Source organism: Mycobacterium sp. 050134, assembly GCF_036409085.1.
Lineage (GTDB): Bacteria > Actinomycetota > Actinomycetes > Mycobacteriales > Mycobacteriaceae > Mycobacterium.
The window spans coordinates 1-57,671 of record NZ_JAZGLV010000010.1; the positions used below are offsets into that span (position 1 = coordinate 1).

General features: G+C 68.8%; 50 protein-coding genes and 2 pseudogenes (1 of these 52 running past the window's edge). 18 read left to right on the forward strand and 34 right to left on the reverse strand.

The window, feature by feature from the left end; all coding sequences use genetic code 11:
- On the forward strand, nt 1-351 hold a 351-nt coding region (locus SKC42_RS13445; RefSeq protein ID WP_330964801.1), incomplete at its 5' end, for an HNH endonuclease signature motif containing protein.
- 126 nt (nt 352-477) lie between these two features.
- On the forward strand, nt 478-1,623 hold the full coding sequence (locus SKC42_RS13450; protein ID WP_330964802.1) for a Rieske 2Fe-2S domain-containing protein: 1,146 nt from the start codon (nt 478-480) through the stop codon (nt 1,621-1,623).
- Nucleotides 1,624-1,639: 16 nt separating this feature from the next.
- Here the strand turns inward: SKC42_RS13450 and SKC42_RS13455 are convergent, their stop codons facing one another.
- The 12 genes and pseudogenes from SKC42_RS13455 to SKC42_RS13510 form a co-directional block, all read right to left on the reverse strand.
- On the reverse strand, nt 1,640-2,890 hold the full coding sequence (locus SKC42_RS13455; RefSeq protein WP_330964803.1) for a cytochrome P450: 1,251 nt from the start codon (nt 2,888-2,890) through the stop codon (nt 1,640-1,642).
- A gap of 35 nt (nt 2,891-2,925) precedes the next feature.
- On the reverse strand, nt 2,926-4,110 hold the full coding sequence (gene hsaA / locus SKC42_RS13460; protein WP_330964804.1) for a 3-hydroxy-9,10-secoandrosta-1,3,5(10)-triene-9,17-dione monooxygenase oxygenase subunit: 1,185 nt from the start codon (nt 4,108-4,110) through the stop codon (nt 2,926-2,928).
- 183 nt (nt 4,111-4,293) lie between these two features.
- Entirely contained in the window at nt 4,294-5,682 is a 1,389-nt protein-coding gene (locus tag SKC42_RS13465) for a WS/DGAT/MGAT family O-acyltransferase (protein ID WP_330964805.1), read from the reverse strand.
- Nucleotides 5,683-5,817: 135 nt separating this feature from the next.
- A complete protein-coding gene (whiA, locus tag SKC42_RS13470; RefSeq protein WP_330964806.1) occupies nt 5,818-6,795 on the reverse strand; it encodes a DNA-binding protein WhiA in 978 nt (325 codons plus the stop codon).
- Nucleotides 6,792-7,815: pseudogene (gene yvcK / locus SKC42_RS13475) on the reverse strand (uridine diphosphate-N-acetylglucosamine-binding protein YvcK). The gene whiA and the pseudogene yvcK overlap by 4 nt, the downstream one beginning before the upstream one ends.
- Nucleotides 7,816-7,825: 10 nt before the next feature.
- Nucleotides 7,826-8,737 (reverse strand): RNase adapter RapZ, encoded by a 912-nt coding sequence (gene rapZ / locus SKC42_RS13480; protein WP_330964807.1) that lies wholly within the window; start codon nt 8,735-8,737, stop codon nt 7,826-7,828.
- Nucleotides 8,734-10,701 carry an excinuclease ABC subunit UvrC gene (uvrC, locus tag SKC42_RS13485; RefSeq protein WP_330964808.1) on the reverse strand — a complete coding sequence of 656 codons (1,968 nt, stop codon included), beginning with the start codon at nt 10,699-10,701 and terminating at the stop codon, nt 8,734-8,736. The genes rapZ and uvrC overlap by 4 nt, the downstream gene beginning before the upstream one ends.
- A 386-nt stretch (nt 10,702-11,087) precedes the next feature.
- Entirely contained in the window at nt 11,088-11,753 is a 666-nt protein-coding gene (locus SKC42_RS13490) for a hypothetical protein (protein ID WP_330964809.1), read from the reverse strand.
- 18 nt (nt 11,754-11,771) lie between these two features.
- A complete protein-coding gene (locus SKC42_RS13495) occupies nt 11,772-12,233 on the reverse strand; it encodes a PH domain-containing protein (protein ID WP_330964810.1) in 462 nt (153 codons plus the stop codon).
- Entirely contained in the window at nt 12,233-12,715 is a 483-nt protein-coding gene (ribH, locus tag SKC42_RS13500; RefSeq protein WP_330964811.1) for a 6,7-dimethyl-8-ribityllumazine synthase, read from the reverse strand. Before ribH ends, SKC42_RS13495 begins: the two co-directional genes overlap by 1 nt.
- A 49-nt stretch (nt 12,716-12,764) precedes the next feature.
- Nucleotides 12,765-14,042, reverse strand: a complete 1,278-nt coding sequence (locus tag SKC42_RS13505) for a bifunctional 3,4-dihydroxy-2-butanone-4-phosphate synthase/GTP cyclohydrolase II (RefSeq protein ID WP_330964812.1) — start codon at nt 14,040-14,042, stop codon at nt 12,765-12,767.
- 144 nt (nt 14,043-14,186) lie between these two features.
- Nucleotides 14,187-14,789, reverse strand: coding sequence for a riboflavin synthase (locus SKC42_RS13510; protein ID WP_330964813.1), 603 nt, complete (start codon nt 14,787-14,789; stop codon nt 14,187-14,189).
- A gap of 96 nt (nt 14,790-14,885) precedes the next feature.
- On the opposite strand from SKC42_RS13510, the gene SKC42_RS13515 reads away from it, so the two are divergent.
- Entirely contained in the window at nt 14,886-15,599 is a 714-nt protein-coding gene (locus tag SKC42_RS13515) for an LppX_LprAFG lipoprotein (protein WP_330964814.1), read from the forward strand.
- On the forward strand, nt 15,599-17,284 hold the full coding sequence (locus tag SKC42_RS13520) for an MFS transporter (RefSeq protein ID WP_330964815.1): 1,686 nt from the start codon (nt 15,599-15,601) through the stop codon (nt 17,282-17,284). Before SKC42_RS13515 ends, SKC42_RS13520 begins: the two co-directional genes overlap by 1 nt.
- 19 nt (nt 17,285-17,303) lie before the next feature.
- Here the strand turns inward: SKC42_RS13520 and ribD are convergent, their stop codons facing one another.
- The 4 genes from ribD to fmt all read right to left on the reverse strand — a co-directional run bounded on the left by ribD (nt 17,304) and on the right by fmt (nt 21,474).
- Nucleotides 17,304-18,326: a bifunctional diaminohydroxyphosphoribosylaminopyrimidine deaminase/5-amino-6-(5-phosphoribosylamino)uracil reductase RibD gene (ribD, locus tag SKC42_RS13525; RefSeq protein WP_330964816.1), complete on the reverse strand. Its 1,023-nt coding sequence runs from the start codon at nt 18,324-18,326 to the stop codon at nt 17,304-17,306.
- A complete protein-coding gene (rpe, locus tag SKC42_RS13530; protein ID WP_442932128.1) occupies nt 18,323-19,012 on the reverse strand; it encodes a ribulose-phosphate 3-epimerase in 690 nt (229 codons plus the stop codon). The genes ribD and rpe overlap by 4 nt, the downstream gene beginning before the upstream one ends.
- Before the next feature lie 105 nt (nt 19,013-19,117).
- Nucleotides 19,118-20,548: an RsmB/NOP family class I SAM-dependent RNA methyltransferase gene (locus SKC42_RS13535; protein ID WP_330964818.1), complete on the reverse strand. Its 1,431-nt coding sequence runs from the start codon at nt 20,546-20,548 to the stop codon at nt 19,118-19,120.
- Nucleotides 20,545-21,474, reverse strand: a complete 930-nt coding sequence (fmt, locus tag SKC42_RS13540; RefSeq protein ID WP_330964819.1) for a methionyl-tRNA formyltransferase — start codon at nt 21,472-21,474, stop codon at nt 20,545-20,547. Before fmt ends, SKC42_RS13535 begins: the two co-directional genes overlap by 4 nt.
- A 140-nt stretch (nt 21,475-21,614) precedes the next feature.
- Here fmt and SKC42_RS13545 point away from each other — a divergent pair, with 140 nt between their 5' ends.
- The gene (locus tag SKC42_RS13545; protein WP_330964820.1) at nt 21,615-22,439 is read left to right on the forward strand and encodes a class I SAM-dependent methyltransferase; all 825 of its coding nucleotides are present in this window, start codon (nt 21,615-21,617) and stop codon (nt 22,437-22,439) included.
- A 4-nt stretch (nt 22,440-22,443) separates the two neighbouring features.
- Here the strand turns inward: SKC42_RS13545 and SKC42_RS13550 are convergent, their stop codons facing one another.
- The 3 genes from SKC42_RS13550 to SKC42_RS13560 all read right to left on the reverse strand — a co-directional run bounded on the left by SKC42_RS13550 (nt 22,444) and on the right by SKC42_RS13560 (nt 25,861).
- A complete protein-coding gene (locus SKC42_RS13550; protein WP_330964821.1) occupies nt 22,444-22,932 on the reverse strand; it encodes a MarR family winged helix-turn-helix transcriptional regulator in 489 nt (162 codons plus the stop codon).
- Between the two features lie 97 nt (nt 22,933-23,029).
- On the reverse strand, nt 23,030-25,003 hold the full coding sequence (locus tag SKC42_RS13555; protein ID WP_330964997.1) for a primosomal protein N': 1,974 nt from the start codon (nt 25,001-25,003) through the stop codon (nt 23,030-23,032).
- Nucleotides 25,004-25,078: 75 nt separating this feature from the next.
- Entirely contained in the window at nt 25,079-25,861 is a 783-nt protein-coding gene (locus SKC42_RS13560; RefSeq protein ID WP_330964998.1) for a lysoplasmalogenase, read from the reverse strand.
- Between SKC42_RS13560 and SKC42_RS13565 the strand changes: the two genes are divergently transcribed.
- Genes SKC42_RS13565 through SKC42_RS13580 form a run of 4 tightly spaced genes read left to right on the forward strand, consistent with a single transcriptional unit; the run spans nt 25,860 to nt 29,903 of the window.
- Complete coding sequence (locus SKC42_RS13565; protein WP_330964822.1) at nt 25,860-26,822, forward strand: alpha/beta hydrolase; 963 nt, start codon at nt 25,860-25,862, stop codon at nt 26,820-26,822. The two genes, SKC42_RS13560 and SKC42_RS13565, sit on opposite strands and share 2 nt — an antisense overlap.
- Before the next feature lie 19 nt (nt 26,823-26,841).
- On the forward strand, nt 26,842-27,822 hold the full coding sequence (locus SKC42_RS13570; RefSeq protein WP_330964823.1) for an alpha/beta hydrolase: 981 nt from the start codon (nt 26,842-26,844) through the stop codon (nt 27,820-27,822).
- Between the two features lie 14 nt (nt 27,823-27,836).
- Entirely contained in the window at nt 27,837-29,315 is a 1,479-nt protein-coding gene (locus SKC42_RS13575) for a flavin-containing monooxygenase (protein ID WP_330964999.1), read from the forward strand.
- Nucleotides 29,316-29,330: 15 nt separating this feature from the next.
- Complete coding sequence (locus tag SKC42_RS13580) at nt 29,331-29,903, forward strand: pyridoxamine 5'-phosphate oxidase family protein (protein WP_330964824.1); 573 nt, start codon at nt 29,331-29,333, stop codon at nt 29,901-29,903.
- Here SKC42_RS13580 and metK read toward each other — a convergent pair.
- From metK to mihF, 5 genes are all read right to left on the reverse strand, one after another.
- On the reverse strand, nt 29,900-31,111 hold the full coding sequence (gene metK / locus SKC42_RS13585; RefSeq protein WP_330964825.1) for a methionine adenosyltransferase: 1,212 nt from the start codon (nt 31,109-31,111) through the stop codon (nt 29,900-29,902). The genes SKC42_RS13580 and metK overlap by 4 nt on opposite strands.
- Before the next feature lie 123 nt (nt 31,112-31,234).
- A complete protein-coding gene (gene coaBC / locus SKC42_RS13590; protein ID WP_330964826.1) occupies nt 31,235-32,485 on the reverse strand; it encodes a bifunctional phosphopantothenoylcysteine decarboxylase/phosphopantothenate--cysteine ligase CoaBC in 1,251 nt (416 codons plus the stop codon).
- A 19-nt stretch (nt 32,486-32,504) separates the two neighbouring features.
- Nucleotides 32,505-32,831, reverse strand: a complete 327-nt coding sequence (gene rpoZ, locus SKC42_RS13595) for a DNA-directed RNA polymerase subunit omega (protein ID WP_330964827.1) — start codon at nt 32,829-32,831, stop codon at nt 32,505-32,507.
- A 96-nt stretch (nt 32,832-32,927) separates the two neighbouring features.
- The gene (gene gmk / locus SKC42_RS13600) at nt 32,928-33,554 is read right to left on the reverse strand and encodes a guanylate kinase (protein ID WP_330964828.1); all 627 of its coding nucleotides are present in this window, start codon (nt 33,552-33,554) and stop codon (nt 32,928-32,930) included.
- Between the two features lie 37 nt (nt 33,555-33,591).
- Complete coding sequence (mihF, locus tag SKC42_RS13605; protein WP_067415791.1) at nt 33,592-33,909, reverse strand: integration host factor, actinobacterial type; 318 nt, start codon at nt 33,907-33,909, stop codon at nt 33,592-33,594.
- A 415-nt stretch (nt 33,910-34,324) separates the two neighbouring features.
- Between mihF and SKC42_RS13610 the strand changes: the two genes are divergently transcribed.
- Nucleotides 34,325-34,726, forward strand: coding sequence for a TOBE domain-containing protein (locus tag SKC42_RS13610; protein ID WP_330964829.1), 402 nt, complete (start codon nt 34,325-34,327; stop codon nt 34,724-34,726).
- Nucleotide 34,727: 1 nt separating this feature from the next.
- Here the strand turns inward: SKC42_RS13610 and pyrF are convergent, their stop codons facing one another.
- From pyrF to SKC42_RS27725, 10 genes and pseudogenes are all read right to left on the reverse strand, one after another.
- Nucleotides 34,728-35,552 carry an orotidine-5'-phosphate decarboxylase gene (gene pyrF, locus SKC42_RS13615; RefSeq protein WP_330964830.1) on the reverse strand — a complete coding sequence of 275 codons (825 nt, stop codon included), beginning with the start codon at nt 35,550-35,552 and terminating at the stop codon, nt 34,728-34,730.
- On the reverse strand, nt 35,549-38,899 hold the full coding sequence (carB, locus tag SKC42_RS13620; RefSeq protein WP_330964831.1) for a carbamoyl-phosphate synthase large subunit: 3,351 nt from the start codon (nt 38,897-38,899) through the stop codon (nt 35,549-35,551). Before carB ends, pyrF begins: the two co-directional genes overlap by 4 nt.
- A 91-nt stretch (nt 38,900-38,990) precedes the next feature.
- Nucleotides 38,991-40,112 carry a glutamine-hydrolyzing carbamoyl-phosphate synthase small subunit gene (gene carA / locus SKC42_RS13625; RefSeq protein ID WP_330964832.1) on the reverse strand — a complete coding sequence of 374 codons (1,122 nt, stop codon included), beginning with the start codon at nt 40,110-40,112 and terminating at the stop codon, nt 38,991-38,993.
- Entirely contained in the window at nt 40,109-40,618 is a 510-nt protein-coding gene (locus SKC42_RS13630; protein ID WP_330964833.1) for a PH-like domain-containing protein, read from the reverse strand. The genes carA and SKC42_RS13630 overlap by 4 nt, the downstream gene beginning before the upstream one ends.
- Entirely contained in the window at nt 40,615-41,907 is a 1,293-nt protein-coding gene (locus SKC42_RS13635; protein ID WP_330964834.1) for a dihydroorotase, read from the reverse strand. Before SKC42_RS13635 ends, SKC42_RS13630 begins: the two co-directional genes overlap by 4 nt.
- Complete coding sequence (locus SKC42_RS13640; protein WP_330964835.1) at nt 41,904-42,848, reverse strand: aspartate carbamoyltransferase catalytic subunit; 945 nt, start codon at nt 42,846-42,848, stop codon at nt 41,904-41,906. The genes SKC42_RS13635 and SKC42_RS13640 overlap by 4 nt, the downstream gene beginning before the upstream one ends.
- Nucleotides 42,845-43,411, reverse strand: coding sequence for a bifunctional pyr operon transcriptional regulator/uracil phosphoribosyltransferase PyrR (pyrR, locus tag SKC42_RS13645; RefSeq protein WP_330964836.1), 567 nt, complete (start codon nt 43,409-43,411; stop codon nt 42,845-42,847). The genes SKC42_RS13640 and pyrR overlap by 4 nt, the downstream gene beginning before the upstream one ends.
- A gap of 167 nt (nt 43,412-43,578) precedes the next feature.
- A pseudogene (locus SKC42_RS13650) lies at nt 43,579-44,508 on the reverse strand (MMPL family transporter).
- A 29-nt stretch (nt 44,509-44,537) separates the two neighbouring features.
- The gene (locus SKC42_RS13655; protein ID WP_330964837.1) at nt 44,538-44,693 is read right to left on the reverse strand and encodes a hypothetical protein; all 156 of its coding nucleotides are present in this window, start codon (nt 44,691-44,693) and stop codon (nt 44,538-44,540) included.
- Nucleotides 44,690-44,881 carry an MmpS family transport accessory protein gene (locus SKC42_RS27725; RefSeq protein WP_442932131.1) on the reverse strand — a complete coding sequence of 64 codons (192 nt, stop codon included), beginning with the start codon at nt 44,879-44,881 and terminating at the stop codon, nt 44,690-44,692. The genes SKC42_RS13655 and SKC42_RS27725 overlap by 4 nt, the downstream gene beginning before the upstream one ends.
- Nucleotides 44,882-45,471: 590 nt before the next feature.
- On the opposite strand from SKC42_RS27725, the gene SKC42_RS13660 reads away from it, so the two are divergent.
- The 8 genes from SKC42_RS13660 to SKC42_RS13695 form a co-directional block, all read left to right on the forward strand.
- Nucleotides 45,472-50,139, forward strand: a complete 4,668-nt coding sequence (locus SKC42_RS13660; RefSeq protein WP_330964838.1) for a non-ribosomal peptide synthetase — start codon at nt 45,472-45,474, stop codon at nt 50,137-50,139.
- A gap of 106 nt (nt 50,140-50,245) precedes the next feature.
- The gene (locus tag SKC42_RS13665; protein WP_330964839.1) at nt 50,246-51,451 is read left to right on the forward strand and encodes a serine hydrolase domain-containing protein; all 1,206 of its coding nucleotides are present in this window, start codon (nt 50,246-50,248) and stop codon (nt 51,449-51,451) included.
- Nucleotides 51,452-51,462: 11 nt separating this feature from the next.
- On the forward strand, nt 51,463-52,002 hold the full coding sequence (locus tag SKC42_RS13670; RefSeq protein ID WP_330965000.1) for a GNAT family N-acetyltransferase: 540 nt from the start codon (nt 51,463-51,465) through the stop codon (nt 52,000-52,002).
- 110 nt (nt 52,003-52,112) lie between these two features.
- The gene (locus tag SKC42_RS13675) at nt 52,113-53,102 is read left to right on the forward strand and encodes a nitronate monooxygenase (RefSeq protein WP_330964840.1); all 990 of its coding nucleotides are present in this window, start codon (nt 52,113-52,115) and stop codon (nt 53,100-53,102) included.
- Nucleotides 53,099-53,806 (forward strand): SDR family NAD(P)-dependent oxidoreductase, encoded by a 708-nt coding sequence (locus SKC42_RS13680; protein ID WP_330964841.1) that lies wholly within the window; start codon nt 53,099-53,101, stop codon nt 53,804-53,806. Before SKC42_RS13675 ends, SKC42_RS13680 begins: the two co-directional genes overlap by 4 nt.
- A gap of 43 nt (nt 53,807-53,849) precedes the next feature.
- Entirely contained in the window at nt 53,850-54,479 is a 630-nt protein-coding gene (locus SKC42_RS13685; protein ID WP_330964842.1) for a helix-turn-helix domain-containing protein, read from the forward strand.
- Nucleotides 54,480-54,571: 92 nt separating this feature from the next.
- Nucleotides 54,572-56,227 carry a GMC family oxidoreductase gene (locus SKC42_RS13690; protein WP_330965001.1) on the forward strand — a complete coding sequence of 552 codons (1,656 nt, stop codon included), beginning with the start codon at nt 54,572-54,574 and terminating at the stop codon, nt 56,225-56,227.
- A 23-nt stretch (nt 56,228-56,250) separates the two neighbouring features.
- Nucleotides 56,251-57,671, forward strand: the 5' portion of a protein-coding gene (locus SKC42_RS13695; RefSeq protein WP_330964843.1) for a GMC family oxidoreductase. It continues 16 nt past the right edge of the window; 1,421 of the gene's 1,437 nt are visible here — the first part of the coding sequence; its start codon is at nt 56,251-56,253; the stop codon falls past the right edge of the window.

Genomic DNA, 57,671 nt, shown 5'->3' on the forward strand with positions numbered 1-57,671 from the left:
CTGGCGCTGCACCACACCAAACGGTTCGCTTCCCCCGCGCAGCGAATCATGCTCTACGCCAAGGACCGTGGCTGCACCAAACCGGGCTGCGACGCCCCCGCCTACCACAGCCAGGTCCACCACATCAAAGGCTGGACCACCACCCGGCGCACCGACATCGACGACCTCACCCTGGCCTGCGGCCCCGACAACAGACTCGCCGAACAAGGCTGGACCACCCGCACCAACGCCCGCGGCGAAACCGAATGGCTCCCCCCACCCCACCTCGACCACGGCCAACCCAAAACCAACCACTACCACCACCCCGAACGACTCCTCCGGCATAGCGAAGACGACGACGACCCCGTCTGAGACAGCGCGCGCCATCTAGGGCCCTAAGTCACAAAAGTAGGGGCTTTAGCCTGCATATACGCCGGGCCTTCAGAGGCAAAACTATAACGCGTTCTAGTTCGGGCGGTGAGCGACTGGAGGCGCGAAGTGAGCATCGATACCGTTGGAATCGGCGTCCGCGAGATCGACGTCGGAACGTTGCCGACTCGGTATGCCCGCGGCTGGCACTGTCTCGGCGTCGTCGCGGACTTTCTCGACGGCCAGCCGCACCCCGTCAACATCTTCGGCACCAAGCTCGTCGTCTTCGCCGACACCGAAGGCGACCTGCACGTCCTCGACGCGTACTGCCGGCACATGGGCGGGGACTTGTCCCAGGGCATGGTCAAGGGCGATACCGTCGCCTGCCCGTTTCACGACTGGCGGTGGAACGGCTCCGGCAGGTGCACCCAGGTCCCGTATGCCAAGCGCACACCCCGAATGGCGCGCACGCGCTCATGGCCCGTCGAGGTCCACAACGGCCTCCTCTTCGTCTGGCACGACCACGAGAGCAACGCCCCGTCACCGGAATTGCAGATCCCCGACATCCCCGAGGCCGCCAGCGACGCATGGACCGACTGGCGCTGGCGCCGTCAGCTGATCGAGGGGTCAAACTGCCGCGAGATCGTCGACAACATCGTCGACATGGCGCACTTCTTCTATGTCCACTACGGATTCCCGACGTACTTCAAGAACGTCTTCGAGGGCCACATCGCATCGCAGTACCTGCGCACCGTCGGCCGCCCCGACGTGCTGCTCGGCGGTTCGCATTACACCGGTGAACAGACCCTCGATTCCGAGGCCTCCTACTTCGGCCCGTCGTTCATGATCAACTGGCTGCACAACAGTTACGGCGGCTACAAAGTCGAATCGATCCTTGTCAACTGCCACTACCCCGTCACGCAGGATTCGTTCATGCTGCAGTGGGGCGTCATCGTGAAAAAGCCCGAGGGCATGGACGAGGCCGCCAGCGAGAAACTGTCCAAAGCGTTCACCGAGGGCGTCAGCATGGGCTTCTTGCAGGACGTCGAGATCTGGAAGAACAAGACCAGAATCGAAAACCCGCTGCTGGTCGAGGAGGACGGCCCGGTCTACCAGTTGCGTCGCTGGTATCAGCAGTTCTACGTGGACGCGGCCGATGTCACGGCGCAGATGACCGACCGCTTCGAATACGAGGTCGACACCACCACCGCGAACACGCACTGGCAAACCGAGGTGCAAGAGAACCTCCGCCCCAAGGTGGAACAGCCCCAATAAGACTCGTCGCGTCCGCTCAGTGCGCGACTGGACAATTTCCGGTGTAGTCGACCTGCCAGTGCTTGATGCCGTTGAGCCACCCCGACCGGATTCGCTCCGGCTTCGAGACGGGCGTCAAGTCGGGCATGTGGTCGGCGATGGCGTTGAACATGAGGTTAATCGTCAGCTTGGCGAGATTGGCGCCGATGCAGTAGTGCTCGCCCGTACCGCCGAATCCGACGTGCGGGTTGGGGTTACGCAAGATGTCGAACGTGAACGGATCGGCGAAGACGTCCTCGTCGAAGTTGGCCGAACGGTAGAACATCAACACCCGCTGGCCCTCCTTGATCGGCACCCCCGACAGTTCCGTGTCCTGATTTGCGGTGCGCTGGAACGCGGTAACCGGCGTGGCCCACCGGACGATCTCGTCCGCAGCGGTCTCCGGGCGCTCCCTCTTGTACAGCTCCCACTGGTCGGGGAAGTCGGCGAACGCCATCATGCCCTGGGTGATCGAATTGCGGGTGGTCTCGTTACCGGCGACCGCCAGCATCATCACGAAAAAGCCGAACTCGTCGTCGGAGAGCTTCTCGCCGTCGATATCCGTCTGAAGCAGCGTGGAAACGATGTCGTCGCCGGGGTTTTCGGTCTTGAGCTCGGCCATCTTCATCGCGTAGGCCAGCACCTCCACCGATGACGCCTTGGGATCGATATGCGCGTACTCCGGGTCCTCGGCGCCGGTCATCTCGTTGGACCACCGGAACAGCTTGCCGCGGTCCTCCTGCGGCACACCGAGCAGCCCGGCGATGGCCTGCAGCGGCAATTCGCACGCCACCTGCTCGACGAAGTCGCCCGAGGCCTGGGCGGCCGCGTCCTTGGCGATGGCCTGCGCGCGCTGGTTGAGCTCGTGACGTAGCCGGCCGATCGCGCGCGGCGTGAACCCGCGCGAGATGATCCTGCGCAGCCGGGTGTGGTGCGGGGGGTCCATGTTGAGCAGAACGAACCGCTGCAGGTCGATGTCTTCGCGCTTCATGTCGTCGGCGAAGCGCGGGATGGCACCGTTGAGCCAGCTGGAGAAGACGTCGTTGCGCAGCGACACCTCCTTGACGTCCCGGTGTTTCGTCACCACCCAGAAGCCGCCGTCGTTGAAGCCGCCCTTGCCGATGGGCTGGTCGCACCACCAGATGGGCGCGTTGCGGCGCAGCTCGGCGAGCTCGTCCACGGGCAGGCGCTCGGCGTAGATGTCGGGATCGGTCGGGTCGAAACCGGAGGGAAGGTGAGGGCAGGTCATCGGTGGCTCCTCTGTGGGGTCGAACCGGCGTGGAATTAGACCATCGTGTCGGCGGGCGGCAGCCCGAATTCGTGGTTACCGAAGATCAGATAGGCCCGCTCCGGGTCGTTGGCGGCGTGCACGCGGCCGGCGTGCGCATCGCGCCAGAACCGTTGAATCGGAGCGTCGTTGGCCAGGGCGGTGGCGCCCGAGGCGTCGAACAACCGGTCGATCGAGGCGACCGCGCGAGCGGTGGCGCGCACCTGGTCACGACGGGCCCGGGCCCGCAGCTCGAACGGGACCTCCTGCCCCGCCAACAGATACGCGTACTCGTCGCCGACATTGCCCATCAGCTGGCGCCACGCGGCGTCGATGTCGCTGGCCGCCTCGGCGATACGCACCTTGGCGAACGGGTCTTCCCTGGACTTCTCGCCGGCGAATGCGGCGCGCACCCGCTTGCCCTGATGCTCGACGTGGGATTCATAGGCGCCATAGGCCATGCCGACGATGGGGGCGGTGATCGTGGTGGGATGCATTGTTCCCCAAGGCATTTTGTAAACCGGGGCGGTGTTGGTCGCCAGCCCGCCCGCCGTGTGCTCGTTCATCGCCCGGTAGGACAGAAACCGGTGCCGGGGCACGAACACGTCCTGGACCACCAGCGTGTTGCTGCCGGTGCCCTTCAGGCCCACGACATGCCAGACGTCGTCGATGCGGTAATCGCTTATGGGGATCAGGAAGCTGCCGAAGTCGACCGGCTGGCCGTCCTTGAGCACCGGGCCACCGACGAAGGTCCACGTGGCGTGGTCACAGCCCGACGACCAGTTCCACGAGCCGTTGAGCAGATAACCACCGTCGACCACCCGACCGGCTCCCATCGGGGCGTACGACGAGGAGATCCGCACGCCCGTGTCCTGGCCCCACACGTCCTGCTGGGCTTGCTGGTCGAATTGCGCCGCGTGCCAGTTGTGCACGCCGAGGATCGACGCCACCCAACCGGTCGACCCGCAGGCGCTGGCCAGTCGCCGGACCGCCTCGAAGAACACCGTCGGATCGCATTGCAGCCCGCCCCACTGCGCCGGCTGCAACAACCGGAAGAAGCCGATCTCTTGAAGCTCGCTCACGGTGGCATCCGGCAACCGGCGCAGATCCTCGGTCTCGTGTGCCCGTTGGCGCAATTTGGGCAAGAGGTCGTCGATCGCCGCCAAGACGGGCTGGGCGTTGATTTCTCGGACGGACGTCACTGCCTACCTCCCGGCGTGCGCACTGAGCACAGACTAGAGAACGTTGCAACCTTGGTCGTGCATTCGATCATCCCTGCTGCACAGGACCAAAAACTACAAACTGTAACTTGTTCTAGTTTGGGGCCGGCAGCCGTCGAGACTAGGGCACAAGGTCCCAACTTTGTCCGGTCTACGTTCTCCGGTCTACCCGGACGCCGCCTTCTCCAGCTCCATCAGCGCCGGCTCGATGCCGTCGGCCATGTCGTCGATGTCGTTGGCCACCTCGGGGGTGGTGACGAACCCGAAGTCCAGGGAGTCCTGATAGGAGAAGCAGGTGATGTTCAGGGCGACGTCCATCACCGGCGGGCCGAGCGGCACCAGCGACTCCAGCTTGGCGCCGGCCATGTACAGCGGGAACGACGGGCCGGGCACGTTGGACACCACCAGGTTGATGGGGGCCAGGTTTCGCGACAGACCGCTGGCCGTGTAGGCCCGGGCCGCCAGCTGCAGTAGCCCGGGGGGCGTCGTCTCCGTGAGCCCCATGATCTGGTGTGCCGACAGCGCCTTGGCCATCTCCTTCGCGCTCTTCGTGCTGTCGCCGATGGCGCGGAGCCGCTCGGCCGGGTCATCGATGTGGGTCGCCAGGGTCACCGTCATGGAGCTGACGTTGTTGCCGACGTCGCTCTGGCTGTCGTCGGTCCGGGTGGAGACCGGGATCTGCGCGATGAGCGGCTTGCTCGGCAATTCGCCTCGCTTGTCCAGGTATTCGCGCGCGGCACCGGCCACTAGGGCGAGCACGACGTCGTTGAGCTTGACCCCGAAGTGGTCCTTGACCGCCTTCACTCGCGCCAGCTCCACGCGGCAACCGGAGACGCGGCGGTGCGGCGACACCCGCGCGTTGAATCGGGTGACCGGCGCCTCGAAGTACCCCGGCGGCCTGCTGCGGATGCCGAACGTGGCGATCTGTTGGCGCAGCGTCTGCTCGACGAGCCGCACGATGCGGAACGGCGTCTTGACGCCGACGTTGATGAGCGCCCCGATCGCCCGCCGCTCCAGGCCCGGAAGTTGGAAGCCGGCGAGCGATCCGACCGCTTCCCCGTTCGAGGGCGGGCGGGGTTGGGGGTCGACGTCCAACAGGATTTCGGCGAGCCCGGCGCCCGAGACGCCGTCGACGATCGCGTGATGCATCTTCGTCAGCGAGGCGATCCGGCCGCCCTCGACCCCCTCGATGACCCACATCTCCCACAGCGGCCGGGACCGGTCCAGCTTGTAGGACATCAGCCGCCCGACGAGCTCCTCGAGCTCGCGCCGCCCGCCCGGCGCGGGCACCCCGATGCGACGGATGTGGAAGTCGATGTCGAGCTCTTCGTCCTCGACGAACCAGGGCCGGTCCAACCCCAGCGGCGCCCCGGTGACCCGCCACCGCAGCTGCGGCAGCTCGGGCAGCCGTTCCTCGATGAGTTCCCGGACGCGCTGAAAGCTGTAATCCGGCGCGTCGCTCGGATCGCAGATCGCCAGGGCGCCCACATGCATGTGCCAGCCCGCGGTCTCGGCCGACCAGAACGCCGCATCAACACTCGACAGCCGCTTCATTCCCCGACCGTAGCCCCCGATCAGGCGCTAGCCAACAGCGTCGTCAGGCGTCTGCCAAATTGCCCGACTCCTCAGCTCGCCGTCCCCCTCGCCGCTTCGCGGCTGGGCGATACCCCACCGCGGCGTGCATCGTCGTCAGGCGTCCTCCAACAGGTCTGGCGTCACCGCCGACTCGGTGTCCGGGATGCCATCGACCTTGGCCTTTCGGTCCGCCATCGACAACAGGCGCCGAATACGGCCGGCCACAGCGTCTTTCGTCATCGGCGGGTCGGCAAGCCGGCCCAGCTCCTCCAGCGACGCCTGCCGGTGCTCGACGCGCAGCTTGCCCGCCGTCGCCAGATGGTCCGGCACGGTGTCGCCGAGGATCTCCAGCGCACGCTCCACCCGGGCGGCCGCGGCGACCGCGGCGCGCGCCGAGCGGCGCAGGTTCGCATCGTCGAAGTTGGCGAGCCGGTTGGCCGTCGCGCGGACCTCACGCCGCATCCGGCGCTCCTCCCAGACCAACCGGGTGTCCTGGGCGCCCATCCGGGTCAGCAGGGCGCCAATCGCCTCGCCGTCGCGCACCACCACGCGGTCGGCGCCGCGCACCTCCCTCGCCTTCGCGCTCACCCCCAGGCGGCGCGCCGCGCCCACCAACGCCAGCGCCGCCTCGGGTCCCGGGCAGCTGACCTCCAGCGCCGACGACCGCCCCGGCTCGGTCAGCGAGCCGTGCGCCAAAAAGGCGCCGCGCCAGGCGGCCTCGGCATCGGCGACGCTGCCGCCGACGACCTGGGCCGGCAGGCCCCGCACCGGGCGGCCCCGGTTGTCTAGCAGGCCGGTCTGGCGCGCCAGCGCCTCCCCGTCGTTGGCCACCCGCAGCACGTACCGGGTCGTCTTGCGAATCCCGCTGGCCGACAACACGTGCACGACGGCGTTGTACCCGTAGAGCTCGAAGATGTCCTTGCGCAGGCGCCGCGCGATGTTGCCCAGGTCGACCTCCGCCTCGACGACCACCCGGCCCCCGACGATGTGCAGCCCGCCGGCGAACCGGAGCAGGGACGTGACCTCCGCCCGGCGCGCGCTGACTGACGTCACCACCAGGCGGCTCAGTTCGTCCTTGACCTCGGTCGTCATCGCCACGCGTTGTCACCCCTTACTTTCGCCGTCGAGCCGAATCTCGGCAGTGGCCGTGACCGGTGGCGCCGCCGCGCCGTGATGGGCCGCCAGGACCCCGTCCAGGGCCGCCGCGAGCTTGCCCGGATCATGTAAAGGTGTACCAGGTCGGGCCACGTCGGCGAAGTGAACTTGGGCTTGCAGCAGTGTCGCGGTGCGACGCAGTTGCTCGCGCTCCCGTTCGCCCGTCACCCGTTCGGCGTCGATGATGATGTCATGCACGGTGAAGCCCGGGGCGTGCTGGGCCAGGACGTGCAGGTGGCGCTCCACCGAGAAGCCGGCCGTCTCCCCCGGCTCGGCCACCAAGTTGAGCACCAGCGCGCGCCGGGCGGTGGTGGCGCGCAGCGCCGCGGCGAGCCCCGGCACCATGACGTGCGGGATCACACTGGTGAACCACGACCCCGGCCCGAGCACCACCAGGTCGGCGGCCATGATGGCATCAACGGCCTGCCGGGTCGCCGGCGGGTTGGGCGGGAGCAGGCGCACCCGGCGCACCTTGCCCGGCGTCGTCGCGACGGCCACCTGACCGCGGATCAGCCGGAACATCCGCGGGTCGGCCTCCAGGCCCGACACGTCGGCCTCGATCTGCAGTGCGACCGGACACATCGGCAGCACCCGGCCCTTCACGCCGAGGATGCGCCCGAGTTCGTCGAGCGCGGCGACCGGGTCGGCCAGCACCTCCGACAGGCCTGCGAGCAGCAGGTTGCCGATCGGGTGACCGGCCAGCGCGCCGTCGCCGCCAAACCGGTGCTGCAGGATGGTCGCCCACAGCCGCCCATGAGGACTGTCGGATGCCAACGCCGCCAACGCCATTCGCAGATCCCCCGGCGGAACCACGTCCAGCTCGCTGCGCAGCCGGCCCGACGAGCCGCCGTCGTCGGCGACGGTGACGACGGCGGTGACGTGGGGCGTCAGCCGGCGCGCCGCGGACAGCGTCGCGTACAGGCCGTGCCCGCCACCGAGCGCGACGATGCCCGTCATTCGCGGCCCGTCATTCGCGGCCCAGGTCCCGGTGCAGCACCCGCACCCCCAACCCCGCATTGCCCTGCAGCAGCCGCATCAGGGCCTCGGCGATGGCGACGCTGCGATGCTTGCCCCCCGTGCAGCCGATGGCGACCGTCATGTAGCGCTTGCCCTCCCGACGGTAGCCGTCGACGACCAGAGATAGCAGTCGATGGTAGGCGTCCAGAAACTCCGCCGCGCCGGGCTGGCTCAGCACGTACTCGCGCACCGCGGGGTGCTGACCGGTGAGAGGCCGCAACTCGTCCACCCAGTGCGGGTTGGGCAGGAATCGCACGTCCATCACCATGTCGGCATCCATCGGCAGGCCGTATTTGAAGCCGAAAGACTCCACCGTGACGCTGGTGCTCGCACCGGCTTCGCCGCCGAACGCGCGCTCGATGCTCTCCCGCAGCCCGCGCACCGACAACGTCGAGGTGTCGATGATCAGGTCGGCGGTCGCCCGCACGGGGGCCAGCATCCGGCGCTCAGCGGCGATGCCCTCGGCCAGCGTCTGGCCGCCCTGCAGCGGGTGGCTGCGCCGGTTCTGCTCGTAGCGGCGCACCAGCATGTCGTCGGAGGCCTCCATGAACACCACACGCGGCGTGATGTTGCGGGTGGCGAGTTCGGTGCGCACCGAGTCCAGGTCGCCGGTGAAGCCGCGGGAACGCACGTCCATCACCACCGCCAGCTTGGTGATCCGCGATCCCGCGGCCAGGCCGAAGTCGACCATGCGGGTGATGAGCTGGGGCGGGAGGTTGTCCGCCACGTACCAGCCCAGGTCCTCGAGCACCTTGGCCGCGGTGCCGCGCCCAGCCCCCGACAACCCCGTCACCAGCACCACGTCGATGTCGGCCGCGGTGTCGGCCGGACGGTCCTCGGCCACGTCACCCTGACCCGTCATCCCGCATCTCCGGTGACCGCGGGTTCCTCGGGTCGCAGCGCCTCGAGGACGGCCGTGGCGGTGGCCACGCCGATCCCGGGAACGGCGGTGATTTGCTCGACGGTGGCCTCCTTGAGGCGGGCTATCGATCCGAAATGCGTTACCAGCGCCTTGCGGCGATGTTCTCCCAATCCTGGCACCGAATCCAGCGCCGATGCGGTCATTCGCTTGGATCGCTTGCTGCGATGGTAGGCGATGGCGAACCGGTGCGCCTCGTCGCGCACCCGCTGCAGCAAATACAGGCCCTCGCTGTTGCGCGGCATGATGATCGGGTCCGGCTCGGACGGCACCCACACCTCTTCCAGCCGCTTGGCCAGGCCGATGACCGCGACGTCGGAGATGCCCAGCTCCTCGAGCACCGCGCTGGCCGCGTTGACCTGCGGCGCGCCGCCGTCGACGACGTACAGGTTGGGCGGGTAGGCGAACCGGCGGGACTTCCCTTCCGGTGAAAGCACTTTGGGGTCGTTCTGATCGCTGAGGTGACGCTGGAAGCGCCGGCGGGTCACCTCGGCGATGGAGGCGAAATCGTCCGAACGTCCCTGCCCGGCGGCCTCCCGGATACCGAAGTGCCGATAGTCAGACTTGCGCGGCAGCCCGTCCTCGAACACCACCAGCGAACCCACCACGTCGGTGCCCTGCACGTGGCTGATGTCGACGCATTCGATGCGCAGCGGAGCCTCGGCCAGACCCAGGGCGTCCTGGATGTTCTGCAGCGCAGCCGATCTGGCGTTGAAGTCGCCGGCGCGCTTCAGCTTGTGTTGCTGCAGCGCCTCTTTCGCATTGCGCTGCACGGTTTCGGCCAGCGCGCGCTTGTCGCCGCGCCGCGGCACCCGCAGCGCCACCCGCGATCCGCGCAGGCCCGACAACCAGTCGGTGAGCTCACCGGAGTTCGAGGGCAGGCACGGCACCAGCACCTCCCGCGGCACCGGGTTGGTGGATTCGTCGGCCGCGCCGCCGTCTGCCGCGCCGCCCAATTCGGCCTGCTCGCCGTAGAACTGGGTCAGGAACTGCTCGACCAACCGCTCCTCCCCGGACTCCCCCGGGTCCCCCGACTTCTCGACGATCCAGCCTCGCTGGCCGCGCACCCGGCCGCCGCGGACGTGAAACACCTGCACCGCCGCCTCCAGGTCGTCGTCGGCGAAGGCGACCACGTCGGCGTCGGTACCGTCACCGAGCACCACCGCCTGCTTTTCCATCGCCCGCTTCAGGGCCCCGAGGTCGTCGCGCAGCCGGGCGGCGCGTTCGAAGTCGAGACGCTCGGCGGCGGCGTTCATCTGCTGTTCCAGGTCGCGGGCGAACCTGTCGGTCTTGCCGGAGAGGAAGTCGCAGAAGTCCTCCACGATCTGCCGGTGCTGTTCGGCGCTGACCCGGCCCACGCACGGCGCCGAGCACTTGTCGATGTAGCCGAGCAGGCACGGGCGGTCGATCTGATTGTGGCGCTTGAACACTCCGTTCGAGCAGGTACGCGCCGGAAAGACCCGGGTGAGCAGGTCCAGCGTCTCGCGGATGGCCCACGCATGCGAGTACGGACCGAAGTAGCGCACGCCTTTGCGCCGCGGGCCCCGATAGACCATCAGCCGGGGAAACTCTTCATTGAGGGTGACCGCCAGCACCGGATACGACTTGTCGTCGCGGTACCGGACGTTGAAGCGCGGATCGAATTCCTTGATCCAGTTGTACTCGAGCTGCAACGCCTCGACTTCGGTGTTTACCACCGTCCACTCGACCTTGGCCGCGGTGGTCACCATTTGCCGGGTCCGCGGGTGCAGGCTCGCGATGTCGGCGAAGTACGACGTCAGCCGGCTGCGCAGGCTCTTGGCCTTGCCGACGTAGATGACGCGCCCATGCGGATCCCGGAACCGGTAGACACCCGGCTCGACCGGGATGGACCCGGGCGCAGGGCGATACGTGGCGGGATCTGGCACCTACCCAGGCTAGTAGCTGCCGACGGACGGCCAACCGGCGCAGGACCGGTACCGGTTCACCGGCCCGTTCCGCGCTGCGCTTTACCTCCAGCACTGATTCAATTGCGTCAGGTTTGAGGTCGGACCGAACGTCTGTGCAGAGAAATGGGATGAACATGAAGGCGAGAGTGTTGGTGGCCACCTTTGGGGTCGCGGCGGCAACCTTGACCGCTGGGGTGATGTGGACCGCGCCGTCGGCCCCGGCCGGCACCCCCTATTGCGATTCACTTCCGCCCCGGGACGCCCGTGAGTGCAACTGCGGATTCGACTTCGCGCCCGGCAGCCAGGAACTCCATGACTGCCTCTACGGAAATGCGGTTGCGCCCCAAAAGCCCTGACGACAGGTGTCAGGCGGTTCGCGCCGCCAGCTGCGAGCGCCGCTTGACCGCCCAATCCGCCATCGGGAAGCCGGGTTGAGCGTCACAGGCCGACAGCAACAGGGCGACCCGCGGGACTACGGCCAGACCGTAGTCGCAGGTCCAGTCCGGGCGGGTCATGGTCCACGTCAGGACGCCGTCCCCGGTGCTGAAGAAACTGAGCCGGAACGGCGGCGACGGCCCGGTCGGGGACACCCCGGACGCGTCGCCCTGACACTTCGATACGGCGCCGAATCCGTCCCACACCACGTCGTGCTCGTTCAGGTCCCTGTCGTACAGGTCGACCGCCTCGGCGTACAGCGCCGAAGTGCCGAACCGATACGACGACTCGGCGTGGTCCGCCGCACCGGACGGGACCAGCGGCGAATTCACGAACAGCAGCGCCGCCGCGCATTCGGGTGGGCGCGCGGAGGTGAAGTAGCTGTCGCCCACCTCGGCCGACGTGGCCGCGCCGAGCGGGGTGGTGTCCCCGTCGTGGAGCAATAGGTCCTGCGCCGAAACCCGGCCCGTGGGATGACCCGGCGCGCGGACCGCCTGGCCCGGCACCGACGTCGTACACGCCGCCACCACGAGCGCGACGGCCGCGGCGACCATGGCGGCCACCACGGAGCCGGCCGCCCCCACCACGCGTGCCATCGGGCGATGGTACAGCGCTCAGCGCGCGTACAGGTCCGGCCGGTAACGCGCCATCTGCGACCGCACCGCGTCCATGGCGTCCACCGCGCGGTCCTTGTCGACCGCCTGGATCGCCATGACCGGGATGTACTCGTCGTCGGGCAGGTCGATCCGCGCCCACCGGCTACCGGCCGGGAACGACACCCCGACGATCTCCGACCACCCAACCAGCCGATACCCGAGCAGGTTTCGCACCGACAGCCCCGCGGACCCGACCCGCAGCCGGGGCCGGGCGAACAGCAACACGATGCCGGCGATCACCAGGCCCAGCAGCGCGATGGCCACCTGGTCGGCGGTCTGGAAGACCACGCCGCTGGAACGGACCTTGAGCAGGACGCCCACCACGATGTGCGCCGCGGCGATCACAAAGGCCGCGGCGTAGACGAATGGCGGCATGCGGTGCGGACGCACCTCGACGTCCCAGCGGTTGTTGTCCGGCATCACGACCGGCCGCGCAGGTCGCGCAGGGTGAGGGCGGCGGTCAGAGCCGCCCCGGCCGCCTGAGCCCCCTTGTCCTCGACTGACGACGGGAGACCGGCCCGTTCCCGCGCCTGTTCCTCAGTATTGGTGGTCAACACACCGTTGGCGACCGGTGTCGACTCGTCCAGCGCGACCCGGGTCAGCCCCTGAGTCACCGCGTCGCAGACATACTCGAAATGTGGTGTGGCGCCGCGTATCACGACGCCCAGGGCGATGACCGCATCGTGGCTGCGGGCGAGTTCCTGCGCCACCACCGGGAGCTCGATGGCCCCCAGCACCCGGACCACCGTCGGGTCGTCGATCCCCGATTCGGCGGCCGCCTTGCGCGCGCCCTCGAGCAGCGCCTCGCAGATCTCCGCATGCCAGGTGCTGACGACGATCCCGAGCCGCAGGCCCGACGCGTCAAGCGCCGGCACCTCCGGCACTCCGGCGGCTGGGCTCATCGGCGCCGCTCCTCCACATCTCTTCGTTCCGCTTCGTCGCCGACACGGCTCACAGCGCACCGCCGAATTCTCCCGGCAGATGCACGGATTCGTGAAACTCGTCCAGCCCGGCCAGGTCGTGGCCCATCTTGTCCCGCTTCGTCATCAGGTAACGGATATTTTCGGCGTTGGCACGCACGGGAAGCGGCACCCGCTCGATGATGTGCAGCCCATATCCGTCCAGCCCCACGCGCTTGGCGGGGTTGTTGGTCAGCAACCGCATCGATCGCACCCCGAGATCGACGAGGATCTGCGCGCCGATCCCGTAGTCCCTTGCGTCGGCGGGCAATCCGAGTTTCAGGTTGGCATCGACGGTGTCGTCGCCGGCGTCTTGCAGCTGGTAGGCCTGGAGTTTGTGCATCAAACCGATGCCGCGGCCCTCGTGACCGCGCATGTAGAGCACGATCCCGCGGCCCTCCCGCGCCACCATCGCCATCGCGGCATCCAGTTGCGGTCCGCAGTCGCACCGGCGCGATCCGAAGACGTCGCCGGTGAGGCACTCGGAGTGCACGCGGACCAGCACGTCGTCGCCGTCGGCGTTGGGACCGGCGATCTCGCCGCGCACCAGCGCCACGTGCTCGACGTCCTCATAGATGCTGGAGTAGCCGATGGCCCGAAACGCGCCGTGCCGCGTCGGGATCCGGGCCTCGGCGATCCGCTCGATGTGCTTCTCGTGCTTGCGCCGCCACTCGATCAGGTCGGCGATGGTGATCAGTGCGAGGTCGTGCTCGTCGGCGAACACCCGCAGCTCGTCGGTCTGGGCCATCGCGCCCTCGTCCTTCTGGCTGACGATCTCGCAGATCGCCCCCGCGGGCTGCAGGCCGGCCAACCTGGCCAGGTCGACGGCGGCCTCGGTGTGGCCGGGGCGGCGCAGCACGCCGCCGTCCTTGGCACGCAACGGGACCACGTGACCGGGGCGGGTGAAGTCGTTGGCGACGCTGGCGGGATCGGCGAGCAGACGCATGGTCGTGGCTCGGTCGGACGCCGAAATCCCGGTCCCGACACCGAGTCTTGCGTCGACGGTGACGGTGTAGGCGGTGCCGTGCTTGTCCTGGTTCACCGCATACATCGGCAGCAGGCCAAGGCGGTCGCAGATCTCGCCGTCCAGCGGGACGCACAGGTAGCCCGAGGTGTAACGCACCATGAAGGCCACCAGTTCCGGCGTCGCCTTTTCGGCGGCGAAGATCAGGTCGCCCTCGTTCTCGCGGTCCTCGTCGTCGATGACGATGACGGCCTTCCCGGCAGCAATGTCGGCAACCGCCCTCTCGACGGAGTCCAACCTCGTCATCTCGCTACCTCGCTGTCGGCACGGCCCACGTCAGGAGCGCGTGTACTGGTCTCAGTATGAACCAACACGCCGCCGCGGTTATTGCCGCTGCTGGGCGCCGGGAGGATCCCTGTGGTCAGCGACACATGCGGGGGTCGGAACGGGCTACGAGCGCGACATCAGCCGCTCTACATATTTGGCGATGACATCCACCTCGAGATTGACCTGCGTGCCGACGGGCGCGCCGCCGAGCGTGGTCAACTCGCGGGTGGTCGGGATCAGCGAGACCTCGAACCAGTCGCTCGGGTCCGCGCCCAGCGCGGAGACCGTCAGGGAGATCCCGTCGACGGTGATGGACCCCTTCTCGACGATGTAGCGGGCCACCTCGGGGGGCACCTCGATCCGCACCACCTCCCAGTGCTCGGAGGGTTCCCGGGCCACCACCCGGCCGGTGCCGTCGACGTGCCCCTGCACTATGTGCCCGCCCAGTCGGCTGTTGACGGCGGCGGCGCGCTCGAGGTTCACCCGGCTGCCCGCCCGCAGTCCGCCGAGGTTAGACCGATTCAGCGTCTCGGCCATCACGTCGGCGGTGAACTCCCCGCCGGGCAACAGCTCGACGACCGTGAGGCAGACCCCGTTCACGGCGATCGAGTCGCCGTGGCCGGCGTCGGCGGTCACGACGGGCCCGCGGATGCTCAGGCGCGCGGCATCGGCGAGGACCTCCCGGCCCGTCACCTCTCCGAGTTCCTCGACAATTCCGGTGAACATTCGACCAGGTTAATCCGGCCGCCGGCCGTCCGGACCTCCGGCGGCCGGCCGTCGCGTTCCCTGGGCCCGTCATCGGCACCCTCTACGATGCTGGGTATGCAGACCCGCCGCCGACTATCGGCCGTCCTCGCGTCCGTGAGCCTCGCCGTCGCACCGATCGCTGCCTGCTCATTCAGCTCTTCCCCCAGCGGCGGCCCGCTCCCCGACGGCAAGACGTTGGTCCAGCAGTCGGCGACCACCACCAAGAACCTCAAGAGCGCGCACCTGGTCCTGACGGTGACCGGCAAGATCGCCGGCCTGCCCGTCAGGAACCTGACCGGCGACCTCACCACGTCCCCGGAAACGGCGGCGAAGGGGAACGCGCAGATCACCTACCTGGGGTCGGACATCAGCGCCGACTTCGTGGTGGTGGGCGGCGACCTCTACACGAACGCCCTCAGCCCGGGCGACCCGACGATGACCGACGTCGGTCCCGCGTCGCAGGTCTACGACCCGTCGGCGCTGTTGAGCCCCGACACGGGCGTGGCGAACGTGCTGGCCAACTTCAGCGACGCGAAGTCCGAGGGTCGCGACCAGGTCAGCGGCCAGACCACCGTCCGCGTCAGCGGGAACGTCTCCGCCGACGCCGTGAACAAGATCGCGTCCCCGTTCAAGGCGACCAAGCCGGTGCCGGCCACCGCCTGGATCGTGGAGAGCGGTGACCACCAGCTGGCCCAGATCAGCCTGCAACAAAGCCCGGGCAACAGCGTGCAGATGACCTTGTCCAACTGGGGCCAGCCGGTCCAGGTCTCCAAGCCCGCGGGCAGCTGATGAGCAGGCTGGTAGGGCGCCGGGTCGCGATCGGTGCGGGCAGTCTCGCGGTGCTGTTGGGGGCCCTCGACGCCTACGTCGTGGTCACCATCATGCGCGACATCATGCACGACGTCGGCATCCCGATTAACCAACTGCAGCGGATCACCCCGATCGTCACGATGTACCTGCTGGGCTACATCGCGGCCATGCCCCTGCTGGGCAAGGCGTCGGACCGGTTCGGCCGCAAGCGGCTGCTCCAAGTCAGCCTGGCCGCCTTCATGCTCGGCTCGGTGGTCACGGCGCTCTCGGTCGCGATCGGCAACTTCAACATCGCCGACCTGAACGTCCAGCTCATGGGGCACCCACTGGCCGACCTGCAGGTCCTCGGATACCCGGTCGCGAAGCTGCACATCCCGAGCCTTCAGGTGCTGGTCGTCGGCCGCACCATCCAGGGCGTCGCCAGCGGCGCGCTGCTGCCGGTCACCCTGGCCCTCGGCGCGGACCTGTGGGCGCAACGCAACCGCGCGGCCGTGCTCGGCGGCATCGGCGCAGCGCAGGAGCTGGGCAGCGTGCTGGGCCCGCTGTACGGCATCTTCATCGTCTGGCTGTTCCGTGACTGGCGCGACGTGTTCTGGATCAACATCCCGCTGACCCTGGTCGCGATGGCGCTGATCCAGATCAGCCTGCCGTCGCACGACCGCAGCGAGGCGCCAGAGAAGATCGACGTCGTCGGCGGTGTGCTGCTGGCCATCACCCTGGGCCTCGCCGTGATCGGGCTCTACAACCCCAGCCCCAACGGCCAGCAGGCGCTGCCGGGCTACGGGTTGCCGCTGGTGATCGGCGCGGCAATCTCCGGCGTGGCGTTCCTCGTCTGGGAGCGGTTCGCCAAGACCCGGCTGATCGACCCGGCCGGCGTGCAGTTCCGGCCGTTCCTCGCCGCGCTCGGCGCGTCCTTCGCCGCCGGCGCGGCGCTGATGGTGACGCTGGTCGACGTGGAGCTGTTCGGGCAGGGCGTGATGAGCCTGGACCAGAACAAGGCCGCGGCGATGCTGACGTCGTTCCTGATCGCGCTGCCGGTGGGGGCGCTGGTGGGGGGCTTCATCGCGACCAGGGTGGGCGACCGCGCGGTCGCGTGCGTCGGGTTGCTCATCGCCGCCAGCGGCTACCTGCTGATCTCGCACTGGCCGGTCGACCTGCCCCACTACCGGCACAACTTCTTCGGGCTGTTCTCGTTCCCCGCGATGAACAACGACCTGATGCTCGGCGGCGTCGCGGTCAACAACGACCTGCTGATCGCGGGCCTGGGGCTCGGCCTGGTGATCGGGCCGCTGACGTCGGCGGCCCTGCGCATCGTGCCCTCCGCCGAGCACGGCATCGCCTCGGCCGCGGTGGTGGTCGCGCGCATGACGGGCATGCTGATCGGCGTCGCCGGGCTGAGCGCGTGGGGGCTGTACCGCTTCTACCAGATCCTCAACGAGAAGAACGCCGCGGTGTCGACCAGCCTGAGCAGGACCGAGCAGGCGATCGCCAAGGCCGAAAACGCCATCCCGTCGTTCGCGGCGATGTACGGCGAGATCTTCACCATCACCGCGGGGGTCTGCGTGGTCGGCGCACTATTGGGGTTGCTGATCAGCGGCCGGAAAGACCACGCCGAAGAGCCCGTGGTGCCCGAGGAGGAGCCGGTCGGCGCGCCGACGGCCTAGTCGTCCCCGCCGGTCGGCATCACTGCGGCACCAGGCTCAGCACCAGGTCGGGGCCGGCCCGGTCGACGCCGTCGAAGCGCCAGCGTAGGGCCCGCGCGATCGTCGGCACCCCCACGTCGTCCACCGCGGCGATCGGTCCCCCCACCAGCATCGGCGCGACGTAGGCCAGGATGCGGTTGACCACGCCCGCCCTCAGGAAGGCGCCGGCCAGGGTGGGTCCCCCCTCCAGCAGCACGTCTGTGCGATCCGAGAGCGCCTTGATCACTTCCATGGGGTCGTGCGTGCGGATCACCATGGTCCGCGAGTCGTCGTTGAGCACCTTCGCGTCGGTCGGGATGTCGCGCATGCCCACCACGACCCGCAGCGGCTGGCGGGGCGCCAGCGAACCGTCGGGCAACCGGGCGGTCAGCGCCGGGTCGTCGGCCAGCACCGTCCCGGTGCCCACCACGATCGCGTCGGCGATGGCCCGGCGGCGATGCAGGTCCATTCGGGACGCCTCGCTGGAGATCCACTGGCTCGAGCCGTCGGCGGCGGCGCTGCGGCCGTCGACGCTGCTGGCGTACTTCCACGTCACGTGCGGCAGCCCGGTCCGGACCTTGTGCAACCACTCCCGCAGCGGTCCGCCGGCCACCTGGTCGGCCAGCACGCCGGAACGCACCTGCACGCCCGCCGCCTGCAGCCGGCCCGCGCCGCCGCCCGCGATGCCGTTCGGGTCGGGTACGGCGTAGATCACCGTGCCCACCCTGGCCTCGATGAGCGCGTTCACGCACGGCGGGGTCTTGCCGTAGTGGTTGCACGGCTCCAACGTGACGACGGCGATGCCGCCCGCCGCCAAGCCACCTGCCCGGCGCAGCGCCAGCACCTCGGCGTGGTCGCCCCCCGCCGGTTCGGTGGCCCCGACGCCGACCACGCGGCCCTGCGGGTCCACGATCACCGCCCCGACCGGCGGGTTCGGATAGGTCGTGCCCTTGACGTGGTAGGACTGCTCGATCGCCAGGCGCATCGCGGCGTCGATGCTGTCGACCGACTGCGGCTCGTTCATGCACGCAGGTGCGGCGACGCGGCGGCGGCCTGCCGGCGCAGCGCCTCCACCGCGGCCTCCGGGTCTTCGGCGCCGTAGACCGCCGATCCAGCGACGAAGCAGTCGACACCGGCGTCGGCGGCCTGCTCGATGGTGTCCTCGTTGATCCCGCCGTCGATCTCCACCAGGATGGTCAACTCCCCCGCGTCGACCATCTTGCGCACGGTGCGCACCTTGCCCAGCACATCGGGAATGAAGCTCTGGCCGCCGAAGCCGGGCTCGACCGACATGATGAGCAGGGTGTCGAAGTGCGGCAGGATCTCCAGATAGGGCTCGAGCGGGGTCTTCGGTTTGACGCTGATCCCGGCCTTGGAGCCGGCCGCGCGGATGTCGCGGGCGACGGCGACCGGGTTGTCGGTCGCCTCGGCGTGGAAGGTCACGTTGTAGGCGCCCGCCTCGGCGTACGGGGGCGCCCAGCGGTCGGGGTTGTCGATCATCAGGTGGCAATCCATCGGGATCGCGGTGGCCGCCAGCAGCGCCTCGACCACCGGCAGGCCGATCGTCAGGTTCGGCACGAAGTGGTTGTCCATCACGTCCACGTGTAGCCAGTCGGCGCCGGTGACGGCGGCCACTTCGTCGGCAAGTCGGGCGAAATCGGCGGAAAGGATCGACGGCGCGATCAGCGGTCCCGCGGTGCTGCGAAGCATGGGGGCCACACTACTGAGCTTGGCGAGCCAGTTCACGTTAGGCGCGCGCTAACCCGGCAAGCGGCGCAGTGCCGCCGCGGCCGCGTCCGTTGTGTCGCGCCGTCACTACCCCGGCAAGCGGCGCAGTGCCGCCGCGAACATCGCATCGGTGCCGTGTCGGTGCGGCCACAGCTGAACGTGCGGCCCGTCGCCCAGGTCCTCGACCGGCTCGAACAGCGGTCGGGTGTCCAGCGCGCGCACCGAATTGCGCCGCAGCGCGTCCGCGACCACGCCGACCGTCTCAGCAAGATGCGGCGAGCACGTCGCGTACAGCACCACTCCACCCGGGCGGGTCAGCGCGATCGCCGCGGCCAGCAATTCGCGCTGCAGCTTGGCCAGCACCGGCACGTCGGCCGGCTGGCGCCGCCACCGGGCCTCCGGCCGCCGGCGCAAGGCGCCCAGCCCGGTGCACGGCGCGTCGACGAGCACGCGGTCGAACCCGGGCTCGAGTCCGGAGTCCCGCCCGTCGACCCGGACCACCTCGACCGGAAGCCCGCGGGTGTTGTCGGCCACCATGTCGGCGCGGCGTGGGGCCGGCTCCACCGCCGTGACCCGCGCCCCGGTCCCGGCGCCGAGGGCGGCCAGCAGCGCGGTCTTTCCGCCCGGGCCGGCGCACAGGTCCAACCACCGCCCGCCGTCCCCGTCGACCGGCGCCAGCGCCAGCGCGCGGGCAACGAGCTGGCTGCCCTCGTCCTGTACCAGCGCGGCGCCGTCACGCACCGGCGCCAGCCGGCCGGGATCACCGCCGGGCAGGTACACGGCGTAGGGCGAATACCGGCCGACGGTGCCGCCGACCGCTTCGGCCAGCTCGGCGGCGCTCAGCGCGCCCGGCCGCGCCGCCAGGTGCACCTGCGGCCGTTCGTCGTCGCTGGCCAGCACCGCGTCGAGTTCGGTGGCCGCGGCGCCCAGCGCGTCGGCGAAGGCCTGCGCGATCCAGCGTGGGTGCGCGTGCACGAAAGCGGCATGCCCGATGGGGTCGCGCGACGGGTCGGGCGCCAGTTCGGCGACCCAGGACTCCTCACCCCGGGCGGCAATGGTGCGCAGCACACCGTTGACGAAACCCGCTCGTGCCGAGTCGGTTTCGACCGCGGCCTGTTCGACGGTGGTGGACACCGCGGCGTGTTCGCCGACCCGCGTGCGCAGCAACTGGTAGGCGCCGAGCCGCAGCAGGTCGAGCAGCACCGGGTCGATCGCCTCCGGCGGGCGGCCGGCGGCCGCGGCGATCACCGCGTCGAGCAGGCCCCGGGTGCGGCAGGTGCCGTACGTGAGTTCCGTCGCGAATGCGGCGTCGCGGCCGGTGATGCCGCGCTCGCGCAGCAACGCCGGCAGCGCCAGGTTGGCGTACGCATCGCGCTGGGTGACGGCCTGGAGCACCTGGAACGCGGCGGCGCGCGCGGGGTCGAGCTGCCGACGCGGCCGCGGGCCCCGGCGATCCCGTCCCTGCGGCTTCTGCGGCCCTTGCGGCTTGTGGGGCCGGTGCGCCCGGTCGGCGCTCATGACGCCCGCGTGGCGGGATCGAGCCGCGCGCCCCGCGCCCAGTCCACCGCCTTCATGAATTTCTTGCCCGGCGGCTGAATCTCGCCGAGCCGCACCGGATGCGAGCCGGTTCCGACCCAGACGCCGGTGCGCTCCGCCCGAATGATGCCGGCCGCCAACGACATTGATCCCTCCTCCACCTGCACCGGGCCCAGCTTGATGCGCAGGTCGCCGATGAGCGTCCAGGCTCCCGGGTTGGGCGTGACGGCGCGAATGCGGCGCTCCACCACCGGCGCCGGAAGGTCCCAGCGCACCCGCGCCTCGTCGACGGTGATTTTCGGTGCGATGCTGATCCCCTGGGCCGGTTGAGGCCGGGCCGTCAACGTGCCGTCGGCGATGCCGTCGAGCGTGGCCTCCAGCAGCACCGCGCCCGAATCCGCCAGTCGCGCAAGCAGATCGCCGGCGGTGTCGGTGGGCCGGATCGCCTCGGTGACCACCCCGTACACCGGACCCGAGTCCAGGCTCGGCTCGATCTGGAACGTCGTCGCGCCGGTGACGGTGTCGCCGGCGGCGATCGCGGCCTGCACCGGCGCCGCCCCACGCCAGGCGGGCAGCAGCGAGAAGTGCAGGTTCACCCAGCCGCGCGGGGGCACGCCAAGCAGGTCATCTCGCAGCAGCGCGCCGTAGGCGACGACGGGGCAGCAGTCCGGCGCCAGCTCGGCCAGCTCGGCCACGAACTCGGGCGAGTTCGGCCGCACCGGCCGCAGCACCGGGATTTCGCGCTCCAGCGCCTCGCGCGCCACCGGCGACGGCTCCGGCCTGCCCCGCCGGCCGGACGCGGCATCCGGCCGGGTCAGCACGCCGACCACCTCGTGGCGGGGCGAGTCGATGAGGCGACGGAGCGCGGGCAGGGCGGGCTCGGGGGTGCCGGCGAAGACAAGGCGCACGGGCACAAGTGTAGGAAGCACCGGATCCAGGCAGGACACCCCCAGGTTTCATACAGTTGCGCTCGCATACTGTTGCATATGAACACAGTGCATGGCGCCGAAGTTGCCGTCGCGAAACCCCACCGACCCAAGGAGAACCGATGACCCTCGACGCACCCGCCCGTGACGACCAAACGCTGGCCGCCGCCCATCGCACGGTTTGGGCGCTCGGCGATTACGCGCTGATGGCCGAGGAAGTGATGGCCCCGCTCGGCCCGATGCTGGTCAACGCGACCGGCATCGGGCCCGGCGTCCGGGTGCTCGACGTCGCCGCCGGTTCGGGCAACATCTCGCTTCCGGCCGCCAAGACCGGCGCCGCCGTGGTGACGACCGACCTTACGCCCGAGTTGCTGCAGCGGTCGCAGGCCCGGGCCGCGGCGCTGGGACTGACGCTGGATCACCGGGAGGCCAACGCGCACGCGCTGCCGTTCGGGGACGGCGAGTTCGACACGGTGATCTCGGCGATCGGCGTCCAGTTCGCCCCCGAGCATCAGCGTGCCGCCGACGAACTGGTCCGGGTATGCCGGCCGGGCGGGATGATCGGCGTCATCAGCTGGACACCGGAGGGCTTCTTCGGCCGGATGCTCGCCACAATCAGGCCCTATCGGCCGTGCCTGTCCCCCGCCGTGCCCCCGGCGGCGCTATGGGGCCGGGAAGGCTACGTCTCCGGGCTGCTGGGTGAGCACGTGGGGCGGGTGACGACGGTGCGGGGCCTCCTGGAGGTCGACCGGTTCGCCAGCGCCGAGGCCGTGCACGAGTACTTCAAGACCCACTACGGCCCGACGATCGAGGCGTACGCCAACGTCGGCCACAACCGGGTGCTGGCCGCCGAGCTCGACGCTCAGCTGATCGAGCTCGCGCAGCACTACCTGACCAACGGCACCATGCACTGGGAATACCTGCTGGTCACCGCCGAGAAGCGGTGACGGCCTACAGGTCGACGTCCGCGTCCAGGTGGACGTCGGGTTCGCCACCGGCGGCGGTGAACGCCGTCAGCGCCCGCACCAGCCCCTGGCGCTCCGGGGGCGGCATCTTCTCCACGATGGCGGCGATCTCGGAACGCCGGTAGGCGGTGACCTTGCGCACCACCTCGCGGCCGCGCTTGGTGAGGGCGGCCAACAGCTCACGCCGCGAGGTGGGGTGCGGGAGGCGGTCGATCAACCCGGCGGCGACGAGTCGGTCGACCATCCGGCCGGTGGCCGACGGCTGCACGCCGAGCAGGCTGGCCAGGGTCGCCAGGTTGATCGGGCCGCGGTTGGACAGAATCACCAGGGTGCGGAACTGCGGGATGGTGATGGTCTCGTCGACCTGACCGATGGAGCGGGCGGAGATCGCCACTAACAGACGGGAGGCCGTCAGCAACGCGTCGGTGATGACATCCAGCGACTCGTCGGCCGTCGTCGCGTTCTCCGATGCCATCTCGCCCCCCTGCCGGCCAAACCGATACTTTAACGGTTTTGTCTATCGTAGCCAGGCACTATTTCATAGGAACACTGTCCCCACGGGGAAGATTCCGCTATCCGATGTGCAGCGGGTCGACCTGCACCCGCGCCGGCTCGCCCGCCTGCCGGGCGCTGAGCACGCCCACCCCGCGGCGCAGGGCCGACGCCAGGGCGAGGCCCTGCTCGCGCGGCACCCGCACCAGCATCCGCACCACCGGCACGTCGACGGCCGTGCCCGGGGGTCGCCGCACGCCAGGCGGCAACTCTACCGGGCCGAGCACGTCGGCCCCCTCGGGCAGCCGGGCCTCGTCCAGCAATGCCGCTACCGCGGCGGCGGAACCGTCGATGGCGGCCATGTGCACGCTGGGCGGCAGGCCCACTTCGGCGCGGGCGGCCAGCTCGGCCTCGGCGTGCCCCACGGGATCCCAGCGAATCAGCGATTGCACTGTGGGGATTGCGGATTCGGCGACGATCAGCACCACGCCGCCGTCACCGCGGGCGCGCACCAGGGCGGCCGCGCCCATCCAGCGCCACAGCGCCTCCTCGGCCGCGCGCAGGTCCTGCCGGCCCAGCAGCGCCCAGGTGTCCAACAGCAGGGCCGCCCCGTATCCCCCGGGTGCCCGGGGTTCGGCGCCCGGGGTGGCCACCACCAGAGCGGGCCGGGCCTCGACCTCGGACACGATGGCCTCGCCCGCCGACGTGACCACCGGGGTGCCGGCGAACGCGCGCCCGAGCTCTTCGGCGGTGCGCCGGGCCCCGACGACGACCGCGCGGACCGCGTCGGAGCCGCACCGGGCGCACCGACGCGTCGGTTCCGCGCGGCCGCACCACCGGCAGGCCATCCCGGATCCGCGCTCCTGCAACGACTCCTGCAATGACTCCTGCAATGACAAAGGGCCGGTGCAGTGCCGGCAGCGCGCAACGGTGCGGCAGCGCGCGCACGCCAGAGACGGGACGTATCCCCGCCGGGGCACCTGCACCAGCACCGGCGCGCCGGCGGCCAGCGCCGTACGGGCGGCCCGCAGCGCGATGGACGGGACCCGCGCGGTGCGGGCCGCGGGGTCGCGTTCGTCCGCGTAGCCGCTGTCGTCGAGGGCGACCACCCGCGCGGTGCGGGCGCGCACCGCCGGGCGGGCCGCGACGATGTCGTGCGCCCACCCGCTGCGCACCAGAGCCTGCGCCTCCGCGGTGCGGGCGTAACCGCCGATCAGCGCCGCGCACCGGGCCTGGTGCGCGCGCAGCATCGCCACCTCGCGGGCGTGCGGATACGGCGCTCGCGGCTCGGCCAGGCTGTCGTCGCCGTCGCCCCACACCATCACCAAGCCCAGGTCGGTCACGGGCGCGAAAACCGCACTGCGCGTCCCGATCACGAGCCTCGCGGTGCCCCGCAGCGCCGCGAGCCAGCGCCGGTAGCGCGCGGCCGGGCCCAGCCCCGCGGAAAGCGCCGCCACGCAGGCCTCGTCGACCCGGGTCGCGGCGGCCCGGTGCAGCAGGTCGAGGTCACGCTGGTCGGGCACGATGGCGAGCGCCGCGCGGCCCGCCCGGATGGTCTGGGCGGCCGCCTCGGCGAACCGATCCGCCCACGACTCGCCCGGCAGCGCCTGCCAGACGGCCCGGGCGGCGCGGCCCTCGGTCAGCGCGGTCAGGAACTGCCCCCCGCGCCCGTAGGCCTCCCAGCCCGCCGGGTCGACCGGCGCGGGGACTGAACCCGCGCCGGTCGACCCGGCGGCGGCTTCCCGCTCCACCCGCGCGTGCCGGGGCGGGATCGCCAGGCGCAGCACGTCCGGACGCGTTCCGGCGTAGCGCGCCGCGACCGCGTCGACCAGCCGGCGGGTCTCGGCGGTGAGTACCTGCTCGGGCGACACCACCCGGTCGAGCCAGCCCAGCTTTCCGGAGTGATCGGTGTCGTTGCGGCGCTCCAGCACGAACCCGTCGACCAGGCGACCGTGGAACCGGACGCGCACCCGCACGCCCGGCTGGGCGTCGTCGGACTGTTCGGCCGAGACGAGGTAGTCGAATTCGCGGTCCAGGTGCGGCACCGACAGCATCGGCAACACCCGGGCGACCGGTTCCACGTGGACCGGCGTGCGCGACGAGGTCACGGCGAACCGGGAAACACGTTGCTAGTCAAAGCCTTCGTGGTAGCCCTCGATGGGCCATTCGACGACGTCGTCGTCCCCCGCGTACTCCTCGTAGTACGGCTCCTCGCGGCCGAAGAAGAAACCGGCCGCGATGAGGATCTGGGCCGCGGCGTACAACCACCAGACCGGCACCGCCAGCGCGTCGTTGTCCAGGATGAAACGGCCGACGGCGATCATCGTGTCGGATACGGCGAAGGACACCGCCCCCACCGCCGTCCAGATCGTCGGGAGCCGCGCCAGTTGCGCCGCGCACACCATCGCCGTCAGCACCAGGATGTAGACCGTCACCGGGATGGTCAGCTTGTCGCGGCTCAGGTGCGGCCAGAACCAGGCCAACATGATGAAGACGCCCAGGCCGATGAGGACCACGGCCGCCAGGCGCGGGCTCGACGGCCGCGCCCGCGGGATGAGGGGAATCAGCGCGGCCAGGAACAACAAGTGCGCGAACAGAAATGCCGCCAGCCCCAGACCGAACGACATCGTGAACCAGGGGATCGCCAGCAACCAGTCGCCGACGGCCGACAGCAGGAACGCCGGCACCAACAGCCGCCGCTCCCGCACGATCGCGTGACCGGCCGCCGCCACCGACAGCAGCAACGCCATCAAGGCCTTGAAGGGCGGCTGTAGGACCCAGTGCCCGGTCAGCTGAACCCCGGGAGGGGACCGCAGCGCGAGCACCGTCAGGTAGACGCCGTACCCGACCCCGGCCCAGCCGGCCAGCACCCAGGCCCCGGACACCAGGCGGGGTGCGTACGGTACCTCCATGCCCAGCTTGGACAACACAGCCGACGAGAAACCCGCGATCGACCCCATCTTGCAGAAGGTACTGGATGCGGTTCCGTTCCGGCTATCAACCGAGGATGGTGTCGACGCGGCGCGCCAGCGGTTCCGCGACCTGCCCCGCCGGCCGCTGCATCCCGAGTTGCGCGTCGAGGACCGGGCCATCGCCGGCCCGGACGGACCGATCGACATCCGGATCTACTGGCCGCCAACCCAGGACGGCGGCCAGGCCCCGGTCGTGCTCTTCTTCCACGGCGGCGGGTTCGTGGTGGGCGACCTCGACACGCACGACGGTACGGCGCGCCAGCACGCGGTCGCCGCCGACGCGATCGTGGTGTCGGTCGACTACCGGTTGGCGCCCGAGCACCCCTACCCCGCCGCCGTCGAAGACGCCTGGGCCGCAACGACCTGGGTGGCCGAGCATGGCGCCGGCATGGGCGCGGACACGGCCCGGATCGCCGTCGCGGGGGACTCCGCCGGCGGCAACATCGCCGCGGTGATCGCCCAGTGGGCCCGCGACCAGGCGGGACCGCCAATCGCGTTCCAGCTGTTGTGGTACCCCTCGACGCTGTGGGACCCGACGCTGCCCTCCTTCTCCGAGAACGCCGCCGCCCCCAACCTCGACGTCAAGGCCGTCGCCTCGTTCTCCCGTTGGTACGCAGGTGAAGCGGACCTGTCCGATCCGCCTCCGGGATTGGCGCCGGGCCGCGCGGAAAACCTGCGCGGCCTGCCGCCGGCCCACATCGCCGTCGCCGGTTACGACCCCCTGCGCGACGACGGCATCCGCTACGGCGAGTTGCTGGCCGCCGCCGGCGTTCCCGTCGAGGTGCACAACGCCGAGACCCTGGTGCACGGCTACCTCGGCTACGCCGGGGTGGTGCCCGCGGCCACCGAAGCGGCCGATCGGGGGCTCGCGGCGCTGCGCGCCGGCCTGCACGGCAAATAGCGAAGCGTACGGTGAACCCATGACGGAGCCGACCCTCGCGGACGAGGACGCCCGACCGGGCATCGATCCCACGTTCAAGTCCCTGCTCGACGCCTTCCCGATGACGTTCACCGCCGCCGACGGCGTGGAGGTCGCGCGCAAGCGGATGCGGCTGCTGAAGGCGCCGGAGGAGATGCTGCCCGCCCTGCGGATCGAGCAGCGCACGGTCGGCTACGGCGACCTCTCCGAGATCCCCGTCCGTATCTACTGGCCCGGAGGTGACGAGACCGACGGCCCCCTGCCGGTCGTGGTGTTCTTCCACGGCGGCGGATTCGCGCTGGGTGACCTGGACACCCACGACGCCGTCGCCCGCGCCCACGCCGTCGGCGCCGAGGCCATCGTGGTGTCCGTCGACTACCGGCTGGCCCCGGAGCATCCGTTCCCGGCCGCCGTCGACGACTGCTGGGCGGCGCTGCAATGGGTCGCGGAAAACGCCGCGGAGCTGGGCGGCGACCCCGACCGGATCGCCGTCGCCGGTGACTCGGCCGGCGGCAACCTCGCCGCCGTGGTGGCCCACCTGGCGCGCGACAACGCCGGGCCGCGGCTCAGCTTTCAGCTGCTGTGGTATCCGATGGTGACCGCCGACCTGTCGCTGCCGTCGTTCACCGAGAACGCCAACGCGCCGATCCTGGACCGAGACGTCATCGACGCGTTCCTGTACTGGTACCTGCCCGACATCGACGTCACCGATCCCGGGGCCCTGCCCACCACGCTGGCCCCGGCGAACGCGACCGATCACTCGAACCTGCCGCCCGCCTACATCGGGACGGCCGGGCACGATCCGCTGCGCGACGACGGCGCCCGCTACGCCGAATTGCTCAGCGCTGCGGGCGTACCGGCCGAGCTGAGCCACGAACCGACGCTGGTGCACGGCTACGTCAGCTTCGCCCTGGTGATTCCCGCCGCGGCCGAGGCCACCGGCCGCGGGCTGGCCGCGTTACGGAAGGCGCTACACGAGTAGGGGCTCTGATGACCATCGTTCCCGACCACCACGCGCTGATCGTCGGCGCCGGGTTCTCCGGCATCGGCGCCGCCATCAAGCTCGACGAAGCCGGCCTGCGCGACTACCTGATCGTCGAGGCCGGCGACGGGGTCGGCGGGACGTGGCACTGGAACACCTATCCCGGCATCGCCGTGGACATTCCGTCGTTCTCCTACCAGTTCTCCTTCGAGCAGAGCACCCGCTGGTCGCGCACCTACGCGCCCGGCCGCGAGCTGAAGGCGTACGCCGAACACTGCGTCGACAAGTACGGCGTTGGCTCGCGAATCCGCTTCAACACCAAGGTGATCGCCGCGGAATTCGACGACGACAACACCCTCTGGCGGGTTCGGACGGAACCCGGGGGCGAGATCACCGCCCGGTTCCTGATCAGCGCGAGCGGCGTGCTGACCGTGCCCAAGTCGCCCGACATCGACGGCGTCGACTCGTTCGCCGGGATCACCATGCACACGGCGCGCTGGGACCACGGCCAGGACCTCACCGGCAAGCGTGTCGCCGTGATCGGCACCGGCGCCTCGGCCGTGCAGGTGATCCCCGAGATCGCGCCGAGGGTCTGTACGCTCACCGTCTTTCAGCGCACCCCGATCTGGTGCTTCCCCAAGTTCGACGTCCCGCTGCCCGCGGCGGCGCGCTGGGCGATGCGCGTCCCCGGCGGCAAGGTGGTCCAGCGGGCGCTCAGCCAGGCGTTCGTCGAGCTGACCTTTCCGCTTTCCGCGCAGTACTTCACCGTGTTCCCGCTCGCCAAGCGGATGGAGTCGGCGGGGCGGTCATATCTGCGCCAGCAGGTCCACGATCCCACCGTCCGCGAGCGACTCACCCCGCGCTACGCCGTCGGCTGCAAGCGGCCCGGCTTCCACAACGGCTACCTCGCCACGTTCAACCGCGACAACGTCCGGTTGGTCACCGAGCCGATCGACAAGATCACGGCGTCCGCCGTGGCCACCACGGACGGCGAGAGCCACGAGGTCGATGTGCTGATCCTCGCCACCGGCTTCAGGGTGATGGACACCGACAACGTCCCCACGTTCGCGGTCACCGGCAGCGGCGGCGTGTCGTTGAGCCGGTTCTGGGACGAGCACCGATTGCAGGCGTACGAGGGGGTCAGCGTTCCCGGATTCCCGAACATGTTCAGCGTGTTCGGCCCGTACGGCTACGTCGGCTCGTCGTATTTCGCGCTCATTGAGGCGCAGACCCATCACATCGTGCGGTGCCTCAAGCGGGCGCGGCGCACCGGCGCCGCCCGCGTCGAGGTGACCGCGGAGGCGAACGCCCGATACTTCGCCGAGATGATGCGCAAGCGGCACCGGCAGATCTTCTGGCAGGACAGCTGCCGGCTGGCCAACAGTTATTACTTCGACAAGAACGGTGACGTGCCGCTACGCCCGGCCACCACGGCCGAGGCGTACTGGCGCAGCCGCCGATTCGACTTGGCCGACTACCGGTTCTCGGCGTAGCGCTACGCTGCACGCGTGGCGAAAGAGTTTCCGCATATCGATGACTCGCTCCGGGACTTCATCGATCGGCAAGCCGTCTTCTTCGTGGCCACCGCCCCATCCGAGGGCGGCCGAATCAACCTGTCGCCCAAGGGATACCGGGACACCTTCGCGGTGCTGGACGAGCGCACCGTTGCCTACCTCGACCTGTTCGGCAGCGGCGCCGAGACCATCGCCCACCTGCGCGACAACGGTCGGATCACCATCATGTTCTGCTCGTTCACCCGCAACTCACGCATCCTGCGGCTGTTCGGCACGGGGCGGGTGGTCCGCCCCGACGACCCCGAATTCGACGGCCTGGCAACCCGTTTCGGGAAGGAGCGCGCGGGGGTGCGCGCCGCCATCGTCGTCGACATAGAGCGCATCGCCGACGCCTGCGGGTTCGCGGTGCCCTACTACGAGCTCATCGACGAACGGCCGGTCCTCGACGCGCACCACACCAAGGCGACCGACGAGAAGTTCGTCCGGGCCGTCGAGCGCAACCGGCGCAGCATCGACGGGCTGCCCGCGCTAGACGCGGACCACCCGCCGCCCCGACAGCCGTCCTAGACGGCGCGCTTTAGATCGTCGACCTTGTCGAGCCGCTCCCAGGGCAGGTCGATGTCGGTGCGGCCGAAGTGCCCGTACGCGGCGGTCTGCGCGTAGATCGGGCGCAGCAGGTCCAGGTCGCGAACGATCGCGCCGGGTCGCAGGTCGAACACCTCGGGCACGATCTTCTCGATCTTGACCGGGTCGACGGTCGCGGTGCCGAACGTCTCGATGAACAAGCCGACCGGGGCGGCCTTACCGATGGCGTAGGCCACCTGCACCTCGACCCGCTCGGCCAGCCCGGCGGCGACGATGTTCTTGGCGACCCAGCGCATCGCGTACGCCGCCGACCGGTCCACCTTCGACGGGTCCTTGCCGGAGAAGGCGCCGCCGCCGTGGCGGGCCCAGCCGCCGTAGGTGTCGACGATGATCTTGCGGCCCGTCAGGCCGGCGTCGCCCATCGGGCCGCCGACGACGAACTTGCCGGTCGGGTTGATCAGCACCCGGGTCGACGAGGAGTCCAGGGTCTCGTGCGCCAAGTCCGCCAGCACGGTCTTGATCACGTGCTCCCGCAGGTCGGGATCCAGCGTCTTTTCCAAGTCGATGCCGTCGGCGTGCTGGGTGGAGATCACCACGGTGTCCAACCGGACCGGGACGTCGTCCTCGTATTCGATGGTGACCTGCGTCTTACCGTCGGGACGCAGGTAGGCCAGCGTCCCGTTCTTGCGCACCTCGGTCAGCCGCCGCGACAGCCGGTGGGCCAGCGCGATGGGCAGGGGCATCAGCTCGGGGGTGTCGTTGATCGCGTAGCCGAACATCAGGCCCTGGTCGCCGGCGCCCTGCGAGTCCAGCGGGTCCGCGGCGCCCTCGACGCGCGCCTCGTGGGCGGTGTCCACGCCCTGCGCGATGTCGGGCGACTGCGCGCCGATGCCGATGTTGACCCCGCACGACGCCCCGTCGAAGCCCTTTTCCGACGAGTCGTAGCCGATGTCGAGGATGCGAGCGCGGACGGTGTTGGTGATGTCGGCGAACGCCTCCTTGGCGGTCGTGGTCACCTCGCCGACCACGTGCACCTGCCCGGTGGTCACCAGCGTCTCGACCGCGACGCGTGAGCGGGGGTCGTCCGCGAGCAGGGCGTCGAGCACCGAGTCGCTGATCGCGTCACAGATTTTGTCGGGATGGCCCTCGGTCACCGACTCACTGGTAAACAGCCGACCCTTTTCGCTCACAGTCTCAGTCCTTCCGATAATTAGTTAGCCGAATCATATCGGCCGGTGTTGCCGCAGTCCGTCCGGGCGGGGGATCGCCCAGCACCTACCCAGGCGCCGTACAGATCCGCGCTGTCTACTCGCCTACTCGCCGTCGCCGTGCAGGAACGAGACGATCGCGTCAACAATACGACTCGCCATGTGCGTCTTCGAGCCGTGCTGCAGCGCCGACTCGGTCCCGTCGGACGCCAGCAGCCAGCCGTCGTTGTTGTCCACCTCGAACGCCCTGCCGTCCCCGACCGCGTTGACGACCAGCAGGTCGCATCCCTTGCGGCACAGCTTCGCGCGGGCGTGGAACAGCACGTCGCCGTTGGCGTCGCCGGTCTCGGCGGCGAAGCCCACGATCGCGCGCATGTTGGGGAGCTCGCCGTGCGAGCGCGCCCGCACCACGCCGGCCAGGACGTCGTCGTTGCGCACCAGCTCGATGGCCGGCGGTTCCTCCCGGTCGTCCGGGCCCTTTTTGATCTTGGCGGCGGCGACGTGGGCGGGCCGGAAGTCGGCGACGGCCGCGGCCATCACCAAAACGTCCGCCTCGGGGGCGTGCTTGGACACCGCGTCGCCGAGCTGCTCGGCCGAGCTGACGTGGACGACCTCGACGCCGGCCGGGTCGATGAGCCCGGCGGTGTGGCCGGCGATCAGCGTCACCTGGGCGCCGCGCTGCGCGGCGACCCGCGCCACGGCGTACCCCTGTTTGCCAGAGCTGCGGTTTCCGATGAACCGCACCGGGTCGATCGGTTCGCGGGTGCCGCCGGCGGTGACCAGCAGCCGCCAGCCGGACAGGTCGTACGGCAGGGCGTCGTGGCGCTCGAGGAGCAGTTGGGCCAGGGTGGTGATCTCCTCGGCTTCCGGCAGCCGGCCCGCCCCGCTGTCGCTGCCGGTGAGGCGCCCGGACGCCGGCTCCAGCACCACGGCGCCGCGCCGGCGCAGCGTGGCCACGTTGTCGACGGTGGCCGGGTGCAACCACATCTCGGTGTGCATGGCCGGCGCGAACAGCACGGGACAGCGGGCGGTGAGCAGGGTCGCGGTGAGCAGGTCGTCGGCCCGGCCGGCGACGGCGCGGGCAAGCAGGTCGGCGGTGGCTGGCGCCACCACCACCAGGTCGGCCTGCTGGCCGAGGTGCACGTGCGGCACGTCGGGGACGCCCTCGAAGACGCCGGTGGTCACCGGCTGGCCGGAGAGGGCCTCGAAGGTGGCGGCACCCACGAACCGCAGGGCGGACTCGGTGGGGATGACCCGGACCGAGTGGCCGGCCTCGGAGAGCTGACGGACGACGGTGCACGCCTTGTAGGCGGCGATGCCGCCGGAGACGCCGATGACGATCCGCTTACGCTCCACAGCGCCTGCGCCTGCCTCGTTACTCGCCCTCGGTGTGCTCGAGCAGGTCGGCGTGGATCTCGCGCATCGCGATGGACAGGGGCTTTTCCTGAAGGCCGGGCTCGACGAGCGGGCCGACGTATTCGAGGATGCCCTCGCCGAGCTGGTTGTAGTAGTCGTTGATCTGCCGGGCCCGCTTGGCCGCGTAGATCACGAGGGCGTACTTGCTCGAGACGCGGTCCAGCAACTCGTCGATGGGCGGGTTGGTGATGCCCAGCGGGGTGTCGTAGACGCGCTGGCCCCCTGCCGACGGGTCGAACTGGTCGGGGACGGCGGTCAGCTGCGCGTCGGACTGCGGAAGTGTCACGTAGGTCAATCTCCTGGCGGATTAGAGCGGTTGGTGAACCGCTGGAAACTCGATGCTCGATGGCGTCTGGATCTGGTCTGGCTTCTGATCAGGCCGTTATGCCGGGCCCGGTGCAGTTCCCACCAGCAAGGATACCAATTCCGCGCACGCAGACTCCAATCGTCGGTTCACCACGACCTCGTCGAAGTCGCCCTGGGCCGCCAATTCCACGCGGGCGGTGTCCAGGCGACGCCGTATCGCCTCCGGCGTCTCGGTGCCACGGCCGATCAGCCGGGCCTCCAGATCCTCCCAGCTGGGAGGTGCCAGGAACACCGTGACGGCCTCGGGCATCGCCTTCTTGACCGCCCTGGCCCCGGCCAGGTCGACCTCGATGAGCACGGGGCGCCCGGCGGCGGCCGCGGCCCGGACGGGCTCGGCGAGGGTGCCCGATCGGTGCAGCCCGCCGTGGATGTCCGCCCATTCCAGCAGCGCACCCTCGTCGATGAGCTGCTGGAAGCGGACCGGGGTGACGAAGTGGTAGTCGACGCCGTCAATCTCGCCCGGCCGGGGCGCCCGGGTGGTCGCCGAGACGCTGAAGTGCAGGTCGGGGATGCGTTCCCGCAGACACCTGACCACGGTTGACTTGCCGACCGCGGAGGGACCGGACAGCACGACCACGCGCCCCTTGCCTTGCGGCTCGGGACGGGTGCCGCGCTCGGTGTCCGGTCCCCCGCCGGCGCTCATGGGCGCGTCCGGGTGGGTTGGCCCACCTGGGTGCGGATTAGGCGGAGCCGAACTTTTCCAGCAGGGCCTTGCGCTGCCGATCGCCGAGGCCCCGCAGGCGGCGGGTCGGGGCGATCTCCAGCTCGGTCATGATTTCCTGCGCCTTGACCTTGCCCACCTTGGGCAACGCCTCCAGCAGCGCCGAAACCTTCATCTTGCCCAGGACTTCGTCGGTCTCGGCGTCCTTGAGCACCTGCGAAAGGTTGGTGCCGCCACGCTTCAGCCGGTCCTTGAGCTCTGCTCGTGCACGACGTGCGGCAGCCGCCTTCTCCAAAGCGGCCGCGCGCTGCTCGTCGGTCAACTGGGGAAGGGCCACGGTTCCTCCGTATCTGATCAATCGATCCGAATCGATCTTGTTTCTGCCAGGTACTTCTGCCAGCGGAGACGACCGTACTCACGGTTCCGAACGAAATCTAACCCGACCCCCTGGTTGAGGGGAACAAACGCCCAGCGTGGGCCCCGCGCGTCGCCCCCGTGACGCGCCGAACGGGACCGCCGACCGGTTCGTCCGGACTCTGGCGACGGCGTCGCCGGCGGCCGGCCGATAGCCCCTTTACCTGGGCTTTTACGCTCCCCGAGGGTCGGCGGACGCCGCAGCACCGGTCGCCGCCGGCGGCCCCGCGCGGCGCCGGCGAGCGGCCGTGCCGGGGATCACCGATTTTCACCGCGCGCGTCGCGCGTGTCGCGTAGGCGCAGTTCAACGCGGGTGGCCCAGCGGTTACGATCGACCGGTGCCAAACCTGCGGATCCGCCAGGCGGCGGAGCTGCTGGGGGTCAGTGACGACACCGTGCGGCGATGGATCAACCAGGGCACGTTGGCGGTCAGCCACGACGCGGCCGGCCGCAAGGTGATCGCCAGCGAGGACCTGGCCCAGTTCGCCCGCACCAACGCGCCCGCTCCCCCGCCGGATCCGCTCAGCATCGGCAGCTCGGCCCGCAACCGGTTCGTGGGGCTGGTCACCGAGGTGGTCAGCGACAAGGTGATGACCCAGGTCGAGATGCAGTGCGGGCCGTTCACGGTGGTGTCGCTGATGAGCACCGAGGCGGCCGAGGAGCTCAAGCTCCGGCCCGGGAGCGTGGCGGTGGCCGTCGTCAAGGCCACCACCGTGATCGTCGAGACAGGGGCGCGCTAGGTTAGGCCCCCAGGTAGGCGACGGCCGTCAGCATCCGTTCGGCAGCGGCCCGCAGTTCGGCCACGCGCGGCCCGGCGCGCAGCACCTCGCGGGCGACGGCGGGCAGCAGCTGCCCCGGCGCCGCGCCACCGAGGCCGCCCAGCGCATCCGGCCGCCCGCCCTGCGCCCCGACACCGGGGACCAGCACCGGGCCGCCCAGCGCGCTCACGTCGGGCGCCTCGAACACCGTCGCACCGACCACCACGCCCACGTAGCCGGGCTCCGAGGTGCTCATGGACCTGTTCACCACGGCCGCCTGGTCGACGACGAGCTGCGCCACGGTGCGGCCGTCGAAGGCCGCGCGCTGCACGGTCGCCCCCTCGGGGTTGGACGTCGCCGCCAGCACGAAGACGCCGCGGTCGTGAGCCGCCGCGGCCTCCAGCAGCGGCCGCAGCGCGCCGAATCCCAGGTACGGCGAGGCCGTCACCGCGTCGGCGGCCAGGGGCGAATCGCCAGCCCAGGCGGCCGCATAGGCGGCCATCGTGGTCCCGATGTCGCCGCGCTTGGCGTCGGCCAGCACCAGGACGCCGGCCGCGCGCAGCGCGGCGATGGTGCGTTCGAGTACCGCGAACCCGGCCGAGCCGTAGGCCTCGAAAAACGCCACCTGGGGCTTGACGACCGCGAACCCCGCGAACGCCTCGACGCAGGTGTCGCAGAACGCCGCGAGGCCATCGACGGTCACCGGCAGGCCCCACGCTCGCAACAGCTCGGGATGCGGGTCGATGCCCAGGCACAGCGGCCCGCGGCGCGCCTTCGCCTCGGCCAGCCGGGCGCCGAACCCCGTCACCGCGGGTTGCCCGGGCCGATCGCGCTGTGCAACTCCTGCAGCGACCGCACGTCGATGTCGCCGCGGATGCCCGCCTCGATGCCCTGAATCGCGGCCGAGGCGCCCTGCACCGTGGTGACGCAGGGAATGTTGACCGATACGGCCACGGAGCGGATCTCGTAACCGTCGACGCGCGGACCGGAGTTGCCGTAAGGCGTGTTGATCACCATGTCGACCTCGCCGGCCCTGATCGCGTCGACGGCCGACTCGGCCGGGCGACCCTGCTGCGGCGGCTCGAAGTGCTTACGCACCTCGTCGCACGGTATTCCGTTGCGGCGCAACATCTCCGCGGTACCCTCGGTGGCCAGGACGCGAAATCCGAGGTCGGCCAGGCGCTTGACCGGGAACACCAGTGAGCGCTTGTCCCGGTTGGCGACCGACACGAACACGGTGCCCTGGGCCGGCAGCGACCCGTAGGCGGCGGTCTGGCTCTTGGCGAAGGCGGTGCCGAAGTCGCGGTCGATGCCCATCACCTCGCCGGTCGACTTCATTTCCGGACCCAGCAGCGAATCGATGGCCGCACCGTCGGCGCGGCGGAACCGGTGGAACGGCAGCACCGCCTCCTTAACCGCGATCGGGGCCTCCGGCGGCGCGTGCGCACCGTCGCCTTCGCGCGCCAGCATGCCTTCATCGCGGAGTTGGGAAATGCTGGCGCCCAGCATGATCCGGGCGCAGGCCTTGGCCAAGGGGATCGCGGTGGCCTTGGAGACGAAAGGAACGGTACGGCTCGCTCTCGGGTTGGCCTCCAGGACGTAGAGGATGTCGTCCTTCAGGGCGTACTGCACGTTGAGCAACCCGATAACGCCGATGCCGTGGGCGATGGCTTCCGTCGCGCGGCGCACCTTCTCGATGTCGCTGCGGCCCAGCGTGACCGGCGGCAGCGCGCAGGCCGAGTCGCCGGAGTGGATGCCAGCCTCCTCGATGTGTTCCATGACGCCGCCGATGTAGACCTCGGCGCCGTCGCACAGCGCGTCGACGTCGATCTCCACCGCGTCTTCGAGGAAGCGGTCCACCAGCACCGGGTGCTCGGGCGAGAGCTCGGTGGCGCGGGCGATGTAGCTCTTCAGGGTCTCCTCGTCGTAGACGATCTCCATGCCGCGGCCGCCGAGCACGTACGACGGGCGCACCAGCACCGGGTAGCCGATCTCGTCGGCGATCCGGCGGGCCTGCGCGAAGGTCGTTGCGGTGCCGTACTTCGGCGCCGGCAGCCCCGCGGTGGTGAGGACGTCGCCGAAGGCGCCGCGGTCCTCGGCCAGGTCGATCGCCTCCGGCGGGGTGCCCACGATCGGGATGCCGACGTCGGCGAGGCGCTGCGCCAGGCCGAGGGGGGTCTGGCCGCCGAGCTGCACGATCACGCCGGCCACTCCGGGGCCGCCACCGGCGGACTCGCTTTCGGCGCGGAAGACCTCGCACACGTCCTCGAAGGTCAGCGGCTCGAAGTACAGCCGGTCGGCGGTGTCGTAGTCGGTGGACACCGTCTCCGGGTTGCAGTTGACCATCACGGTCTCAAAGCCGGCCTGGCTCAACGTCGTTGCCGCGTGCACGCAGCTGTAGTCGAACTCGATGCCCTGGCCGATCCGGTTCGGACCGGACCCGAGGATCAGCACCTTGGGCCGCTCGGCCTGCGGGGCGACCTCGGTCTCGGCGGCGGGGTCGAGCTCATAGCTGCTGTAGTGATACGGCGTCTTGGCCTCGAACTCGGCCGCGCAGGTGTCCACGGTCTTGTACACCGGGTGGATGCCGAGCCGTTCGCGCAGCGAGCGGACCCCGTTCTCGCCGGCCAATTCGGGCCGCAGAGCGGCGATTTGACGGTCCGACAGCCCGCTGTGCTTGCCGCGCCGCAGCAGGTCCGCGTCGAGGACCGGGGCGGCGACCAGGTCCTCGCGGAGCCGTACCAGCTCGTCGATCTCGGCGACGAACCAGGGGTCGATGCCGGACGCCTCGGCCACCTGCTCCACCGAGCCGCCCAGCCGCAACGCCAGCTCGACGTCGTAGAGCCGCCCCTCGGTCGGCGTCCGCAGCCGCGTCAGGACGTCGTCGAGTCCGCCGTCGGGATCCGGCTTCGTCCAGAATCCGGCCCGGGTGGTCTCCAGCGACCGCATCACCTTGCCGAGGGCCTCGATGAAGTTGCGGCCCAACGACATCGCCTCGCCGACGGACTTCATCGTGGTGGTCAGGACGGGATCGGCGCCGGGGAACTTCTCGAACGCGAAGCGCGGCGCCTTGACGACGACGTAGTCGAGGGTGGGTTCGAAGCAGGCCGGGGTCTCCTTGGTGATGTCGTTGACGATCTCGTCGAGGGTGTAGCCGATGGCGAGCTTGGCGGCGATCTTGGCGATCGGGAAGCCGGTGGCCTTGGACGCCAGCGCGCTCGACCGGGACACCCGCGGGTTCATCTCGACGACGATCAGCCGCCCGTCCCGGGGATTGACGGCGAACTGGATGTTGCAGCCGCCGGTGTCGACGCCGACCTCGCGCAGGATCGCGATGCCCAGGTCGCGCATCCGCTGGTATTCGCGGTCGGTCAGCGTCATCGCGGGCGCGACGGTGACCGAGTCGCCGGTGTGCACGCCCATCGGGTCGACGTTCTCGATCGAGCAGACCACCACGACGTTGTCGTTGCCGTCACGCATCAGCTCGAGCTCGAATTCCTTCCAGCCGAAGATGGATTCCTCGATGAGCACGTTGGCGCTGGGCGAGGCGGCCAGCCCGGCGCCGGCCATCCGTTCCACCTCGTCGGCGGAATAGGCCATCCCCGAACCCAGCCCGCCCATGGTGAAGCTCGGCCGCACGACGACCGGCAGGCCGACCTCCCCGACCGTCTCACGGACCTCGTCCATGGTGAAGCACACGCGGCTGCGGGCGGATTCGCCGCCCACCTTGGCGACGATGTCCTTGAACCGCTGCCGGTCTTCGCCGCGCTGGATCGCGTCGAAGTCGGCGCCGATCAGCTCGACGTCGTAGCGCTCCAGCGCCCCGTTCTCGTACAGCGCGACGGCGGTGTTGAGCGCCGTCTGGCCGCCCAGTGTGGCCAGGACGGCGTCGATCTTGTTGCCGCGCCTGGCCTGCTGGGCGATCACCTTCTCGACGAACGCCGGCGTGATCGGCTCTACGTAGGTGTGGTCGGCGTACTCGGGGTCGGTCATGATGGTGGCCGGATTGGAATTGATGAGGCTGACCTGCAGCCCCTCGGCGCGCAGCACCCGGCAGGCCTGGGTGCCCGAGTAGTCGAACTCCGCGGCCTGGCCGATGACGATCGGCCCGGAGCCGATCACCAGCACGTGGTTGAGGTCGGTGCGACGCGGCACTAGCGTTCCCCTTCCTTGGCGCGAGCGTGCGTGTTTGTACGCCGACACGCCGACATCTGCGTACCGCTGCGCACGCTCGCGGCGGCGGCGGTCATCGGTCGCTTTCCATCAGGTCGATGAATTGGTCGAATAGGTATTCCGCGTCGTGCGGCCCGGCGGCGGCTTCGGGGTGGTACTGCACCGAAAAGGCGCGCCCGCTGGTGAGTTTGACCCCCTCGACCACCCCGTCGTTGGCGCAGGTGTGGCTGACAACCGCCTGGCCGAACGGTGTGTCGAACGACTGGCCCGCCTCCCCTTCCAGGGCGAAGCCGTGGTTCTGGGCGGTGACCGCGACGCGGCCGGTCACGTGATCCATGACCGGGATGTTGATGCCGCGGTGGCCGAAGACCATCTTGTAGGTGGACAGGCCCAGCGCCCGGCCCAGAATCTGATTGCCGAAACAGATTCCGAACAGTGGGATCCCGGCCTGAAGCACCCGCTGGGTGACGTCCACGACGTGGTCGGCAGTGGCCGGGTCGCCGGGGCCGTTGGACAGGAACACGCCGTCCGGGGAGATCTCGGCAATCTGATCGAAGGTCGCCGAGGCCGGCAGCACGTGACTGCGCACGCCGCGCCGGGAGAAGTTGCGGGGGGTGTTGGTCTTGATGCCCAGGTCGATTGCCGCGACGGTAAAGCGGTGCGGCACCTCGGGTTCGACGATGTAGACGTCCGGGGTGCTGACCTCGCCCGCGAGGTCGGCGCCCAGCATGGACGCCTGGCCGCGAACCCGCTCCAGCAGCTCGTCCGGAGCGGCGAGCGCCGCACCGGAGAACACCCCGGCCTTCATGGACCCGCGGCTGCGAAGGTGGCGCACCACGGCCCGGGTGTCGATGCCGGCGATCCCGACGATGTGCTGGCGCACCAGCTCGTCCTCGAGCGTGCCGGTGGCACGCCAGTTTGACGCGCGCGGCGACGGGTCGCGCACGGCGTATCCGGCCACCCAGATCTTGTCGCCGCGGCTCTCGGCGTCCTCGGCGTTCCAGCCGGTGTTGCCGATTTGCGGCGCGGTCGCCACGACGATCTGGCGGTGATAGCTGGGATCGGTCAGCGTCTCTTGATAGCCGGACATCGCGGTGGAGAACACCGCCTCGCCCAGCGTTTGGCCGACCTTGCCGAACGGCGTCCCGGTGAAGACGCGGCCGTCTTCGAGAATCAATACCGCTTTGTTGTTCACGCGGCTCCCTCCTGCTGGGACTCCAGCCACTCGGCATAGTCGTCGCGGTGATTCGCCCGGAAGCCGGTGTCGATCTCGACGCCCGAGGGCAGCCGCCACCGGATCGCCAGTATCCCGATCCGGGCCACGGCCCTGCCCCCCATGCTGCGCTCGATGCGGATGGCGGTGACCGAGTCCTTCGGTATCCAAATCGGCTGCGCCCGAAAGCGTTCCACCAAGATTCCGCCGGCGTAGCGGGTCATTACCGCTCTGCTGCGGAAACCGAGATCGCCGGCCGCGATGCGCTCGTTCCATCCCGGCGCCATCATCGAACCGCAATAGTGGCCGCGAGTGGTGACCAGGGCGGCGCCCACCTGGTCCGGCACGTCGGGCCGGTCGCCGATGAGTTCCTCCTGCCGCTGCGAGCGGCGGCGCCAGCTGCGCATCATCAGCTGGATCACCACCGCGATCACCACCACCACGACCGCGGCGAAGATCAGCGAGCCCACCAGGGTGCCCGAATTCATCCCGAACACTTCCCGTCCCGCGCGGTGACCTTTCCGCGCAGCAGCGTCGCGGTCACGGTGGCCGGCAGGGTCATGGACTCATACGGCGTGTTGGCCGATCGGCTCGCGAAGTCCGACCCGGCGACCGTCCAGGTGGCGTCCGCGTTGACGACCGTGAGATTGGCGGGCTCCCCCACCTCCAGTGGGCGGCCGTGGTCGGGCAAACCGACGATGCGGGCCGGGTTTTCGCTCATCACCCGCGCGAGACCGCGCCATGTCAGCAGCCCGGGCACCACCATCGTCTGCACCACGACCGACAGCGCCGTCTGCAAACCCAGCATGCCCGGGCGGGCCGCGGAGAACTCGACGCATTTCTCGTGTTCGGCGTGCGGTGCATGGTCGGTCGCCACACAGTCGATGATCCCGTCGGCCAGCGCTTGCCGCAGCGCCGCGGCGTCGGACGACTCACGCAGCGGCGGATTCACCCGGTTTACCCCGTCGTAGCCGGCGAGCCTGCCGTCGTCGAGCATCAGGTGATGTGGGGTTACCTCGGCGGTGATCGAGATGCCTTGCTGCTTAGCCCATTTGAGAAGCTCCACGGTGCCCGCGGTGGAGGCGTGGCAGATGTGCACCCGGGCGCCGGCGTCCCGCGCCAGCAGGGCGTCACGCGCGACGATCGACTCTTCGGCGGCCCTCGGCCATCCGGACAAGCCAAGCCGGGCGGCGGCGGGTCCCTCGTGCGCGACGGCACCGAGGGTCAGCCGCGGCTCCTCGGCGTGCTGGGCGATGAGCACGCCCAGGCCGGTGGCGTATTCGAGGGCGCGGCGCATCACGAGCGGGTCGTGCACGCAGACGCCGTCGTCGGAGAACATCCGCACCTGGGCGGCCCCGGCGGCCATCATGCCCATCTCGGTGAGCTCGGCCCCGGCCAGCCCGACGGTGACGGCGCCGACGGGGTGCACGTCGACCAGCCCGACCTGCTGGCCGCGCTGCCACACGTGGTCGGTGACCACCGGGCTGTCGGCCACCGGGTTGGTGTTGGCCATCGCGAACACCGCCGTGAATCCTCCCAAAGCCGCTGCGGCCGAACCAGATTCAATGTCTTCGGCGTATTCGCGGCCGGGCTCGCGCAGGTGGGTGTGCAGGTCGACCAGCCCGGGCAGCAGCACGTGTCCGCCTGCGTCGATGACGTCGGCGTCACCGGGAATGTCGAGCTGTGGCGCGATTTCGGCGATCTGACCGTCGGCGACGAGCACGTCGACAGCGTCACCTTCACCGTACAGCCGCACCCCGCGGATGAACACGCTCACGCAGCGATCTCCTCTGCCCCCACCAAGACGTGGAACAGCACGGCCATCCGGACGTGCACGCCGTTGGAAACCTGTTGCAGGACGGCCGACTGCGAGGAGTCGGCCACAGACGACGAAATCTCCATGCCCCGCAGCATCGGCCCCGGATGCAGCACCACGGCGTGGCCGGGAAGCATCGCCTGCCGGCGGTCGGAAAGCCCGTACCGCGACGAGTATTCGCGCACCGACGGGAAGAAGCCGCCGTTCATCCGCTCGGCCTGCACCCGCAGCATCAGCACCGCGTCGGCGGCGGGCAACTCGGCGTCGAAGTCGTGCGACACGGTGACCGGCCACCCCTCGACCCCGACGGGCAGCAGCGTCGGCGGCGCGACAAGGACCACCTCGGCACCCAGGGTGTCCAGCAGCATGACATTGGAACGGGCGACCCGGCTGTGCAGGATGTCGCCGACAATCACGACGCGCCGGCCCTCGATCCCGCCGAGGCGCTGGCGGATGGTGAGCGCGTCGAGCAGCGCCTGCGTCGGGTGTTCGTGCGTGCCGTCGCCCGCGTTGATCACCGACGGCCCAGACCCGCTCGCGCACGTCCACTCGGCGAGCAGGTGCGCGGCGCCGGATGCCGGATGCCGGATGATCAGGGCGTCGGCGCCGGCCGCGCGCAGCGTCAGGGCGGTGTCGCGCAGCGACTCCCCCTTGCCCACCGACGATCCGGTCGCGCTGACGTTGATCACGTCCGCGCTCATCCACTTGCCGGCGACCTCGAACGACACGCGGGTGCGGGTGGAGTTTTCGTAGAACATGGTGATCACGGTGCGGCCACGCAACGTCGGCAGCTTCTTGATCTCGCGGCCCACCAGCGCCTGCGCGAAACGGTCGGCATCATCGAGGATGGCCGTCGCGTCGTCGCGGGTGAGGTCGCCGGCGGCGAGCAGGTGCCGCGTCATCGGGAGATCACCACCCCGTCGCGGCCGTCGTGCTCGTTCAGCAGCACGTGCACGCTCTCGGCGCGGGAGGTCGGGACGTTCTTGCCCACGTAGTCGGCGCGCAGCGGCAGCTCGCGGTGACCCCGGTCGACCAGCACCGCCAGCTGCACCGCCCGCGGCCGGCCGACGTCGCGCAGCGCATCCAGGGCGGAGCGCACCGACCGCCCGGAGTACAACACATCGTCGACGAGGATCACCAGCGCGTCGTCGACCCCACCGGCGGGGATCGAGGTGGCCTCGAGCGGGCGCGGCGGCTTCTGCATCAGGTCATCGCGGTAGAGGGTGATGTCGAGGCCGCCGTGCGCGACGTCGACCCCGCTGTATTCGCCGATGTTGGCTGCCAGCCGTTCGGCCAGGAGCACGCCGCGGGTCGGAATCCCCAGGAGCACGACGCGTGGCGCGTCGGGACCGTCGAGCGCGGTCTTCTCGATGATCTGGTGCGCGATCCGGGAAATGGTACGGCCGACGTCGGCCGCCGACATCAACTCGCGGGATTCGCCGCCGGTGTCACCCGCAGCACCCATACGAAACTTGACCTCCTTCCCCGCCTCTCCGGACGGTCCGTTAAAGGATGTCGACTGCACGGCAGCCTAGCACTTGGAGCGTACGGCGCTTTCCGGACGCGCCCCACCAGTGCCGTGGGACCGGCGTGCTCGCGCGCAGTGCGCGGCTGGGCCCTCGAAGAGGCGCGTTATTTTGCCGGCGCGTCAAAATAGCGGCGAACGTGTTGAGTTTTTTGTATAGTGCGCCGAACCGGCCCGTGAGCGAGATCACGGCGGGAGCCAGGGCGAGGGAGGCCATAATCACCACCAGTACGGAGAAGGAGCGTGGCGCGCCCGAGCGTGTTGACGACGGTCAGCCTCGTGAAGCGCACGCAGAAGGTCGCCCCGGCGACGGTCAGGCCCGGTCCCCACACCACGTGGTCGGCGCCGCGAAACATGGTCTAGTAGGCGGATTCTCGGTCCTCGCCGGCGGTGCGCGCTTCTTGATGGCGACCGAAGAGGAAAATGGCACAGTCGGTCGCGGCCGCTGTGGTCAGTGCCACCATCACGCTGACCGCGAAGGTGGACAGGCCGATGACGTCGGCGCTGGCCAGGGCCGCAATGACGCCCTGGACCGCCACCCGCTCGATCCCGACATGAGCAGCACACACACAGCACCATCGGCGGTGACTGGTGGCGATGAACAGCACGATGGCGATCACCAGGATCGTGATGCCGGCGATCGTGGTCCGGCCGCGGTCACCGCACTCGCGTCGGTCGGCCGACAGCGGGCGCGGGCCGGTCACGTAGGCCTTGACGCCAAGCAGGGGGCCCACGCCGTCGACGATCTGCCGAACTGCGGCCACGGAACCGTTGGCCTGCGAGCTGTTTTGGTTGCCCGCGAGGTACAGCTCGACATACGCGGCGTTGCCGTCGGCGCTCTGCGAACCGGCCGCGGTCGGGCTGTCGCCCCAGAAGTTCTCAACGTGTTCAACGTGGGCGGTGTGTTGCGAACGTTTGGTGACGAGTGTGTCGCAATACCGATGCGCATCGCCGCCGGGCTCGTCCCGGCTTTCCGGCACCATCATCGCTGTGGTGGCGGAATCGAACTGCTGGAAGGCTCTGCCGACCCGCTTCATGGCGGCCAACGAGGGAGCGTCGCTGGGCCTCAACGAGATCGGGCTCTTGCGATCTCGGACAGCTGCGGAACCGCGATGTTCACGACGACGGTCAGCGCCGCCCAAATCACGACGATCGGCAGCGCCAGCCAACGGATCGTCCGGGCGGCGGTAAACAGCAGGCCGATGCGGGGCTCGGCCGTCACTCGGATCTCACCAGGCACGTCGTCTCGGCGTGGTGCGGCATAACCAGAAGCGCTTCGCGGACAATACCGTTGACGGTGATGCGGCAGCCGAGGCGGTCGCGGTTGCCCCGCGCGACGATGTTGGCCGCCAGGCTGCTGAGCGAGCGTGGTCTCCATCCGGAACGACCACGAGATCGTATCGTACGCAATCCCTTTGGGCTGGTCCTCCGAATCCAGATAGTCGAGCCGCGCCGAGCGCTGGTCGACTACTGCTACGACATCTACAGCGAAACCCTGCAGGGCTACACCTGGGCGCAGCCCTGCGGTATGAATCCGCGCATCGGCGAGTGTGGCTGCAACGGAAGATATTTGGTTAATTCCGGGTGTCGTTGCGATGAAGATTCGTCGTTCGGGCTGTCCGTTCCGATCCAACAGATCCCTTTGCTCTGCTTATTGGACGACTGCATGATAGCCTCGTAATTGACACGGGGGACAACGCGAGATAGCGAAGCGAGGGACACGGATGTCTTGTTGTGCTAATCCTCCTAATGCCGTCACTTATGCGCCGCGTTGGACACGCGAACTAGCGGGCGCCGTCGACTTTGCGTAATTGGCACGAATTGAGACCCGGATGACAACGCCGGGCTAAACACACAGGCGGTCGCGCGCCTTATCGAATCGGCCGGCAACGCGTCCGGCGGATGCCCCGAAAGGTAGCACGACATCGTACCCGAACCCCGGGTATTGCCAGTAAAGAATCACACCGTCACGGCAACGCGGGTGGCCCTGTCATGCCTTCATGCCGCTTTACAAGGATAAAAGAATAAACAGAATATGGATTCTTTTTCGGACTCAAGGAGTGTTTGTGAACTCAAATCCATTGGACAACGACACAGTGAATCCGACCGCGGTGCGTGTACGGATCCCACCGGAAAGCAATGGATCGATACACGACCGAGGAGCCGACGAGGGAAGCAGGCTGGCCGAGGCCGCCCCGGACAGCGTTAGCGTGATGGAACGTGATCCGAGCGTGCTGCCGCTGACACAGGCGCAGCTGGGCATATGGCTTGCACACAAAGTACACAACCACGGCGCGAAATGGCACATAGGCATACTCGTGCGAATCGAAGGCCCGGTAGACCCTGATCTGGTCGAGCGGGCGGTTCGGAAAACGGTACAAGATGCCGAACCGATTAGGGCCACATTCTTCGAAATAGACGGCCAGCCGTTCCAGAAATCGGTTGATTATCAAGACGTTGAGCTCGCCCGATATGACTTGACGGCCTCGCCAGAACCCGCAGTGGCAGCCCGTCAGCTAGCGTCATTAATCCAAAGCACACCGATGCCATTCAGCGGACCGCTATTCAAGTTTGCATTGATGCAGACCCAAGTAGACGAGTTTTATCTGTTCGTATGCTGCCATCATATAGTCGTAGACGGGTTCGGTATTGGTCTTCTCTATCATTGGACAATAGATAACTATACGTCCCTTGCTTCGGGGATTCCTAGCAGTCAGTCGCACGTCGGCTCGCTGAATGAGCTGCTTGCCTGCGAGGCGGAATACGAAGATTCCAGCGATTACCTCGACGATCAGGCTTATTGGGCGAAGAACGTACCAACGGAAAGCGGTCCGCGTTATCGGTTGACTTCGACCGAGAGTGGCGATTGCCTCGGTGAGGGTTCTGCGCTTGTGGCGTTTGACCGTTCTGTCGTCGGCAGAATCAACGAGTTGTCAACGATATTGGGAATCCGTCAATCGTCGGTGATCACCGCGGCGTGCGCGCTGCTGGTGCGTGGCTGGGGCACTGAGAGTTCGGAGGTGGTGCTCGATTTACCGGTAAACAGGCGGGTGGATCCGAGGTCAAAAGCAGTGCCGGGAATGGTTGCCGGAGTGGTACCACTGGTGTTGAATGCCTCGGCGGCGACTTCGGTGGCCGACTTCTGTGACCACGTCGATACACGGATCCGCGAAACCGTGCAGCATCAGCGGTTTTCGGCACACATTGTCGAATACGAATCCCGCCTCGGGGGTCCTGTTGGGATGTCGAACCGAGTGGTTGTCAACTTCGTTCCGATTACGCTTGCAGGCGAGTTTGCTGGTTCGCCCGCATGGATGACACCCACCCATCTCGGCCTCGTCGACCAGTTCGGGTTGTTCTTTTTTAGGTCCGGGGATGACGTATTTCTGAGCACGACAGGTGTTGCGCATCCGTTGTCGGATTTCGATGCTTCCGACCTGGTGGAGCGGTTGCAGCGGATGCTGGTAACGATGGCGGCAGATCCAGGGCGGTCGTTGTCCTCGATCGATCCACTTGCTGGATATGAGCATGTCCGGCTGGCTGACATGGGCAACCGGGCCATCTTAACTCAGCCGACGGGTTCGTCGTCTGCGGAGTCTGTTCCGGCGTTGTTCAGCTACCAAGTCGCACGCACCCCCGATGCGGTGGCACTGGTCTTCGAGCAGGATTCGTGGACTTACCGTCAGCTCGACGAAGCCGCCAATCGACTTGCGCACCTCCTGGAGGGCGCGGGGGTTGGCCCTGGCGATGTGGTAGGTCTGCTGTTTGAACGTTCGGCTCTCGCGATCATCGCTATCGTGGCGGTGCTCAAAACCGGAGCCGCATATCTGCCTATTGATCCTCGAGACTCAGACGCCCGCATCGCATTTATCGTTGAGGACGCTGCCCCCACGGCCATCATCACGACCGCCGGGATGTGCCCGCGGCTGACCGGTCACGACGTCATGGTGATCGATGTCGACGACCCGGCAATTGACGACCAACCCAGCACCGGACTGGCCCACCCAGACCCAACCAATGTGGCATACATCATTTACACATCCGGCACCACCGGCAAGCCTAAAGGCGTCGCGGTCTGCCATCACAACGTCACCCAACTGATCGAGACGGCATATGCACCCCTGCCCAGGGCGGGGGTATGGGCCCAGTGGCATTCCTATGCCTTCGACGCTTCGGTTCACGAGGTCTGGGCTGCACTTTTGCACGGCGGGCGGCTGGTGGTAGTGCCCGAAGCGGTTGCACGCTCGCCCAAAGACTTTCACGCCCTGCTGATCGACGAGCAGATCGACGTCTTGAGCCAGACCCCGACAGCTGTGGGCATGCTGTCACCAGACGAGTTGGGATCGTTGGCGCTGGTGGTGCGCGGTGAGGCCTGCCCTGGCGAGGTGGTAGATCGCTTTGCGCCCGGGCGGGTGATGCTCAACGTCTACGGCCCCACCGAGACCACGGTGGACGCGACGAACAGTGCGCCGTTGACGCCGGGTTCGGGACCGCCGCCGATCGGCTCACCGGTGCCGGGAGCGGCGCTGTTTGTACTGGATGGATGGTTACGCCCGGTGCCGCCGGGTGCGGCAGGTGAGCTGTACGTGGCGGGCCGGGGAGTGAGCTATGGGTATTGGCGTCGGCCGGGGTTGACGGCGTCGCGGTTTGTGGCCTGCCCGTTCGGGGTGCCGGGGGCTCGGATGTATCGCACCGGTGATGTGGTGCGCTGGCGCGATGATGGGCAGCTGGAGTATTTGGGGCGTGCCGACGGGCAGGTCAAAATCCGCGGGTTCCGAATCGAGTGCGGCGAGGTGGAGGCTGCGCTAGCGGCTCATCCGCTGGTGAGCCAAGCGGTGGTGGTCGCCAGCTCGGCCGCCGATGCCGTCGACGGCGTGGACGACAAGCAGTTGGTGGGCTATGTCGTGCTTGATCGGCAGGTAATGGAGCGCGACCCGGAGCGGGAAGCGGAGCTGGTCGACCGGTGGCGGCGGGCATACGACGGGATGTATTCCGGTTCAGCGGACCAGGAGGGCTCCCCGACCGCGTCAGTGGCCGATTTCGAGGCCGATTTCGAGGCCGACTTCGACGGTTTGACCAGCAGCTACACCGGCGCTCCAATCCCGGTTGAGCAGATGCTGGAATGGCGGACGGCCACGGCGCAGCAGATCCGCCGGCTACGCCCGGCGCGGGTGTTGGAGATCGGGGTTGGCAGCGGACTGTTGCTTACCGAGCTGGCCGGCGAATGTGTCGAGTACTGGGGTACAGACTTCTCTGCGGCGACGATCCAAACGCTGCAGGCTCGGGTGGCATCGCAACCATGGGCGGACCGGGTGCGGTTGCGGGTGCAGCCGGCCGACGTGGCCGACGGCTTGCCCGTGGGTCATTTCGATGCGGTGGTGCTCAACTCGGTCGTCCAGTACTTCCCCAGCGCGGGGTATCTGCTCGAGGTGCTGAGGTTGGCATTGCGGCTGCTGGCACCGGGTGGCGCGGTATATGTCGGCGATGTGCGGAACTTGGCACTGCTGGAAGCATTTACCACCGGGACGCTGCGCGCTGGCGCCACGGGTGTAGGGGACACCGTCGCGATGATGCGTCAGCAGGTGCGTCGGGCCATGCTCGCCGAGCAGGAACTCTTGTTGGCGCCGGAATTTTTCGATGCGCTACCACAGCACCTCCCCGACATCGCGGCGGTCGACGTCCAGCTCAAGCAAATGACTTCCGTTAACGAGCTCAGCTGCTACCGATACGACGTGTTGTTGTGGAAGGCGCCGGTGGTGGCGGCCTCTAGGAAGCACGTACCGGCCCTGCCATGGCAGCAATTCGCCAGCCTGGCCTCCTTAGGCACATATCTGCAGGGCAATCAGCCAGCGGCCCTGCGAGTCACCGGAGTGCCTCATGCGGGCATATGGCCCGATGTAGCGATGACACAGGCCCTGGCAAACGCCGAGGACGGGTCGCCGGTCACCAATCTGAGCTCGACAGCAACCCGAGCCGACGCGGTGTTGCCCCACGAATGTCAGGCGCTCGGGCAGCACGCGGGATACGCGGTCGCGGTGACCTGGTCGCAGACTGCCGGTCACATCGACCTCATCTACACCCGCCCCGCACAAACGCCAGACGACGCAACGCCCCTGCCGTTGTCGGATGTGTATCGACCGAGCACGGATGGAAGCAGCCTTGCGGGTTACGTAAACGACCCTTCGGCGATCGATCGAGCTGCCGAGCTGCGCGCGTACCTGGGTGAGCGGTTGCCCCAATTTATGGTTCCGGCGGCGATCGTGCTGTTGGAGTCGTTGCCGTTGACGGTCAATGGCAAGCTTGACCGGCGGGCATTGCCCGCCGCAGAATTCACGTCCGGGCTGGCATATCGAAAGCCGCGCGATCCCCATGAAACGGTGTTGGCCGAATTGTTCGCCGAAACCCTAGGGGTGACCGAGATCGGGATCGACGACGCATTTTTCGATCTTGGCGGACATTCACTGTCAGTGGCTCGGCTCGTGGCACGGTTGCAGTCTGAATTGGGGATCGAGGTCCCGATCCAGGCCGTATTCGACAACCCCAGCGTGGCCGAGTTGGCCGAATGGCTTAGAGATAATGCTGACGGGCGATGCGAGATGGTTGCTGACAGTGCGGTGGACGGCTGTGGGGACTGGGGTTCCCCGGAACAAGTGGACGCACGTCAGTAACGCGGGCTGTCATGATCGGGGTGTGTGAAACCCGCGCGGATGCCATGACCGCTGGAGCCCGCGACCATGCGCCGCGAACTGGACAGCACGCACTACCCTGAACCGGGTGAATCTCGACAACAATCAGGCCACCATCCGAGAGGTGTGCGACGCCGGCCTGCTCGCCGGTGCGGTGACATTGGTCTGGCAGCGCGGAGAAGTGCTGCAGGTCAACGAGATCGGCCACCGTGACATCGACGCGGGCCTGCCCATGCAGCGCGACACCCTGTTCCGCATCGCGTCGATGACCAAGCCCGTCACGGTCGCCGCGGTGATGAGCCTCGTGGACGAGGGGAAGCTCACCCTCAAGGACCCGGTCACGCGGTGGGCACCGGAGTTGGCGGGCCTTCGGGTGCTGGACGACCCGCACGGTCCCCTCGACCGGACGCACCCGGTGCAGCGCACCATCCTCATCGAGGACCTGCTGACCCACACCAGCGGCCTGGCGTACGCCTTTTCGGTCACGGGGCCGATCTCCAAGGCCTACATGCGGCTGCCGTTCAATCAGGGCCCGGACGCTTGGCTCGAAGCACTCGCGAAGCTGCCGCTGGTCCATCAGCCCGGCGAGCGGGTCACCTACAGCCACTCGATAGACCTGTTGGGTGTCATCGCTTCTCGCGTCGACGGCAAGCCGTTCCACCAGGTGCTCGGGGAGCGGGTCCTGGGCCCGACGGGCATGGTCGACACCGGGTTCTTCGTCACCCCGGAGGCGCGGCGGCGCGCCGCAACCATGTATTCGCTCGACGAGAACGAGCGGCTCCGGCACGGCGTGATGGGCCCGCCGCACGTCAAGCCGCCCTCGTTCTGCAACGCAGGTGGGGGGTTGTGGTCGACCGCCGACGACTATCTGCGCTTCGTGCGCATGCTGCTGGGCGAGGGGACCATCGACGGCGTGCGGGTCTTGTCACCGGAGTCGGCCCGGCTGATGAGGACCGATCAGCTCACCGACGACCAGAAGCGGCACAACTTCCTGGGAGCCCCGTACTGGGTCGGTCGTGGCTTCGGATTGAATCTGTCCGTGGTGACCGACCCGGCCAAGTCGCTCCCCCTGTTCGGGCCGGGCGGCGCCGGGACGTTCAGCTGGCCCGGCGCGTACGGGACGTGGTGGCAGGCCGACCCGACGGCGGATCTGATCCTGATCTACCTGATCCAGAACCTGCCGGACCTGAGCGTGGACGCCGCCACGGCCGTGGCCGGGAACACCTCGCTCGCGAAACTCCGCACGGCGCAACCGAGATTCGTTCGCCGCACCTACCAGGCCCTCGGTCTTTGAGACGCAGCGCCATGGTCGCCTACCCGCCGGAGCGCATCATTGGACCCCGGCTGGTGCTGCGACCGCCGGTCCTCGACGACGCGGGCGCGCTCTATCAGCGGGTCGCCCGCGACCCCGAGGTCACGAAATACCTGTTGTGGGCACCACATCGAGACGTGGCGGCGACGCGGCGGGTGATCGCCGAGAAACTCAACGCCAACGAGGAGGAGCGCACCTGGGTGATCGAGCTGCGTCACAGCGGCGAGGTCATCGGGCTCGCCAGCTGCAGGCGGCCGGTGCCACACTCGGTCGAGGTCGGCTACTGCCTCGGAAAACGTTGGTGGGGAAAAGGATTCATGTCCGAGGTGCTCGTCATGCTGCTGGCGGCGCTGGAGGCCGACCGCGACGTGTACCGCGTGTGGGCGACGTGCAGTCCCCAGAACGAACGCTCGGCCCGACTCCTGGAGCACGCCGGGTTCGTCCTCGAAGGGCGGCTGGCCCGGCACGCCGTCTACCCCACCATGGGCCCGGAGCCGCAGGACAGCCTGCTGTACGCCCGAATGCTGCGTTGACAGGATCCCGATGAACCGAGCCGAGTGCCGGCTCGTTCAACTCGTATGACCTGTGTCCGGCCGCCGAGGCCGCAAACGTGCTAGGGCGCTTCGCTTTGAGGGATCTGCGGGTGCCGGCGGTTTCGGCCCCGATGGCGGGCGGCCCGTCGACCCCGGCCCTCGCCGCCGAGTTTTCCAATCACGGCGGCCTGGGCTTCCTGGCCGGCGGCTTGATTCCGGCGGAGCTTCTGGCCGAGAAAATCGCCGAAGCGCGAGCGCTCACGGCGGGGCCTATGGGGGTCAATCTGTTTGTCCCCCACGATGTCCCCGCTGACCCCGGCGAAGTGGACACCTACGCGCGGCGGCTGTCGGCGGAGGTCGGACGCTATGCCACACCCCTGGGCACCCCGCGACACGACGACTTCGGCTGGCGGGCCAAGCTGGACCTGGTGCACGACCTGCGGCCCGAAGCGGTGTCGTTCACCTTCGGCCTACCGAGCGAGGATGTGTGCCGCCGACTCCGCCAGGACGGCATTCTCATCCTCGGCACTGTCACGAGCGTCGACGAAGCCAGCCAGGCCGTCAGCCGTGGCGTCGACGCCCTGGTGGTACAGGGACCGGATGCCGGCGGACACCGGGCCACCTTCGCGCCGGACACCCTACCCGACTCGGTCGGCCTCGACGACCTGCTCGCGGGCGTGCTCGACGCGGTCGGGTGTGACGTCGTCGCGGCGGGCGGGCTGGCGAATGCCGCCGACGTCCTCCGGGTCTTCCAGAAGGGGGCCGCCGCTGCCCAATTCGGCACCGCCCTGCTGCTGGCCGACGAGGCCGGGACGAGCCCCGTGCACCGCGCCGCCCTGGGCGACCCGCAATTCACCGAAACCGTGCTCACCCGCGCCTTCACCGGACGCTACGCCCGATCGCTGCGCAACCGGTTCGTGCGAGATCACGAAGACCATGCCGTCTTCGGGTTCCCGGAGATCGCGCACCTGACGTTACCGATCCTGGCCGCCGCCGACACCCTCGGCGATCCCGACGGGACCAGCCTGTGGGCGGGAACCCAATACCGCCACGCACGGTCCGCACCCGTCAAAACCATTCTCTCCGAGCTGATGCCATGACCAAAGTCGCGGTCATCACCGGCGCCTCCCGCGGCATCGGGGCGGCGCTCGTCGAAACGTACCGCGCGATGAGCTACCGCGTCGCGGCCAACTCCCGCGGCATCGCCCCGTGCGGCGGGCCCGACGTCCTCACCGTGCCCGGCGACATCGGCCACTCCGACACCGCCGAACGCATTGTCAGCGAAACGCTCTCGCGCTTCGGGCGCATCGATACCGTGGTCAACAACGCCGGCATCTTCATGCCCAAGCCGTTCACCGACTACACCTGCCAGGACTACGAGCAAGTCCTGGGCACCAACGTGGGCGGCTTCTTCCACCTCACCCAGCGAGCGATCGCCCAGATGCTCACCCAGGGCGACGGCGGTCACATCGTCAACATCACCACCGCCCTCATCGAGCAGCCGGACGCCCGCATCCCGGCGGCACTAACCGCCCTCTCCAAAGGCGCCCTTGCCGCCGTCACCGCCTCTTTGGCCATCGAATACGCCGCCCGGGGTATCCGGGTCAACGCCGTCTCCCCCGGCGTCATCAACACCCCCATGCACGCCGGAACCGACGTCGACGCCGTGTACGCGCACATGCATCCGCAACACCGGGTCGGCGCGATCGCCGACATCACCCGCGGGGTCGGATACCTGGAGCAGTCGCCGTTCGTCACCGGCGAAACCCTCCACATCGACGGCGGGCAAAACGCGGGGCATTGACTTGACCAAAGGCGATGAGGCACGGCCCCGGGGCGACCGCGGCGTGCTGGACGGCGCCTTCCGGCTGTTGCAGGCGTTGCCGGACGCCGGGCGTGATCACCAACACAGCGAACTGGCACGGATCACCGGGATTCCCCGGTCGTCGGTATACCGCCTGATTTCGCAATTGCAAGCGGTCGGCGCGGTGGAACGCCTCCCCGACGGAAGGTATGTGCCGTCGGCACTACTGGCGGATATCGCTCGACGCGCCGATCCGCACGCCGAGCTGCGGGCAAAGGGGGTGGCGATGATGCGAGCCCTACGCGGCCGCACGGGCGCGACGATCTCGCTGGTTGTCCCCAAGGGGAGTGGCTATAGCGCCCTGGAAGTGGTGCCGGGGCGGGTGGCCCTCGCCACTCCCATTCACACCGGTATCGAGATGCCGAGTGCATCCGCGGCGGCGCTGGTCTTCGACCCCAGTGCGGCACCGGAGCGAGCCAATCCGGTCAACGGCTGGGCCAATGACGACGCGCGCGTGTATTCGGAACTGACCTGCTACGCGTCGGCCGTTCGGGTCGGGGGACGCATCGAGGCCGCCCTGCAGATTTCGACGCCGGTCGAACGGCCATCCAGTCGATTCGCTACCTTGATCCGCCGCGCCGCGGACCAGATCGCCAAACAGCTTTCGGCATAACGCATCTTCCGGGTGTCCGCTGAGCGGACAGCTACGTGACCGAGGGTTTCGGCCTGCCTAGCATGGGTGTTCGAAACGAACGGAGTCGTCGAATGACCATGAGCACCAACGCGAGCGGGGCGCCGACCGAATGTGTTGCCCGCTATACCGACGCCGAATTCGATCGGAAGGTGCAGGCCAATCAGCGGCACCTGCGCGCCGCGCTGCGCAGCGTGTACGACTTCGTGGTGTGCGGCTCGGGGTCGTCCGGTTCGGTGGTTGCCCGCAGGCTGGCCGAAAACCCCTCCGTCCATGTGCTTTTGATCGAGGCCGGCGGCGACGACAATGTTCCGGCCGTCGTCGACCCGACGGCCTGGGCGACGAATATCGGCAGTGACCGGGACTGGTGCTATAGCGGCGAGCCGGACCCAAACCTTGACGGTCGCCGATTGCAGATGGCAATGGGCAAGGTGCTCGGTGGCGGATCGAGTATCAACGCAATGGTCTGGTCACGCGGGCATGCCCGTGATTGGGACCTCTTCGCCAAAGAGTCGGGCGATCCGGCTTGGGGGTACCAGTCCATATCGGACGTTTACCGACGGATCGAGGATTGGCGCGGGAAACCCGATCCGATGTTCCGCGGCACCGGCGGGGAGGTCTACGTCCAACCGGCGCCCGACCCGCATCCCGTCGCCCTGGCAATGCTGCGGGCCGCCAAGGCCAATGGGTTTCCGCATTTTGAAAACCCCAATGGCCGCATGATGGAGTCCGAGCGTGGGGTGGCGATCGGGGATCTGCGGGTGTGCGGCGGCGAGCGGCTGTCGATCTTTCGGACCTACACCTACCCGTACATGGATCGCCCGAATTTGACCGTCCTTCCCGAGGCATTGGTGACACGGGTGATCGTCCGCGGGCTTCGAGCACAAGGTGTCGAGCTCGTCTACCGCGGACGGACCCACATGATCGCTGCCGCCGCCGAAGTGGTGCTGTCGCTGGGTGCGATGAACACGCCGAAGGTGCTCATGCTGTCCGGGTTGGGTGATCGGGATGAACTTCGCGGTCTAGGCATCGACGTCCGGCGTCACCTGCCGGGGGTCGGCAAGAATCTTCAGGATCACACCGCGTTCGATTGCGTCTGGGAATATCCCGATACCGCTCTGCCACTGCGCAATAACGGATCGGAGGTGGTGGTGTTCGAACACATCGACGCCGCGAGCGACACGCCCGACATCTTCATCTGGCAGGCGGAGGCCCCCCTGTCCACACCGGACAACATCGCGAAGTACGGCCTGCCGGCTTCGGGATGGACCATGTTCTCGGCAATCGCCCATCCGCACAGCCGGGGACGGGTCGGTCTCGCCAGCGCCGATCCGACGGCCCCCGTGCGCATCAGCACCAACGCACTGGCGGAACGCGCCGACGTCGACGCGGCGCTCGCCTGTATCACCTTGTCCCGCGAGATCGGAAACTCTGCCGCACTGAGCTCGTACGTCAAGCGTGAGGTGATGCCCGGCAACCTGTCCGGCGGAGAGCTGGAAGCATTCATCCGCAACGCGACACGCACGTTCTGGCATCAATGCGGCACCGCCAAGATGGGGCGCGACGACATGTCGGTGGTTGACGGCGCGTTGAGGGTCCATGGCGTCGACAATCTCCGCGTCGCCGACGCCGCCGTGATGCCCCGCATCACCACCGGCAACACCATGGCGCCGTGCGTCGTCATTGGCGAGCGCGCCGCGGATTTGTTGCGATCCGAGCACCGAATCTGATGGCGCTCCCGAGGAATACCGACATGAACCGCTTCGACTACGTGATCGTCGGCGGGGGCACCGCCGGCTGTGTGCTCGCCGCACGGCTGTCCCAGGAATCCGGCAACCGGGTGGCGCTGGTGGAGGCGGGCCCCGCCGTGGGGCCCGAACGCATGTCGGATCCGGCAGCAGCGTTCACGCTCTGGGGATCCGAGGTCGACTGGGGATATTCCACCGCTCCGCAGCCGGGCACGTGCGGCGCCGTGCACCCCTATCCTCTTGGACGTGTGCTCGGGGGATCGAGCAGCATCAATGCGGCCCTGCACCTGCGGGGCGACCGCACCAGTTACGACGCGTGGCAAAGGCTCGGCGCCGACGGCTGGAACTACGACTCGCTACTGCCGTACCTTCGCCGCTGCGAGGGCGCTACTGGGCGCGATCCCGGTCCGCTCGCGCAAGCGTGGTCCGAGGCCGCCACGGAGGCCGGCTATACGGCGGAATACGCCGCGATGAACGTGGTCGACGGGCGGCGACATAGCGCGGCGGACGGTTACCTGAGGCCGGTGCTCAATCGCCCGAACCTGATGTTGTTCGCCGGCGCGCTGGTGACGCGCCTCGTGGTGAGCGGAACACGTTGCACCGGAATCGAGTACCGATCGCAGGGGGCGATTCACGCACTGCATGCGGATCGCGAGGTGCTGATCGCCGCCGGGGCGATCGGGTCTCCCCACCTGCTGATTCGGTCCGGAATCGGCGATGCCGACGAACTGACCACCGCGGGCATCCCGGTGCGGCACCACCTGCCGGGCGTGGGAAAAAACCTGCACGACCACGTGATCGGGGGGATCGTTTATCAGTTCAGGGAACCCCTGTCGCGCAACGCCGCATCGGGCCCGCTCCCGTATGTCGTGTGCCGGAGCCAGAAGGACTCCGACCCCGACATACAGCTCATCCTCAATCCCGGTGCGTGGGCGCCGCGTTGGGGCAAGTCCGCTGCCGTCGCGTACTCGATCATGTTCGCGCTGATGTTACCGGCAAGCCGGGGAACGGTGCGGGCGACGTCCGGGGACCCCACCGCACCACCTGTCATCGACCCGGGGCTCCTAACCGACGAACACGACCTCGACCGGATGGTGCGGGGCCTGCGGTTGGCTCGCCGGATCGGGGCAGGGCGACCGCTCCGGCAATGGTTTCGCGCCGAAATCACCCCGGGCGCCGGAGTTTCGGGCGGCGAGGCCCTTCGCGACTTCATCCGCAGCAGCGCAAGCACCTACTTCCACCCCGTCGGCAGCTGCCGGATGGGTAGCGACACCCTCGCGGTGGTCGACAACGCTCTGCGCGTCCGCGGTATCGACGGCCTCCGCGTCGCGGACGCATCCGTGATGCCGACGATCGTGTCCGCCAACACCAACGCCACCGTGCTCGCCATTGCGGAACGCGCCGCCGAGATTGTGGGCGGCACCAG

Bases quoted from the DNA above. Each gene is read 5' to 3' on its own strand.
- SKC42_RS13455 (WP_330964803.1), bottom strand. From the start codon at position 2,890: ATGACCTGCCCTCACCTTCCCTCCGGTTTCGACCCGACCGATCCCGAC.
- SKC42_RS13465 (WP_330964805.1), bottom strand. From the start codon at position 5,682: ATGAAGCGGCTGTCGAGTGTTGATGCGGCGTTCTGGTCGGCCGAGACC.
- whiA (WP_330964806.1), bottom strand. From the start codon at position 6,795: ATGACGACCGAGGTCAAGGACGAACTGAGCCGCCTGGTGGTGACGTCA.
- rapZ (WP_330964807.1), bottom strand. From the start codon at position 8,737: ATGACGGGTCAGGGTGACGTGGCCGAGGACCGTCCGGCCGACACCGCG.
- SKC42_RS13490 (WP_330964809.1), bottom strand. From the start codon at position 11,753: ATGGCACGCGTGGTGGGGGCGGCCGGCTCCGTGGTGGCCGCCATGGTC.
- SKC42_RS13495 (WP_330964810.1), bottom strand. From the start codon at position 12,233: ATGCCGGACAACAACCGCTGGGACGTCGAGGTGCGTCCGCACCGCATG.
- ribH (WP_330964811.1), bottom strand. From the start codon at position 12,715: ATGAGCCCAGCCGCCGGAGTGCCGGAGGTGCCGGCGCTTGACGCGTCG.
- SKC42_RS13505 (WP_330964812.1), bottom strand. From the start codon at position 14,042: ATGACGAGGTTGGACTCCGTCGAGAGGGCGGTTGCCGACATTGCTGCC.
- SKC42_RS13510 (WP_330964813.1), bottom strand. From the start codon at position 14,789: ATGTTCACCGGAATTGTCGAGGAACTCGGAGAGGTGACGGGCCGGGAG.
- SKC42_RS13515 (WP_330964814.1), top strand. From the start codon at position 14,886: ATGCAGACCCGCCGCCGACTATCGGCCGTCCTCGCGTCCGTGAGCCTC.
- SKC42_RS13520 (WP_330964815.1), top strand. From the start codon at position 15,599: ATGAGCAGGCTGGTAGGGCGCCGGGTCGCGATCGGTGCGGGCAGTCTC.
- ribD (WP_330964816.1), bottom strand. From the start codon at position 18,326: ATGAACGAGCCGCAGTCGGTCGACAGCATCGACGCCGCGATGCGCCTG.
- rpe (WP_442932128.1), bottom strand. From the start codon at position 19,012: ATGCTTCGCAGCACCGCGGGACCGCTGATCGCGCCGTCGATCCTTTCC.
- SKC42_RS13535 (WP_330964818.1), bottom strand. From the start codon at position 20,548: ATGAGCGCCGACCGGGCGCACCGGCCCCACAAGCCGCAAGGGCCGCAG.
- SKC42_RS13545 (WP_330964820.1), top strand. From the start codon at position 21,615: ATGACCCTCGACGCACCCGCCCGTGACGACCAAACGCTGGCCGCCGCC.
- SKC42_RS13550 (WP_330964821.1), bottom strand. From the start codon at position 22,932: ATGGCATCGGAGAACGCGACGACGGCCGACGAGTCGCTGGATGTCATC.
- SKC42_RS13555 (WP_330964997.1), bottom strand. From the start codon at position 25,003: ATGCTGTCGGTGCCGCACCTGGACCGCGAATTCGACTACCTCGTCTCG.
- SKC42_RS13565 (WP_330964822.1), top strand. From the start codon at position 25,860: ATGCCCAGCTTGGACAACACAGCCGACGAGAAACCCGCGATCGACCCC.
- SKC42_RS13560 (WP_330964998.1), bottom strand. From the start codon at position 25,861: ATGGAGGTACCGTACGCACCCCGCCTGGTGTCCGGGGCCTGGGTGCTG.
- SKC42_RS13570 (WP_330964823.1), top strand. From the start codon at position 26,842: ATGACGGAGCCGACCCTCGCGGACGAGGACGCCCGACCGGGCATCGAT.
- gmk (WP_330964828.1), bottom strand. From the start codon at position 33,554: ATGAGCGCCGGCGGGGGACCGGACACCGAGCGCGGCACCCGTCCCGAG.
- SKC42_RS13630 (WP_330964833.1), bottom strand. From the start codon at position 40,618: ATGAATTCGGGCACCCTGGTGGGCTCGCTGATCTTCGCCGCGGTCGTG.
- SKC42_RS13640 (WP_330964835.1), bottom strand. From the start codon at position 42,848: ATGACGCGGCACCTGCTCGCCGCCGGCGACCTCACCCGCGACGACGCG.
- pyrR (WP_330964836.1), bottom strand. From the start codon at position 43,411: ATGGGTGCTGCGGGTGACACCGGCGGCGAATCCCGCGAGTTGATGTCG.
- SKC42_RS13660 (WP_330964838.1), top strand. From the start codon at position 45,472: ATGCCGCTTTACAAGGATAAAAGAATAAACAGAATATGGATTCTTTTT.
- SKC42_RS13670 (WP_330965000.1), top strand. From the start codon at position 51,463: ATGGTCGCCTACCCGCCGGAGCGCATCATTGGACCCCGGCTGGTGCTG.
- SKC42_RS13680 (WP_330964841.1), top strand. From the start codon at position 53,099: ATGACCAAAGTCGCGGTCATCACCGGCGCCTCCCGCGGCATCGGGGCG.
- SKC42_RS13690 (WP_330965001.1), top strand. From the start codon at position 54,572: ATGACCATGAGCACCAACGCGAGCGGGGCGCCGACCGAATGTGTTGCC.